This window comes from Amycolatopsis dendrobii (genome assembly GCF_014145675.1).
Taxonomy (GTDB): Bacteria; Actinomycetota; Actinomycetes; order Mycobacteriales; family Pseudonocardiaceae; genus Amycolatopsis; species Amycolatopsis dendrobii.
In genome coordinates this window covers 1-57671 of sequence record NZ_JACGZW010000006.1, presented here as the reverse complement: position 1 = coordinate 57671, position 57671 = coordinate 1, and the positions used below count along the sequence as shown (strand labels likewise).

The following is a 57671-nucleotide window of genomic DNA, read 5'->3' as shown; positions in this document are numbered from 1 at the left end:
GGCCGGGTCGGCCGGGGGAGTGTGCCCGGATTGTGCTTGCTGGTGACGGAAACCCTGGACGGTACTTCCACGCGCGAACGGCTGGCCGCGGTCGAGTCCACAACGGACGGTTTCGAACTGTCCCGATTGGACCTGGAATTGCGCCGGGAAGGCGACATTCTCGGCGCGGCGCAGTCGGGCAAGCGGTCTGGGCTGAAGCTGCTGTCGTTGCTGCGGGACGAGGATGTGATCACTGAGGCGCGGGAGCAGGCTCAGGAGATCGTGACGGGCGATCCGGAGCTGAAGTCGCTGCCGGGCCTGGCGCAGATGGTGGCGGACGTGGTCGACCTGGAGCGGGCGGAGTACCTGGAGAAGAGCTGACCCCTTTCGCGGCGGCGGGGCCGGGAATTCCGGCCCCGCCGCTTCGCTTGTCGTGGTCAGTCGGCTCCGTAGAGGTCGTCGTCCGAGTCGTACTTCCGCTTGCTGGAGCTGCCGCCGTAACCGCCTCCGTAGCTGCTGCTCCCGTAAGTGCCGGTGCCGCCGTGGCTGCTGCTGTGTCCGCCTCCGTAGCTGCTGCCGTAGTGGCTGCTGGTGCTGGGCCCGTAGACGTATTGGGTGCCGTTGCGACCGCTGCCGCTCGGGTAGTAGCTACTGCTGGAATGGCTGCTGCTGCTCGGGTAGTAACTGCTGCTGCCGCCGGGATAGCCGCCGCTCGGGTGGTAGCTGCTGCTGTAGTGGCTGCTGCTCGGCGGCTGAACGGTTCGGATGTAAGGCGCCGAACTCGAGGACGACCCGGCGTGCCCGCCGCTGTAGCTGTGGTGCCCGCTGCCGCCGGAGTACCCGCCGCCGCCGTAGCCGCCGGAGTGGCTGCTGCCGCCGTAGCTGCTGCTGCTCGGCTTCACGGTCTTGACCTCGGGAACCCAGTCCGCGACCGGGTTTCCGCGGTAGCCGGGGGTGCCCTTCTTCCACCACACCTCGTTCGCGCCATTGCTCGGGGTCGTGTCCCGGTAGCGCGGTTCCTTGCCGCCGCTGGCGTTGGAGTTGGCGCGCTTCTCGAGCCAGCCGAACGAGTTGGGGTCGGCGTTGTGCGCCTTGTTCGCCGGGCGGTCGTTCTTGTAGCCCTCTTTGTTGAAATGCGTGCTGGCCGAGGGGTTGTGCCCCATGACGAGATTGCTGTGGCCCTTGACGATCCCAGTCGGGTTTCCCTGGTAGTCGCGGGTGTGGTAGCGCCGGTTCGGGTCCATGTACCACTTGGTGTCCTCGCCGCGCTTCTTGAAGGAAGGCGGCGGGGACACCGCGTTGCGTTCGAAGATCGGCCGCATCGCCTTGCTGCTGTGGGAGAGGTTGGCGTACCCGTAGTGGGTGCGCCGGTCTTTCGGGCCGGATTTCTTGTGCTCCACGTACACAGTCCCGCCGGGGGACTGCTTCCGGGAGCGGCCGGCGGGGTCCGGCGTGAGGCTGGGACCGCGGTCGTACGGGTCGGGACTGGGACTGCGCTTCGAGCAGTTGCTGCCCGCGAGGCCGAGCGGGTCGACCAGGACGTGCGGGTTGCTGACGTAGGCGTGCGGGTCCGGCCCGCCGGCCAGCCCGATCGGGTCGGGGCTGACGTAGCGGGCGAGCGCCGGGTCGTAGTAGCGATGCAGGTTGTAATGCAGACCGGTTTCCGCGTCGAAGTACTGGCCCTGGAAGCGCAGCGGCGTCCCGGTTTCCCCCGCCGCGTCGACCACGAGGCCGAACAGGCTGGTGCGCGCGTGCCAGACGATTTCGCCGTTGTCGTCGAGCAATTCGGTCGGCGTTCCGGACGGTTCGGCCACGATGGCGAAGAACTGCTCGTCGATCCGGTCCTGCGAGTCCGCCGGAACGGGACGGCGGCGTTGCAGCAGCGGCCGGAAGGTATCCGGTTCGTAGTCCCACACGGTCGTTTCGGCCGTGCCGTCGGCGGTACGGGTTTCCTCGACCAGAGTGTCGCCGTCCCAGGCGAAGTCGACGCGTTCGAGCGAGGTCTTCCCGTCGGCGGCGAAGTGCTCCTTGCGGATCCGGCGGCCGAGCGGGTCGTAGGAGTAGCGCCAGGAGGTGCCGTCCGGGACCCGGACCGAGGCGAGGCGTTCCAGCGGACCCCAGGCGTACTCCCAGGTCCGCCCGTCCTCGTGCCGGCGGGTGAGCATCCGTCCGGCGTCGTCGTAGGTGTAGCGGACCGCGCCCGCCTCGGTGATCACCGAAGCCGGGCCCGCGCGCCTGCCGAGCCGGTCCTCCTCTTCCGGCGCGGGCCAGGCGGCGTCGACGAGCCGTCCGGTCGCGTCGTAGGCGTACTGCTCGCTCCAGCCGTCGGCGCGGACCGAGGTGACCCGCCCCCGGACGTCGAGGGTGAACCAGCGCGAACCGGACGTCTGGTCGTCGATCCGGGCGGGAAGGCCGTCGGGCCGGTAGTGGTAGCGCCGGTCCCGGCCCAGTTCGCCGGACGCGGCGCGCACGGCCTGCCCGGAAAGCTGCCCGGCCGGGTCCCAGGCGCGCAGGACCGCCGCGCCCTGGCCGAACGTGCGGCGGACCTCGCGGCCTGCCGGGTCGTACTCGAACCGGGTCGTCCGGCCCGCGGCGTGCAGCGCGGCGAGTTCGCCGGCTTCGCTGTACTCCCAAGCGCTTTCCGCTCCGGACGGCGTCTGCCGCCGGACCAGGTTGCCCGCGCTGTCGTACTCGGAACGGAGAGTGCGCCCGTTGACCGTCTCGGCGATCACGCGACCGGCCGCGTCCCGGGTGTACTCGACGCGCGTGGTCCCGTCGTCGACGGCGGCGAGCTGCCCGAGGACGTCGTGCTCGAACCGGGTGCGCACGGTCCCGGACGGCCCTTCGACGACCTCCTCGACGAGGTTGCCGCGCAGATCGCGCCGCATGGTCACGACGTCGCCGGACTGGCTGCGGATCTCGGTCAGCTCGCCGGCGGCGTTGTAGCGGTAGGTCGAGGACGCCCCGCCGAAATCGGTTTCGCGGACGAGGTTTCCGGCCGGGTCGTACTCGTAGCGCCAGACCTGGCCGTGTTCGTTGGTGACGCCGGTCAGCCGCAGTTCGGTGTCGTAGGAGTATCCGAGCCGGGTGCCGTCCGGCCGGATCTCGGCGGAGACCAGGTCGAAGTGGGTCACTTCCTGCTGGGTGATCGCGGACGACGCGTCGGCGTGCAGGCGGTTGTTGCCCTCGCCGTCGTAATGCCATTCCTCCATGGACCCGTCCGCGCGGCGGTGCCAGGCGAGCGAACCGTCGACGGTGTAGCCGAATTCCTCGACCGCGCCGGTCGGGTCGACCGTCGAGGAGAGCCTGCCGAAACAGTCGTAGCGATAGGCGGTCGTCGCGCCGTGCGGATCGGTCACCGTGATCGGATTGCCCGCGTCGTCGGACACCACGGTCAGCTTCACACCCGCCGGATCGGTCACCGACGCGAGGTGACCCCACTCGTCGTAGGTGTAGACCGTGACGCCGCCGCCGGGTTCGACGAGGCGGGTCACGTTGCCGCGCTGGTCGTACTCCCACCGGGTTTCGATGCCAGGCGCCTCGATCAGGTGCACCGGCTGGCCGAATTCGTTGCGTTCGACGGACCATTCCGTGCCGTCCGGCCGGCGCGCGCCGATCAGGTTGTTCAGCTCGTCGTAGCGGTAGCGCTGCGTGCGGCCGAGCTCGTCGGTCTCGCTGAGCAGCCGGTCGCGGGCGTCCCATTCGTAGCTGCGCGAGGCGCCGAGCGCGTTGACCTCGCGGACGAGCTGGCCCGATTCGTTCAGGTGGAAGGCACTGCGGTGCCCCAGCGAATCGACGACGTGGGTGACCAGGTTGACCAGGTCGTATTCCATGGTGACGGTGAGGCAGCCGCCGGAGCCCTCGGTGCGCACGACCCGACCGGAGGGGTCGTAGTGGAAGCGGTACCACTCGCCGTTGCGGTCGGTCCAGGCCTCGATCCGGCCCGAACGGTCGTAGGCGTACCGGAACGGGAGGCCGGATTCGTTCGTGACCTCGGTGAGGTTGCCGTTGACGTAGCCGTAGCGGACCAAGTGCACCTCGGCGCCGTCGCCGCTGACCGTCGACAGCCCGGTGACGAGCCCGCCCTCGGTCGCGATCTCGATCCGGTAGCCGCCGCTGTGCCGCATCGCGATCGGCGTGCCGCGCGGGTCGCGCTCGAAGTAGATGTGCTCGTCGTTGCGGTCGGCGATCGAGCGGATCGGCCGGATCTGCCTGGTGCCGCGCTCGAAGGTGAGAACCCGTTGCCGTTCCCGGTCCTCGATGACGAACCCGCCGCCGGGTTCCTGGGCGAGGAACCGCGCGGGCCCGTGCTCGGCCGCCACCCATTCGTCGCCGCGTGGCCGCGGGAAGACCTGAACGGTCCCGTCCGAGGCGGCGAACCACACCTGGTCGTCGTGCACCTCGACCCGCTCGTCCAAAGTGGACACCCAAGCCCCGCCCAGCCAGCCGCCCGCGCGGAAGGCCGAGAAGTGCGCGCGCTCGAAGACCATCGGCAGCGCACTGCGGAACGCGGCGTCGGTCTCGGTCAGCACCATCTGCCCGCTCGCGACGTCGATCGGGTCGCCGGTGGTGCAGATCTTTTCCAGCGACCGCGAGTTCTCGCCCTGCTCGTCCAGCGACCGCGCACCGCCCTGCCCGCCGCGTGCCCCGGACGCCGACGTGTGCCCGTCCAGCCCGCCCCGGACCCCGCTCGGCCCGTCGGGTCCCGCCTCGGGCTTGTCCGACTGGTGGTGGCCGCCGCCGTGCTGACCGGTGTTCCCGCTGTGATCGCCGGACGCCGCGGTGCTTTCGTCTTTGGCGCTGGACTTAGGTTTCCCGGACTTGACGTTGATGTCCTTGGGCGCGTGCGTCGGCGCGCCCTTGCCGCTCTTGAGCCCCTTCAACGCTTTGCCGGCGTCGCCGAACAACGTCCCGGCCTTCTTCAGCAGCGGGATCAACGCCTTGAGCGCCTGCACCAGCTTCGTGGTGACCTGGCCGATCTTCGACGCCGTCTTCGCCACCGCGGAAATCACCTGCGGCACGACCCAGGCCATCCCGATCCCGAGCGTGAACACGACCTGCAACGCCCACGAGATCAGGTGCCCGACGAGATCGGCGATCGTGTCCCGCACCAGCGACCGGACCGCCGCGACGATCTCGCCCGCGGTCTTGACGCCGCTCGCCGCGCCCTCGCTGCCCTTCTGCGCGCTGGCGATCAGCGCGGAGGTGTCTTCCGCCTTCTTGCGGTAGGTGTCGGCCGCTTCGCCGTTCCAGTCCTGCAGATCCTTCTTGACCAGCTCGGTCAGCTCAACCGAAACGGTCTCGAGCTCCTTGGCGACATTCGTCCAGGTCTCCGCCTGGGACTTGATCTCGTCGGCCTTCCCCGTGAGCGCGTCCAGCGCCTCCTTGAGCGGCCCGACATGCTCCATCAGCCACCCGACCCCCGCGGCGAAGATCGCGCCGAACGGATCCATCACCGCGGTGAGCACGTCGAGCGCCGTGCCCACCGCCCCGATCGCGACGGCCGCCCAGTTCTTGCTCTCGATCGCGGTCTTGAGGCCGGTCGCGTCCTCCAGCAAAGGAATCCCGGACATCGCGGTCGTGGAATCCTTCACCGGCGCGATCAACGGGTTGGTCATCGAGTGTCCCATTTCCTGGTGCGCACGGGCATGACGAACGAGCGGAGCTGACCCGCCAATCCGACGAGGCTATCGGCCGGGCGGCCAAGGAGCCTTCCGGGCGGGGCGGCGATGCCTGAACTCCCGGAACCCTTGCCCGAACACACTCCCCGGTGGCTTTCGGCGCCTTTGCCCGACTTCGCGGCGCTGACTGTCCTTTGTGGTCGCTTGGCTAAACCGCATGCGGGCACGTGGGCTTTTGTGCTGAACTGCCCGTAGCCGATCGTCGCCTGCCGAGCCTCTGGAGGAATGGTGCCCGACCTCGTGATCCGCCCCGCGACCCCGGAAGACGCGGCAGCCATCGCAGCCGTTCACGTCGGTTCCTGGCAAGCGGCCTACGCGGGTTTGCTGCCGGACGAGTTCCTCTCCGGCCTTTCGGTCGAGACGCGGGAAAAGGGCTGGGCATCGAGCCTGGCGGACACTTCCCGCCCGCACACCGTCCTGGTGGCAGGCACCGGCGAGAAGATCACCGGCTTCGCAGTCTTCGGCCCCAGCCGGGACGACGATGCCGCCTCGAAGACCGGCGAACTGTCGTCGATCTACCTCCTCCCGTCCGAATGGAGCCGGGGAATGGGCCGAGCACTGCACGAGGAGTGCGTGCGCGGCCTGTCGGCCCAGTTCGATGCGGCGACGCTGTGGGTGCTGTCCACGAACACGAGGGCCCGGAAGTTCTACGAACGGGCCGGGTGGGTCACTGACGGAAAGGCCAAGGCAGAGACGATCTCCGACGGTGCGGTGACCTTGGAGGAGGTCCGGTACCGGTTGGCGTTGGGGTAGGCGTCTTTCTTGGGCTTTGCCGACGGCCGTCTTGTGGCGGCTGCTTGATTTCGCCCGCCTCGTGTGTCCGGACTCGTCGGCGCTGGGCGGCGATTTGTCTAGGAGGTTGCTGGCCAGCTTGCTAGGTCTGTTGCCGTTAGGCGGCGACTGTCTGGTCCGCTTGGTCCACAAGTCCGCGTCGCGTGTTGCCGCTTTGACGGCGACCCTCCGCGCGTCTCGCCCGCCAACGTCGCTCCGGATACCGCTCGTCGGCGACGATCGCCCGGTGCCCGGTGCCCGGTGCCCGGTGCCCGGTGCCCGGTGCCCGGTGCCCGGTGCCCGGTGCCCGGCGTCTGGTGCCCGGCGTCTGGTGCCCGGCGTCTGGTGCCCGGCGTCTGGTGCCCGGCGTCTGGTGCCCGGCGTCTGGTGCCCGGCGTCTGGTGCCCGGCGTCTGGTGCCCGGCGTCTGGTGCCCGGCGTCTGGTGCCCGGCGCCCGGTGCCCGGTGCCCGGCGTCTGGCTTCGCCTGGCTGGCCACTGCTTTGCTGCGAGCGTCTGGCCAGCCCATCGTTCAGCCGCAGCCTGCTTTCGCCGTTTGCGGCGAAAGCCAGCCCGCCTCCACCCGTCGCCGTTTCCGGCAACAAGCCCCCACCTCGGACTCAACCCCCGTCGCCATCCCCCGGCGACCGCCTCCTCAACACCCCCGCCCGGGCAGCCGCAGCCCCAGCCTCCGCAGCGACCTCAGCCGTCTCCTCCGACACCGGCTCCCGCGACACGAACAACCGGTAGAACACCGGCCCGCACACCGTCCGCGTCACCTCGTCCGGATCGGTGTCGGCCGGCACCTCCCCGCGCGCCGCCGCCCGCTCCACGATCACCGCGGCTCGGGCATGCCGATCCCGATAGAAATCCCGCAACGCCTCGGCCGCCTGTGCCGAGTGGAAGGCCGCCAGCACCGCGGCGGTCGGCAGCTCGCGTTGCCCCGGCGTGGTCAACGCGTGCACCACGTCCAACGCCATTCGCCGCAAATCGGCGACAAGCGAACCGGTGTCCGCAGGGCTCCACGGTTCGCCGGCGCCGAACCGCAGCGCGGCCGCGACCAGTCCTTCGCGTGACTCCCACCGCCGGTAAACCGTCGTCTTGTGCACGCCCGACCGTTCGGCGACGGCCTCGACCGTCAGCTCGGTGAACCCGACCTCCGCCAGCAGATCGAGCGTCGCGCGCAAAACGGCGACGCGCGTGCGTTCCGTTCGTCCGCCCGGTCTGCTGGTCCCCGGTAACTCAGTTGCCAATCGCTACCCCTGTTGCATTAGTGTCCTCAGTATGACACCGCTGAGCACCCGTTCGCCGCTGGACGGCGACGTCGCCTCGATCACCGGCCTGATCGGCGACGCGCGCATCGTCGCGATCGGCGAGAACAACCACCACATCCGCGAGTTCGGCGAACTTCGCGCCCGGTTGCTTCGCCGTCTCGTCGAGGACCACGGGTTCACGGTGCTCGGTTTCGAATCGGGATTCGCCGAGGGCGACCTGGTGCAGCAGTGGCTGAACGGCGGTCCCGGCACGGTCGCCGAGGTCGGGCGAGAAGGATTCACCTTCTCTCTCGGCGAGTCGGTCGAGGCGCACGAAATGCTGACGTGGATGCGCAGCCACGGCGGCATCCGCTTCTCCGGACTCGACCTGCCCAGTTCGAGCGGTTCACCGCAGCCGGCGTTGCGGATTGTCCGCGGCTTCGTGGCGGAGGTCGATCCGGAGGTGCTTCCGCTGGTCGACGCCGCGATCGCCGCGTCCGAGCCGTATTCGGCGGTCAGCAGCGCGGTCGCGCCTGGCCGTTATGCGGCAATGGCCGTCACGGAACGAGACGCGGCCACGGCTGCGTTGACGACTCTCGTAGCGCACCTTCGTTCTCTGTCGCCAGTTTATCGGCAACGGAGCGAGCCGGCCCGATATGCGATCGCCGAGCACCACGCGGTCGGCGCGCTTCGCGTCGACGCGTACTTGCGCGAGTTGAGCGCGATGATGGCGGGGACGGCGCCGTCGCTCCAGGGGTCGTCTCGCGACACGTACATGGCCGCAACTGTGAAGCTGCTTCGCAAGCTGTACGGCGAAGGCGAGAAGATCGTGGTGATGGTCCACAACGGACACCTGCAGCGAGTGCCGTTCGCCGCTTTGCCGACCATGGCGTTCCCTTCCGCGGGCACACACCTCGCCGAGGAGTTCGGCGACGATTACTTCGCCCTTGGCCTCACCGCGGGCACTGGTGCGACCACCGGTCTCGAACCGGACGAGAGCGAGCGTCTCGGCTTCCGGGTCTTCGAACAGGAGTTGGAGCCGCCCGCCGAGGGCAGTGTCGAAGCGGCAATGGCCGGCGAGGATCCGTGCGTGGTCGATTTGCGGCAAGACCGGGCGCGGGGCCTGACCGGACCGTCGAGCATGCGGCACGCGCACATGTTCACGAAGGTCGACGTCGTGCAAGCCTTCGACGCGCTGGTCTACTTGCCGACGATGTCGGTGAGCGCGCACGTCCCGCCGGCGAAGTAACTGTCAGTCTGCCAACGGTTGGCCAGTGAGCGGCAAAAGCTCTCGACCGGTCAACCATTGGCCACGCAGCGGCGAGACGCGTAGGTCGGACTGCCGTTCGCCCCGTAGCGGCGAAAGATCGATAGATGCCGTTCATCGTCCCCCTGTCCTTCGCTTGTCAGTGCGTCGGGGCGGGCGGACGCTGGACCGGGACCAGCCCATCGTGTGACGTCGAGTTGCCGCTGAAGGGCCACCGGGATACGACCGCAGGCATGCGGAACCGAGCGGCGCGTGGCCTTTTTTCGGCAACTCTGACATTTCTGCTGGTCGCCGGGGTGCAACCGGCCGCGTTAGCGGCGAGCGGGACGCAGGCCAACCCGCCGAGCTGGGCGCTCGACCGGATCGACCAGCGAACCGGCCTCGATCAGAAGTACCACTACGACTCGGACGGCTCCGGCGTCACCGTCTACGTGATCGACAGCGGCGTCGATGCCAAACACCCGGATCTGCAGGGCCGGGTCATGCCTGGCAAGGATTTCCTCACCACCGGCCCGGACACGTCGGACACCAACGGCCATGGCACCCGCGTCGCGGGAATCGTTGCGGGACACAGCTACGGCGTCGCCAAAGGCGCGCAGATCTTCCCGGTCCGAGTGCTCGACAAAGCAGGCGGCGGCGCCACCGACACGATCATCGCCGGGCTGAACTGGGTCGCCCGGAACGCACACCAGCCTGCGGTCGCGGTCCTGGGCATCGGCGGCGTGCCGAACGAGCAGCTCGACAACGCGGTCAAGGGAGTCGCGGCGGTGATGCCGATCGTGGTTCCGGCAGGTGAGGGCAGCGCCGACGCCGGCCAGAGCTCGCCTGCCCGAGTTCCGGAAGCCCTCACCGTGGGTGCGACCGACGTCCAGGACCAGGTCGCGCCGTTCTCGAACTTCGGCACGCCGCTCGATCTGTACGCACCGGGCGTCGACATCCCCGCGCCGATCGCCGGAACAGCCGATGTCGGGACGCTGTCCGGCACCTCGATGGCCGCCGCGGTGACCGCGGGCGCGGTGACCCTCTACCGGTCCGCCCGTCCCGACGCCGCGCCCAATGCGGTCGGGGAAGCAATTGTGCAGGACGCAACGCAGAACGTGGTCAAGAATGCGCCCTCCGGAACCGCGAATCGGCTCCTGTGCACACTGCCTGCGGGAACGCCCTGACGGTTGCGGCGCGGCGGCTCGGCCAGCATCATGCATGCAGGTCGGCGTGCATGATGTCCATCACTTGGACTACGGCTCCCGCACCGCGGGACGAACCGGGTAACGTGCCTTCGATACCGATCCGAAAAGGGAAGGACCGGGCATGTTCCGCAAAGTGCTGGTGGCCAATCGCGGCGAAATCGCGATCCGGGCGTTCCGCGCAGGTTACGAACTGGGCGCGGGCACAGTCGCCGTGTTTCCGCACGAAGACCGCAACTCGCTGCACCGGCTGAAGGCCGACGAGGCCTACGAGATCGGCGAACCGGGCCATCCGGTCCGCGCCTATCTGTCGGTCGAGGAGATCGTCAAGGCCGCCAAGAAGGCGGGCGCGGACGCGGTCTATCCGGGTTATGGCTTCCTGTCGGAGAACCCCGACCTGGCCATGGCCTGCGAAGAAGCGGGGATCACCTTCGTCGGCCCGAGCGCCGAAATCCTCGAACTGACCGGGAACAAGGCGCGCGCGGTCAAGGCGGCGCGCGAGGCCGGGGTCCCGGTGCTCGGTTCGTCGGAGCCGTCCAGCAACGTCGACGAACTGGTCGCGGCGGCCGACGAACTCGGCTTCCCGGTGTTCGTCAAGGCGGTCGCAGGCGGCGGTGGCCGAGGCATGCGCCGCGTCGAGGACCCGGCTTTGCTGCGCGAGTCGATCGAGGCCGCCGCGCGCGAGGCCGAGTCCGCGTTCGGCGATCCGACCGTGTTCCTGGAGAAGGCCGTGGTCGAGCCGCGGCACATCGAGGTCCAGATCCTCGCCGACGGCGAGGGCAACGTGATCCACCTCTTCGAGCGCGACTGTTCCGTGCAGCGCCGCCACCAGAAGGTCGTCGAGCTGGCCCCCGCGCCGAACCTCGACCCCGAACTGCGCGACCGCATCTGCGCCGACGCCGTGAAATTCGCCAGGCAGATCGGCTACCGCAACGCGGGCACCGTCGAATTCCTGCTGGACCGCGAGGGCAAGCACGTGTTCATCGAGATGAACCCGCGCATCCAGGTCGAGCACACGGTCACCGAAGAGGTCACCGACGTCGACCTCGTGCAGTCCCAGCTGCGGATCGCTTCCGGGGAAACCCTCGCCGACCTCGGCCTGTCGCAGGACAAGATCTACCTGCGCGGCGCCGCGCTCCAGTGCCGCATCACGACCGAGGACCCGGCCAACGGTTTCCGGCCGGACATCGGCATGATCAGCGCCTACCGCTCGCCGGGCGGTTCGGGCATCCGGCTCGACGGCGGAACCGCGTTCTCCGGCACCGAGATCAGCGCCCACTTCGATTCGCTGCTGGTGAAACTCACCTGCCGCGGCCGCGATTTCCGCACCGCGGTCGGCCGCGCCCGCCGCGCGGTCGCCGAGTTCCGGATCCGCGGCGTGGCGACGAACATCCCGTTCCTCCAGGCGGTGCTGGACGACCCGGACTTCCGCGCGGGCAACGTCACCACGTCGTTCATCGAGGAACGGCCGCACCTGCTGACCGCCCGGCACTCCGCCGACCGCGGCACGCGTCTGCTGACCTATCTCGCCGATCAGACGGTGAACCGGCCGAACGGCGAGCGTCCGCGCACGCCCGAGGCCGTGACGAAGCTGCCGAAGCTGCCCGCGGATCTCACTCCTGCGGACGGCTCCAAGCAGAAGCTGACCGAACTCGGGCCGGAGGGATTCGCGCGCTGGCTGCGGGAAACCCCGCAGCTCGGCGTCACCGACACCACCTTCCGCGACGCGCACCAGTCGCTGCTCGCGACACGCGTCCGGACCAAGGACCTGCTCGCCGTCGCCCCGGTCGTCGCCGCGACGGTGCCGCAGCTGCTGTCCCTGGAGTGCTGGGGCGGCGCGACCTACGATGTCGCGCTGCGGTTCCTCGCCGAGGACCCGTGGGAGCGGCTGGAGCAACTGCGCAAGGCAGTGCCGAACATCTGTCTGCAGATGCTTCTGCGCGGCCGCAACACCGTGGGATACACGCCTTACCCGACCGAGGTCACCACGGCCTTCGTCGAGGAGGCCACCGCGACCGGCATCGACATCTTCCGCATCTTCGACGCCCTCAACGACGTCGAGCAGATGCGGCCCGCCATCGAAGCCGTCCGTGCCACCGGCACCGCGGTCGCCGAGGTCGCGCTCTGCTACACCTCCGATCTGTCGGACCCGAACGAAAAGCTCTACACACTCGACTACTACCTCAAGCTCGCCGAGCAGATCGTCGGAGCCGGCGCGCACGTCCTGGCCATCAAGGACATGGCAGGCCTGCTCCGCGCGCCCGCCGCGGCCCGGCTGGTGACCGCGCTGCGCAAGGAATTCGACCTTCCGGTGCACATCCACACGCACGACACCGCCGGCGGTCAGCTCGCCACCTACCTGGCCGCCATCCAGGCAGGCGCCGACGCAGTGGACGGCGCCGTGTCGTCGATGGCGGGCACCACGTCGCAGCCGTCGCTCGGCTCGATCGTCGCGGCCACCGACCACTCCGATCGCAGCACCGGCCTCGACCTGCACGCGATCGGCGACCTGGAGCCGTACTGGGAGAGCGTCCGCAAGATCTACGCCCCGTTCGAGGCTGGTCTCGCGTCGCCCACCGGGCGCGTCTACGACCACGAGATCCCCGGCGGTCAGCTCTCCAACCTGCGCACGCAGGCGATCGCGCTGGGCCTCGGCGACCGGTTCGAGGACATCGAGGCCATGTACGCCGCGGCGGACAAGATCCTCGGCCACCTCGTGAAGGTCACGCCTTCGTCCAAAGTGGTCGGCGACCTCGCGCTGCACCTCGTCGGCGCCGGCGTTTCCCCGGCGGACTTCGAGGCGGAGCCGAACAAGTTCGACATCCCGGACTCGGTGATCGGCTTCCTGCGCGGCGAGCTGGGCGACCCGCCCGGCGGCTGGCCGGAACCGTTCCGCACCAAGGCGCTCGAAGGCCGTTCGGCGGCGAAACCGGTCGTCGAACTGTCCGAAGAGGACCACAAGGAACTCGCCGACAACCGCCGCGGCGCGCTGAACCGGCTGCTGTTCCCCGGGCCCACCAAGGAATTCCTCGCACACCGCGACGCCTACGGCGACACCAGCGTGCTTCCGAGCAAGGACTTCTTCTACGGTCTGCGCCCGGGCGAGGAGTACTCGGTGGACCTTGAGCCCGGCGTCCGGCTGCTCATCGAACTGGAAGCCATCGGCGAGGCCGACGAACGCGGCATGCGGACCGTCATGTCCACGCTCAACGGCCAGCTCCGGCCGATCCAGATCCGGGACCGCTCCATCGCCTCGGACATCCCGGCCACCGAAAAGGCCGAGAAGGGCAACCCGAAGCAGATCGCCGCGCCGTTCGCGGGCGTGGTGACGCTGCAGGTGGCCGAGGGCGACCAGGTGGCGGCAGGGGCGACCGTGGCGACGATCGAGGCCATGAAGATGGAAGCGTCGATCACCGCTTCGGCGGCGGGCAAAGTCGGTCGGCTGGCAATCACCTCCGTTCAGCAGGTCGAGGGCGGAGACCTTCTCATCGTGCTCGAATAGCCCGCTCCCGCGCCACTTTTTCTCGTGCGAGGGGTCCCTTCGCTCCAAAACGGAGCGAAGGGACCCCTCGCACCATTTACGGCTCGCTTTTTCCGGGGGGTTCGCGCTAGCGTCGAAGCATGCTGATCAACGCGGTGCCGCAATGGCAGGGCGCGATCAGTCCCCGAGCCAAGGGGCTGGTCGAGGGCTGCCGCGCACTTTCCGAACTGGCCGGGCACGTGCTCGGCAAGCCGGTGCACCACGTACGCCAGGACGCAGCGACGTCCGACGTCGTCGCCGGAATAGCCAACCGGTCCGTGCTCACGGGCACGAACCGGCAGTTGCAGCTCGCTGCGCTCGAAGCGCCGGAAGGCCCGGTGCTCACGATCGGCGGCGACTGCGGCGTCGAGCTGGTCCCGGTCGGTGTCGCGCGTTTCCGTTACGGCGCAACGCTTGGCGTCGCGTGGTTCGACGCGCACGCGGACTTGAACACGGCGGATTCCTCGCCCTCGGGGGCCTATCACGGCATGGTGCTGCGGTCGTTGCTCGGCGAGGGCGACAAGGATTTCGCCGCGAGTCCGGCGATCGAACGCGGCCAAGCAGTGCTGTTCGGCACCCGCTCGCTCGATTCCGCGGAAGAGGAAGCCATTGCCGGCGGCCTCGCCGTGCGCTCCGACGACGTCGCCGGAGCGCTGAACGCCGCGGGAGCGGACCGCGTTTATCTGCATGTGGATTTGGACATTCTTGATCCCGAAGAGTTCCCCGGAGTGAATTATCCGGAGCCCGGCGGGCTCACGATCGCTGAATTGGCCGAAGCAATCGACGGGCTTTCCGGAATGGAGGTCGTCGGTGCGGGCATCACGGAATGCGTCGGCACGGAAGTCGCCGCGCTGGAACCCGTGCTGGCCGCGGTGGGGAGGGTGCTGATGGAGGGCTGAACCTCCGCGCCGAGGCGGTGAGACCGCGCCTCGTCCGGTGAGTGGACCACGGGAACGCACGGGCAAGAAGGAGGTGTGCCCGAGACCGTGCGGAAGACGGTTCACAGAACGGCGAACACCGCGCCGGCCGGACGATCGACCGGATTCACTGCGACGGCGTGTCCAGGCTCGCCAATGCCGCGCGCACGGCGTCGACGGCTTCGTCCGGCGCGACCCCGAGTTCCCGGCTGTGCCGGGCGTATTCGACGGCCGCGTTGCGAAGCAGTGCGCCCGGATCCGGTCGCTCGGCCGGGCCGGTCACGACGGTTCCGCGTGCTCGTGCGGTGGTGACCCAGCCGGCGGACTCGAGCTCGCGGTACACGCGGGCGACGGTGCCGGAGGCGAGCCCGAGGTCCCTCGAAAGCTGACGGATCGGCGGCAGGCGGGCGTCCCGGGCGAGGGAGCCGGTCGTGATCGCGCGGACTATCTGGTCGTGCACCTGACGCCAGGGCGGAACTCCGCTTTCGGCGTCGACCACTACTCGCAGCGGCATTTACCGTGCTGCCGTGGTTGTCGCGCGCTGCTTCGGCGGCGGGCCGACGATCGCGAGGAACGCGGCGACGGTGGCGACGAACGCGAGGAACGAGGTGAGGTCGCCGACCGTCCAGCCGAGCGTGGCAGCCGTTCCGGTGCCGAGCCCGAGGGCGACGCGCGCGCTGCGCACGCGCAGTGCCTGGTCGACTTCCGGGTCGCCGGCGGCCGGACGACGCACCGCGAGGAGCACGATGATCCACGACACCGCGGCCGCGCCGACTGTCACCGCCAGCGGGCCCCATTGCCGCAAAACGGCGAGATGCACGACGGCGGCGAGGGTGGCCAGCCCGGAGACGATGATCGTCCACAGCGGAGCGAAATCGAGCACGCCGCGCGGTGCGAGCACGGCTTCCCTGCGGGGTTCCCGCGAGGGGCGCTGAGCGAGGATTTCGGCGGCGAGCCCGCCGAGCAGCACCACGAACACCAGCGAGTTCGCGTTCCGTTCGCCGACGAGATTCGTCGTGCCCGGGATGAGGGGCAGGCCGAGGAACAGCCACGGATACCAGAATCGACGACGGCGCAGATAGCGCACGGCCACCGGCACCTGGTCGGCGGTCGGGTTCCGCACGCCCCATTTCGCCAGCAGCCGCACGCCTTGTTTCTCGCCTGGCCACAACACGATCAGGATGATCAGCCCGAACAGGCCGGTGATGCCCGCGACGGCGAGCGCCGTGTCGAGTTGCATCATGAACCCCTCCCTCTTGTATCAAGCACATGCTACAAGAGGGAGGAGGACTCTGCCGGGTGACGCTCTGTGGTCGTTTTCGCTGCCCGCCGGGTCGCCGCTGAAGGCAGGCGCCCTGGTGCGTCCGTTTGTACGCACGGCGTAGCGCGCCTGGTGGTGTGTTGTCGCGATGTGCCCCTCTGACCTCGTGAACTTGTCACAAACGTGACAAGAAATCGGTTTCTTCGCGGAGCGGTGACACGTTTGGCGTTGGTTTTTCGATGTGTCGGGTGTCACCCCTCAATGGATGCGGGGGCTCCCGGCAGCGCTGCGGCGCGGTCGGGGAACCGGGGCGGAGCGAAGGAGCTGCGATGTCGGTGGAGCGGGGACTCGATCACGCTGTGCCGTCGGCTGCGCTGCCACGCAAACTCGCCGAGATCCTGCGGCCCGAACTGGCGAGCCTGTCCGCCGAGATCGTCGACGAAATCCGCGCGACGATTCCCGCCTACGCGCGTCCGCTCGACGGTCCGTACGGGAGATCGATCCGCGCGGGCGTCGAGTATGCGATCACGCTGTTCGTCGCGCAGATCGCCGACCCGCGGGCGTCGAAGGAACAATCGCACGAGGTGCACCATCGGCTCGGGCAGAACGAGATGCGGGAAGGGCGGAGCCTCGACACTCTGCAATCGGCGTATCGGGTCGGCGCGCGCGTGTCGTGGCGCCGGATCATGCGGGTCGGACGGCGGGCCGGCCTTTCCTCGGCGGTCATGTCGCAGCTGGCTGATGCGATGTTGGCGTTCATGGACGAATTGGCGTCGGTCGCACTGGATGGCTATTTAGAGGCGAAAGCTCGCACCGCCGGCGCATTGGACACTTGGCGGCGACGGCTGCTCGGCGTCCTGCTGGAGGTCCCGGCCGCCCCGCCGAAGGCGATCGCGGAGTTGGCTCAGCTGACCGGTTGGGCAGTGCCGGAGCAGGCGTCGCCGATTGCTGTCCAATCGCCGCTCAACGGCAGGGCCCGCCGGCACGCGACGTTGGACTCGGATGTCCTGGCGGACCTGGACTCCGCCGAGCCGTGCATCGTCGTGCCCGGCGCGGTCAATGGTGCCCGGCTGGCGACTCTTCAGGCCGCACTGCCGAATTGCCGGCTGTCGGTCGGGCCGTGCGTGCCATTGGCCAGCCTCGCCGACTCTCTGCGCTGGGCACGCCGCACACTGGTTCTCGCCGATCGGGGGCGAATCCCTGGTGAGCGGGTGCTTCGCGCGGAGGAGCATCTCGCTGCCTTGCTGGTGCATTCGGACGGCGTGCTCACCGAACTCCTCCGCACCCGGCTTTTCGCCCCCTTGGCGGACATGACCGACAAGCAGCAGGATCGGCTTCTCGAAACGTTGCGCGCCTGGCTCGACAGTCAGGGGAACGTGGTCGAGATCGCCGAGCGCCTGCAAGTCCACCCGCAGACGGTGCGCTACCGCATGCGCCAATTGCAGGCGACCTTCGGCGAACTGCTGCGCGATCCGGCCGCGCGGTTCGAAATGGAACTGGTCTTGCGCGCGGCCGCGGACGACCGGCCACGTTCGGGACTGTCTTGGCCGCCGCCTCTCGACGCGGCGACCATGGTGCCAGCCAGTCGTCGGCCGACTTCTTACGAGGACTCGCGAAGCCGCCGCTGAGCGGCTTGGTTCAGTGGTCCGCGCAGAGGTTGAACTGATGCGCGGACGAACGTCGGCGGGTGTTCGTGCTGTGGGGTTGCCGACGCCGACCGACACGGGCCATTTTGCTCGTTTCTGGAATCGTGAAAACCGATACGGAAGGACTCGACAAGAAGCCTGAGGAGGCACACAAGGGAAGATTCACGACGTCTCCGCTCGCAGTCCCTCGAAGCCCGTCCATTCCCGCGGCTCGCAATAGTGCGTGATAGTTGCCGGTCGGAGTAAGCGTGCCGCTGAACTCGGTCAGCGCGGCGACGCCTCCTCGTCCGACCGACGCCGGGCCGGTGAAGTGTACTGAGATCTCGGCAGCCCGGGGCGGCGTTCGCTTTCAGCTGGGAGGCGGTGTGTCGGGAATCGGCTTGCACTTGGTGTGATCTGGGAATTTGTTCGAAGCGCATTCAGAGAAGTTGACGTTGACCACCTTGGCCTGGTTGACGTTCGTCGTGGTCGAGGCCATCCCGGTGAGCAGCGGGCCGAGCGGTTCCGCGGTGCCGCAGTGGACGAACGGCGGCAGGGCGAAACCGCGGTAGTCGGGGTCGGGCGAATTCGGGTCGGTGCTGATGATGCCGCCTGTCGTGGCGTTGTATTTGCCGGACAGGTTGAGGGATACCGGTTTGGCGGTGACGCAGTCCGGGCCGAGATCCAGTGGCACGCCGTTGACTTCGGCATTGCTCATCCGCGCCATCACCTGGACATGGGTGGTCAGGCGGACGCCGCCCCAGAGCTGGCCGGTGAGGTCGATCAGTTTGGAATTGCGGTAGTCGACCGGCAGGAACTCGACCGTGGCGCTCACCGGCACGAATCCGAAACCGAGGAAGGTCGCGGTGACCGGGCGGAAGCCGACGACGCCGGAGATCGTGCTCGGGTCGCGCGGGATGTAGTCGGGCGGGTCGAGGATGAGGGTCCAGGATCCGTTGAGGATCGCGGTCCGGCTGCTGGCCACGGTGGCGCCCAGCCGATAGATCGACGAAGTCGCCGTGACCTGGACGTAGTTGAGCGGGGTGACGAGCGGGAAGCCGTCGTCTTGGGGCGAGACCGCGTTGGGCTCGGCCGCGGGCGGCGCTGGTGGCGGTGAGGGATCCGGCTTCGACGGGCCGGGGGTGTTCGCAGGTGGCTGAGTGGCGAGGACCGACGCCAGGGTGGTCGTCTGGTCCGGGAGGAGAGTGCAGGCGACGGGGGTCGCTTCGGCGGCGGCGTCGGCAGCGGGTTTCAAGGCGATGGTCGGGGCACCGATGTCGAAGCTGACTTTGCCGGGGACAGTGATCGCTTGCTCTGGCAGGTCCGCGGTCGCGGTGAGCTTGACGTCGCCGGTTTCCGGCAACGGGGTCGCGGCGACGGTGAATGGCGTGGGGATCGCGGAGTGCTTGTCGCCTTGATGTGCGGTCAAGTCAAGAGTGAGCCCGCCGCGGACGCCGTCCGCCGCGGTCGGCGCCAGCTGGGCGGCGACGGCATGCGGGAGCAGGAAAGACGCGGCAAGAGAACGGAACTTCAGCCCGGACCCGACCTGCACCGTTGCGGGTACTGCGGCGGAGACGGTGAGGGTGATCTGCTGTGAGCCCGCGGGAGCGGCGAACGGGCAGTCGAAGGTGATGTCTTTGCTGACCTGCTGCTCACCGGCTGATGACGGGGGCGGGGCGGCAGGCATGGGCGTCTCGGTCGAGGCGGAGCTGACGCCGGTGAGCGCTCCAGTGCCGATCGACAGGACCCCGAGGACTGCGAGGGCGACGGAGGCAGTCCGGCGGCGGACCGGGCGCCCGCGTGATTCTGGCATGGTGCGCCTCCTCTCCCGGCGGTCCGGAGAATGGCTTTCGAGCGAAGTTACCGGTGAGTTTCGCCGGTTCGCAAGCGTAGCCGGGCGACGGGGGATTTCCCTTGCCCGCCAGGGCTTTTCTTAGGTTCATGAGACAGTTCGGGGGCGGGCTTTCATTCGATTCTGACAAAGAATCGCCACATTCGCCGCAGAGGCCACGAGGCTGGAATCATCCCTGCCAGACGTTCGGCGGAAGGAGCTGCGATGGCGGCCGGATACCGGCGATGGGGCAAGGGCGCGGCAGCAGTCGCCGCGGTCGCCGTGGTTGGTGCGGGGGCGGCGTCGAGCGGTCCCGCTGTCGTGCTGAACGCACCACCGTCGAAGTCGGCGAACACCGTGGTCACGGCGCAGGCGCAGGCAACGGGCAGCGCTGCAGGCGCGGCGAACGTGCCGCAACTGACCGCGGCTGGGGGCATTTACCAGTGGGGGACTCGGGGCATGCAGGGACTGCCCGCGGCCACTACCTCGGGTCTTTCCGCGGTTTCGGCAGGCGGCTTGTTCGGTCTGGCGCTCAAAAGCGGTGCTGTGCTCGCCTGGGGCGACAACAACTTCGGGGAAAGCGAGGTGCCGGCGGACCTGTCGTCCGGCACGGCCCAGATCGCCGCCGGCTGGCTGCACGGTCTCGGTCTCAAGAACGGCAAAGTGTATGCGTGGGGCAACGACTGGTACGGCCAGACGGAGCTTCCGGCATCGGTGGCCAGCGGGGTGACCGCGATTTCCTCCAGTGCCGTGCACAGCCTCGCGTTGCTGCGCAACGGCCAGGTGGTGAGCTGGGGCAGCCGGACGGACGTGCCGGGCTTCGCGGAGTCCGGCGTCGACGCGATCTCGGCGGGAGGTGACCACAACCTCGTGCTGAAGGCCGGAGCGGTGCTTGCCTGGGGCAGCAACACGTTCGGCCAGACGACGGTTCCCGCTGCGGCGCAGTCCGGGGTGACGGCCATTTCTGCCGGGTACGAGCACAGTCTCGCGCTGAAGGACGGCGGAGTGATCGCCTGGGGGCACGACAACTACGGCCAGACCGACGTGCCCGCCGCGGCCAAGACCGGGGTTGTCGCCATCGACGCCGGGTGGAACCACAACCTGGCGATCAAGGCGGACGGATCGCTGGTCGCCTGGGGCAACAACTCCTACAGCCAGGCGACGGTGCCGAAGCCGCCGGTGTGCGGGCCGGTGACCGGTGCGTCGGCGGGGTACGAGTTCGGCCTGGTGATCACGGACCGGTCGGTGCCCTGCCGGCACTGAAGCGGCGACCGGAAGCCTGGCGAGGCTGGCTGCCCGGATCCTGGCCTGAATCCGGTTCCTGGTGCGCTGGGAAGGGCGGTCGCCGGGGTGCACGTCGAGCGGGCTCTCCCTAGCGTCGAGGGGCTTCTGCCGCGTTGAAAAGTGGTCTCCGGTGCCGGTTCGGGTGCGCGTCCCATCGCAGGGGCGGCAGCAGAACCCTTTGCTGGTAAGGACCTTTGTTTCGTGGTGGAGTGGATGGAATGCTTCGTCGCTCGACGTCGGTTCCCAGTTCCTGCTGCGCGGAGCGACGGTCGCGGGTTCTCATGTCGTGAAGTTCGGGTGCTAGCTGGTTCTCCGACGCCGGGTGTGCTGCCGGAAACAACAACGGAGGGGCGGCAATCAGCCGCCCCTCCGTCAGCCAGGGTCAGGAAATGGTGCCCGACGGGCTGAAGCTGGTGCCCGACGGCGCGGTGCACGTCATGGTCCACGGGGTCCAGCTGTCGTCCGAAGGCTTGTGGAATTCGAGCTGGGCGGAGAGCGTCGTGTCGAGGCCGAACGTCACCGTGCCGGGGCTGCTCGGCGCGGTGTAGGTCGGGATCGACGACGTCGACGTCTGGGCGATGTTCACCGTGATCGCGCCGCCCGCCGGGTAGATCTGCTCCGGGATCTGCAGGCCGGAGGCGTCCGACGGGGAGAGCGAACCGTTGTCGACGGTGATCGGGACATCGGCGGTGCCGCGGATTCCGTCGTATCCCGCGGCGGTGAGCAGCGCGTGGACCAGCGCGGTGATGGTCGCGGTGCCGGAAACGTTGGTCGGGGTCGTGGTGCCGTTGACGGGAATCGTGTCCGGGCCGTCGAACTGCGCCGTGACCGCCACGGTCTGCGGCGGGATGGCCGGGAACGTGCAGCTGTAGTTCGCGGGGCCGGCCTGGTAGGTCGCGGTGGCGGCCGAGGCCGTGCCTGCGGTGAGGACCGCGATCGCGCCTGCCGCGACGCCGGTCACCACGCCCGTGGACAGTTTGCTGAGCCGGGGCATACCATTCTCCTTAGATCGGACTGCAGTTTCGCGGCGACCCTGCGCAGTGGGGACGGAGGTTTCCGCGGATTCCGTTCCGGACCAGGTTTTCGGGAACGGGGATCGGCTCGGTGAGCAATACCGGCCGCGAGCCCAAGGTTACCCGTGAGTTCAGTCGGCAACAACCCTGGTCGGTGCCTTGTCCGCGAGTCGGCGACTGGACCGATTCTTTTGTCATCGGCCGCGTAAACCGTATCGCCGTTTCGTGTGAGCGTGACAATTTCGCGAAGATCAGATATGCGAAAACGGAGTGCCGGAACAGTTTCCGGCACTCCGTTTTCGGGTGGTTGATCAGTTCTTGGAGGTCAGGGTCAGCGAGATCGTGTTGTCCGGCCCGGACACCAGTGCGCCGAGTGCGAGGTCGGCGATGAAGCAGTTCTTGAAGTCCGGAATGGTGTAATTGCCGGTGAGCGTGATCGGCTTGGTGATGTCGACGTTCGCCGCGGCAAGGGTCAGGTCGATCGGCTTGACGGTCGTGCAGCTGCCGGGCACGGTCGGCACCGGGAAGACGGGCACGATCGGGCCTGCCCAGATGTCGCTGATCTCCATGTTCGCGGTTTCGTGGGTGGTGAGGGTGCCGTTCGCGAGCGTGCCGGTGGCGGGCGCGGTCGGGGTGACGGTCACCTTCGCCTTGATCCTGAATCCGCCCGCGAGCAGGGAAATGTTCGCCGTAGCCGGCGGCAATTGCAGATTGGCGTTGAGGCCGACGGCTCCGGTTTGATCGTCGACCAGGAGATTTCCGGCGAGACTTCCGGGGCCGAGGTCGAGAGTGCTGCCGGTCTTCTTCACGACCGTGCTGCCGGTGACCGAGTAGGAGATCGGAATGGGGATTTCGGTCGCTGATGCGGGAACTGCGGAGGCGAGGCTGACCGCGGTCGCGGCGGCCGCTGCGAGCACGCCGATTCTGGCGAGCCGGGAAATGGGCATGACGGTACTCCTTCGGCGGTGAGGAAACAGAATTTCATCGTGGCGCGAGATCGGTGACAAACCAGTTCCCGCCAATTCGCTCAGCGGTGACGGCCAGTTGTGCCGCGGCTGACTCCGGAGTGGCGGAATCCCCCCTCGTGGCCGATTGGTCGAGGAAAACGAGCAACTGTGCGTGGTCGTTCGTGAGGTACTGGACGGAGGTGGCGGAGACGCGCGAGGTGAGGGTCAGGCGTTGGCTCGGAGCCATCGTGCGGACTTGGGCGAAGAGCTTTTCGTAGGAATCGCGGGCGTGGCCGCGGAGCAGGGTGGCGGCGGCGTTCTCGGTGACGTCGGTTTTGTCGTAGGTGTAGGAGAAGATCTTGTTGAGGGTGAGGCTGACGGCGGAGGTGACTTCGGCGGTGGCGGGCTGATCGGTCAGCGCGTGGTTCGAGGAAGCGGCGGACGCGCTGGTGGAGTGGGCTTCGACGGTGCACCAGACGCCGGCGGCGGTGAGGAGGACGGTCAAGGACAGCAGGAGTGCGGGGAGGCGGCGGGTGTTGCGGGGCGTGGAGGTCGGCTCGGTGCCGTCGTGGTCGGGGACGGCGGTCTGGACGGCGTTGGTGTCGGGGGCGGGAGGTCTGTTGGGGATGGAGGTCGGAGTGGCGTTGGTGGCGGGGGCGGGAGGTCGGTCGGCGACGGAGGCCGGGCTGGCGTTGGTGTCGGGGACGAGAGGTCGGTCGGGAACAGCGGTCGGGGTGGCGGTGGAGTCGGAGACGGGAGGTCGGGCGGGTTCGGTGTCGGAGGCTGGCAGGTCTGGATCGGAAGTTGTCGTGGCGCGGTGGGGAGTTGAGCCGGTGCGGGAGGAGGTGGTTGCCGCGGTGGAGGGTGGTTGAGCGGTGGTGCTTGCTGGCTGAGCGGTTTCGGTTTCCGCGGTGGTGTGCTGGTCGGTGGCGGAGGTTTGTGCTGGGGCGATGGGTGGCTGAGCGGATTCGGTTGCGATAGCGGCGGGTGCGGCTGCGGTGGCTCCGGGTTCGGAAGGTGTCTGGCCGGTTCCCTTGCCGGAGACTCGTGGTTGGGCGGCTTCGGCTGTGGCGGGTGCCCGGCTACCGCTGGCTGCGCGCGGCTGGTCGGCTCCGGCTGCCGCAGTGCCCGGATGCGCAGGGTCGGCGGACGCGCTGCCCGGATGCGGAGGGTCGACGATCGCAGCGGAATCGACGGGCTCGGTGCGTGGCTTCGACCGGTGCAGAGAGAGCTTCATGACCCCGCCACCCCCAGTTGCTCCAGTGAGCTGAGTTTCCAGCCGGAGGCGGTGCGGGTCATCGTCGCTGCCAGGCGGGTGCGGCGGATCGGCTGTGCGGTGCCGTCCTTGGTGACCGTGATTTCCACGGAGGCCAGGAGTTTCGCGGTGCCTGCTTCGGTGTCCAGGTCGGAGAGTCCGGCGTCGAGGACGTGGCCTGCGGTGGCGGAGCCGTCGGACGGGACGTCGCTGGGCAAGGCCGACTGGAGGGAGCCGGTCGTCGCGGATCTCCAGTGGGCTAGGGCTTGGTCTCGGTGTTGGGGGTCGAAGGTGGTGACTGTCGTGATCAGGGTGCGGCCGGCGGCGACGGCTTCGTCTCTGGTCGTGCCTCCGGTTGAGGTGGGGGCGGTCGCGGCGGCATGCCATGACCAGGCTGACCAGGCGGCGAAAGCGGTGGCTGCGGTGAGGGCGATTCCGGCGGCCCGCGTCAGGGTGCGGCGGGGAGATTTGGCTGTGGGGGAGGCAGTTGTGTCGGTCGCGGAGTCGTCGTCGGCACGTGAGGACGCCGGGTCAGGCTGCAGCGTGTCGTCACCGGAGGGAGCCTCATCCGGCAAGTCCCTCAGTTTCCCCGGCGTAGCCACAGCATCTCCTCCAGATCGGTCGACGTCGGAAGCCCCGCGACTGCCTCGGGGAAGCCGCCTGGCCGGGCTGGCTCCGGGACTCCGGGGTGGGGTGCGTTTTGCGCGCCGCGGACCGAGGACGGGTCTCCGGCGGGCAGGGTGCAGGCTGCGGCGGTGTTGAACGGGAGAACCGGCAGTTCGGCGCTGCTGCGGATCTTCGTGCTCTCGTACCCCTTCCGGCACGGCGGCGGGTCGAAGAACGTCAAGGCCAGTGACAGCCGTCCGCTGTCGGGGGTGATGGCCGAGGACGTCGCGGCTACGGTTCTCGGCAAGGTGACCAGCAGTTGTTCCAGGCCGTCGGTTCGGGCGCTGAAGACGTCCGCTGTCGTCAAGAGGTTTGCCATCAGGATGGGCAGGCCGGGGCTGGTGTCACGCAGCAAGCCCGTTACCTGGGAAGCGGCTGGTGGGGCGGTGGCGATCAGCTGGCGCAGGTCACCGTCCGACGAAGCCAGTTGCGAGGCGAACAGACGGGCGTTTCGGCTGAAGTCACGCCACGCGGTCGAGGATGCGGCTTGTGTTTTCAGGACTGTCGAGCCGTCGTCGATGAGTTTTGTTGTTTGCGGGAGGTGGGTGGAGGCGGAATCGGTGAAGGACCTCGCGGTGTCCATCAGCAGTTGCAGGTCTGGGCCGCTGCCCTGCAAAGCGTTGTCCAGTTCGTCGACCACGGTGCGCAGGTCTTCGGTCGGTACCGATGAGGTCAGCGAGTCCACATCGGACAGGAAGGTTTGCATGGGGAGGGGCAGGGCGGTGGCACTGCGGGGGATTACGCTGCCGTCCTCCAAATAAGGGCCTTGGTCGGTGGTCGGTTGCAGGTCGACGTACTGCTCGCCGACGGCGGAGCGGTTCGCGACGATCGCGCGGGCGTTCGAAGGGATCTGCGGGGCGGCGGTGTCCAGCAACAGGTCCGCTTCCATCCCGCGCTCGGTCAGGCGCAGCGGGCCGATCCGGCCGACGGCCACGCCTCGGTAGGTGACTTCGCCGTTGGTGAAGATGCCGCCGCCTTCGGAAAGCTCCAGGTGCACGGTGTAGCTCCCGGCACCGAAAAGGCGCTTGATCCCGGCGTATTTCGCGCCGACGAACGAGGTCGCGGCCAGTGCGACTACCACGAAGGCGATGACCTGGATCCGGATCCGTCTGGTGAGCATCAGTTGCCTCCGGAAGGGGGAGGCAGCGTCGGGAGGCCTGGCGGGACACCTTGGCCCGGCGGCGGCAGCGGGACACCGGCACCGGGGGTGACCGTGGCGTAGACGTTCAGGTAGTCGCCCTTGATCGCGTCCAGTACGGGGTCGGTGAAGGGGAACGAGGGCAGGATTTCCAGCGCCTTGGGCAGGTTCTGACCCGCATCGGCCAGGCGGCGCAGGATGGGGGCGAGTGCGCGCAGGTCGGCGGCCAGGTCGTCGCGGCTCTTGTTCGTGACGTCAGTGGCCACTGTGGACAGCTGGTCCAGCGATTGCAGCATCGTCACCAGTTGCGGTCGCTGGTCGGTGAGGGTTTTCAGGCCCGGGGTCAGGTCGGTGAGGGCGTCGGCGATCTGCTGGTTTCGGTCGGCCAGCGACGCCGACAGGTGATTGAGGCCGTCCAGTGCGGCGGTGATGTCGTGGCGGTGGGCGTCGAGATTCGTCATGAGCTGGTTGACGCCGGAGAGGAAGCTGCGGATCTCCTCCTCGTTGCCGTCCATGGCTTTCGTCAGTTCGCGGTTGATCGTCTGCAGCTGACCGATGCCGCCGCCGTTGAGCAGCAGCGACAGCGCGCCGAAGATCTCCTCGAACTCCGGGTTGCGGTTGGTTCGCGACACCGGGATGACCGCCTTGTCTGCTAGCTGCCCGGAGGGCGACGCGACCGGCGCGGCCAGCTCCACGAACTTCTCGCCCAGCAGCGACGATTGCCGCAGCCGGGCGACGGCATTGGCGGGCAGGTGGACGTCGCCGTTTACCGCCAGGACGGTTTCGGCGGTCCAGCCGTCGGCGCCAAGGCGGATCGACTGGACGCGGCCGACCGGGACGTCGTCGACCTTCACCGCGGCCTGCGGGACCAGGTCCAGGACGTCGGCGAACTGGACGGTGACCTCGTACGGATGCGGGCCGAGGTCCGCACCGCCGGGCAATGGGAGGTCGTAGACGCCTCGGAAGCCGCCGGGTGCGGCGCAGCCGGCCAGCGTGCTGACCGCCAGCGCGAGGATAAGCCGTCGTGCCTTCATCGGCCGCCTCCGGTCACGGTCGCGTCCGTTGCCGGGAGCGGCAGGTAATCCAGCAGGTCGGCACGGCCCTGCAGACGTCCGGTTTCCGGATCGATAGCGTTCAGCACGTTTTGTGCGGCCAGCGGGGCGACGTCCAAAGTTTCGGCCAGCGACGCGCGTTGGTCGACCAGCGTCTGCGTCGTCTTGGCGAGTTTGTCTACATTGGACTTGATCGCGGCCCGGTTGTCCCGGATGAAGCCCTGGACAGACGCCAGCGCGCTGCCGAGCGAGCGCAAGGCGCCGGACAGTTCGCCGCGGTTCTCGGCGAGGGTGGCCGACACCTTGGCCAATTGCTGGTTCACGTCCGCGACCTGGCGGTCGTTCGTGGCGAGCATGGTGGTGAACTTCTGCAACTCGTCGACCGTCCCGAACAGGTCCTCCGAGTTGCCCGCCAGCGTGCGGGCGAGGCGGGCGAAGTCGCGGACGGAGGTGTTGAACGCCTTGCCGTTGCCGTCCAGGTTCGCCGCGCCGGTGCGGAGGAGATCGGACAGCGCGCCGTGGGAGTTCGCGCCGTTCGGGCCGAGTGCTTTGCTCAGCGTGTCCAGGCTCGAATACAGCTGGTCCAGCTCCACCGGCGTGCCCGTGCGGGCGGTGCCGATGACCGCGCCGTCGGCTAAGCGCGGGCCGCCGCGGGCGAGTTTGCCCAGCTGGACATAGCGGTCGGCGACCACGCTCGGGGCGATGACCAGCGCGGTCGTGTCCGCGGCGACGGGGATGTGCGGATCTACCGATAAGTCGACACGAACCTGGCTGCCCTGCGGGAGAACCGCGGTGACCTCGCCGACCTTCACCCCGAGCACCCGGACGTCGGATCCGCTGTAGACACCGACGGCCCGGGAAAAGTACGCCGTGACGCGGTAGCGGCCGGATCCGGAGAACACCCACCACAGGACGCCGCAGATCACGAGGGTCATCACCAGCAAGAAGACGACGAAACGGTATGCGCGCGTGGTCATTTCGCGCCTCCCTTCGGCGGGGTGCACGGATCGCGGTTCTCCGGGAGAAGGCCGCACAGGTAGCTGTCGATCCAGCGGCCGTTGCCGGCGGTGTTGGTCAGCACGCGGAAGTACGGCCCGGCGAGCTTCAGGCTTTGCGCGAGGTTCGCGTCTTGGCGTTGCAGCAGGTCAGTCACCTGGTTGAGCTGCTGCAACGCCGGAGCGAGCTGCGCGGTGTTGTCCGAAACGAGCCCGGACAGCTGCTTCGCGAGCTGCTGGGTGCCGACGAGCAGCTGGTGGATCGCGTCACGGCGGTGGTCCAGTTCGGTGAGCAGCAGGTCGCCGTCCTTGACGAGTTTCTCGAAGTCGTCGTTCGAGTTGGCGATCGTGGTGGTCAGTTTGCGCGCGTTGGCCAGCAGCTCGGCGATCTCGTTGTCCCGCGAGGAGACCGTTTTCGACAGCGCGCTGAGCCCGTCCAGCGCGGTGCGGACGTGCTGTGGCGAGTTGCGGAAAGTGTCGCTGATCGTGGAGAAGCTGGTCGCGAGCTGCTTGGTGTCGATCGCGCCCGCGGTGTCGGCGAGGCCGTTGAACGCGTCGGTCACGTCGTACGGGGTCACCGTGCGGTCGCGGGGGATCGGCTGGTCCGGGTTCTGTTCCGCCCGTCCGGCCGGGTCCAGGGCAAGGAACTTCCGGCCCAGCAACGTTTTGATCTTGATCTGCGCCGACGTCCGGTTGCCGATCCAGGCGTTCTTGACGCGGAAGCTGACCAGCACGTGGTCGTCGTCCAGGTCCACTCGGGACACTTCGCCGACCTTGATCCCGGCGATCCGCACCTCGTCGTCCGCCTGCAGTCCGGCCGCCTCGGTGAATTCGGCCTGGTAGGTGGTGCCGCCGAGGAACGGCAGACGGTTGTAGTTCAGCGTGCCGGTGAGCACCGCGGCCAGCGCGAGGCTGCCGACGACCCCCAGCACGAGCGGATTGCGCTCCCGGAACGACTTCACGCGCCACACCTCGCCGCGGTCGGCGCCACCCCGCGCGGCGGCGAGGTTTCCAGGACGGCTTTGCACAGGTAGAAGTTCATCCACGAGCCGTACGACCCGAGCGTGCCGATGCGGTCCATCTTCTTGGGCAGCGTGGTCAGTGCCTTGTCCACGTCGGCCTCCCCCTTGTTCAGGTTCCGGGTCAGCGCGTCGAGACCGGAGATGCTGTCCTTGAGCCCGGGCCGGATCTCGGTGAGCAGCCCGCTGGTGGACTGCGTCAGCTCGGCAAGGCCGGAGACGGCGTCACCGATCGCGGTGCGGTCCTCGGCGAGCCCGGACACGAGCTGGCGCAGCGTCGACACGAGCGTCGCGAGCGAATCACCCTTGCCGTTCACGGTTTTCAGCACCGAGTTCAGGTTGCCGATCACCTTGCCGATGACCTGGTCGCGGCCGGCGAGCGTGCTCGTGAGCGATCCGGTGTGCTGCAGCAGTTCGGTCACCGTGCCGCCTTCTCCTTGCAGCACTTGGACGATCTCGCCGGACAGGTCGTTGACGTCCTTGGGCGAGAGCGCCTGGAAGAGCGGTTTGAAGCCGTTGAACAGGTCGGTCAGGTCGAGTGCCGGAGTCGTGCGGTCCAGCGGGATTTCGCCGCCGGACGGCAGCACCCCGGCCGGGTCGCGGGGGCGCTCCAGCGCGAGATAGCGCTGGCCGACCATGTTGCGGTACTTGATCACAGCGGTGACGTTGGCGGGCACTGTGCGGCCGTTCTCCAGCGAGAAGCTGACGTGCGCGCGGTTCTGGCCGACGACGTCGAGGCCCTCGATCTGCCCGACCTTCACCCCGGAGATCCGCACGTCGTCGCCGACATTCAACGCGGTGGCGTCGACGAAAGTGGCGCCGTAGCGCTGGCTCTCGCCGACCGAACCGCCGGTGATCGACAACGCGAGAATGACCGTCGCGAGCACGGTGACCAGGATGAAGATCAGGCTTTTGACCAGGGGAGCGGCAAGGTTTCTCACTTCGCCGTCACCTCCGTTCCGCGATAAAGCGGGCCGACGAGCACACTGCTCCACATCGGCACGTCAGCGGTCGAAACGCCCAGCGAAGGCGCGATCAGCGGGGCCAGGAACTGCTGCTCCTGCGGGGAATTCGCGATACCGAGGTCTCCGGTCGACGGCACGGTCGCCGGAGTGCCGGCGGTCGGCGTCACGCCGCTCGGGTAGCAGCGCGGGCCGGTCTTCTCGGTGTAAGCCGGATCGTCCTTGCCCGGCACGTATTTGCCGCGCGACTTGGACACGGTGACCTCGACGTGCAGCCCGGGTTCCTTCGTTCCCGCGCCGAGGACCCGGTCCATCGACGGTTTCAAGTCGGTGAGCGCCTGTAGAGTGCAAGGGAAGCTGGGGGAGTACTTGGCACCGATTTCGAGCGGACGGCGGCTGTCCGCGGACAACGCGATGATGTTGTTCCGGTTCTGCCGCAGGAACGTCGTGAGGTCCCGCGACGACGTGGTGACCTGCTGATACAGCGAGCCGAGGTCGGTTCGTTTCGCGCTGATCGTGCCGAGGGTGACCGACGAATCGGTGAGCGCGTCGAGCAGATCTGGTGCGATGTCGCCGTACATCCGGGTGACGGTGGCGAGGTCGCGCACGTTTCGGTCCAGCTGCGGCAGGTTCGGGTTGAACCGCCGGAGGTAGTCCGACGCGGTAGCCAGCGTCTGGCCCAGCTGTGCGCCGCGGCCTTGCAGTGCGGTGGAAACCGCGGTCAGCGTGGTCGCCAGTTTCTGCGGCTGCACGGCCTTCAGCACCGGGAGCAGGTTGTCGAAGACGCGCTCCAGTTCGATCGCGTTCGCCGACCGGTCCTGCGAGATCACGTCTCCGGCCTGCAAGGGGCGCTTCCGTCCAGTGTCCGGAATGGACAGTTGGACGTACCGTTCGCCGAAGAGGGTCTTCGGCACCAGCAACGCGGAGACGTTGACCGGCAGCCATTTCACCTGCTCCGGGTCCAGCGCCAGCGAGATCTCCGCGCCGCCGCGGATCGCGTGCACGCCCCGGATGTCGCCGACCACGACGCCGCGCGCCTTCACCTGCCCGCCCGCGCGCAGCTGGTTGCCGACGCGGTCGGCCCGCAGCGTCACCGGGACCGTGGTGGTGAAGTCCTTGTTGTAGATCTTCACTGTGAGCAGCACGAACGCCGACAGCACCGCCAGGAACAGCACCCCGGCGGTGCGGACTCCGGTCTTGTGCCAGCGCCGGTTCATCCGGCCACCTGCACGGTCGTGGTCGCGCCCCAAATCGCGAGGCTGAGGAAGAAGTCCAGCACGCTGATCGCGACGATCGCCGTCCGCACTGCCCGACCCACCGCGACACCGACACCAGCTGGCCCGCCGCTCGCGCGGAAGCCGTAGTAGCAATGCGCGAGCACCACGACGACGCTGAAGATCAGCACTTTCCCGAACGACCACAGCACGTCGCCAGGCGGCAGGAACAACAGGAAGTAATGGTCGTAGGTGCCCGCGGATTGCCCGAACCCCCACACCGTGACCTGCCGCGACGCGAGATACGACGACAACAGCCCCACCGCGTACAGCGGAATCACCGCGATGAAGCCGGCGATCACCCGCGTGGTCACCAGATACGGCACGCTCGGGATGCCCATCACTTCGAGCGCGTCGATCTCCTCCGAGATCCGCATCGCGCCCAGTTGCGCGGTGAACCCGCAGCCGACCGTCGCGGACAACGCCAGCCCGGCCACCAGCGGCGCGATCTCGCGCGTGTTGAAGTACGCCGAAATGAACCCGGCGAACGCCGACGTGCCCACCTGGTTCAGCGCCGAATATCCTTGCAGCCCCACGACAGTCCCGGTCGCGACGGTCATCCCGACCATCACGCCGATGGTCCCGCCGATCACCGCCAGCGCGCCGCTGCCGAAGCTCACCTCGGCCAGCAGCCGGACGATCTCGCGCAGGTACCGGCGCACCGCGCGCGGCACCCAGCCGAGCGCGCGCAGGAAAAACAGGATCTGGTCGCCGAGAGTGTCGAGGAAGCTCAGCCTGCGGTCGATGGCTTCGAGCACGCGCGTCGGAGTCGGGGTGGCCATCAGCTTCCCTTCGGCGGCACGAGCTGGAGGTACACCGTGGTGAGGATCAGGTTCAGCACGAACAGCAGCAGGAACGTGATCACGACGGACTGGTTCACCGCGTCGCCGACGCCCTTCGGCCCGCCGCGCGGGTTCAGGCCTCGATACGACGCGACGACCGCGGCGACAAACCCGAACAGCAGTGCCTTGATCTCGCTGATCCACAGGTCCGGCAGTTGCGCGAGCGCGGAGAAACTCGCCAGGTACGCACCAGGAGTGCCGCCCTGCATGATCACGTTGAAGAAGTAGCCGCCGAGGACCCCGACCACGCTGACCATGCCGTTGAGGAACACCGCGACACCCATCGCGGCCAGCACCCGCGGCACGATCAGCCGCTGGATCGGCGAAACCCCCAGCACCTCCATCGCGTCGATTTCCTCGCGGATGGTGCGCGAACCGAGGTCGGCGCACATCGCGCTGCCGCCCGCGCCCGCGATCAGCAGCGCGGTCACGATCGGGCTGGCCTGCTGGATGATCGCGAGCACGCTCGCCGCGCCGGTGAACGACTGCGCGCCGATCTGCGTGGTCAGCGACCCGATGTGCAGCGCGATCACCGCGCCGAACGGGATCGACACCAGCGCGGTCGGCAGGATCGACACGCTCGCGATGAACCAGAACTGCTGGACGAGTTCACGGAACTGGAACGGGCGGCGGAACGTCAGCCGGACGACGTCGAGCCCCAGTGCGTAAAGCCGGCCGGTCTGGTGCAGTGCCGCGGCGCCGGGAAACGCCATCGCCCGACCTCCCAGCAATTTCCGGGCACGGCGGAATGCCCGCCGAACGTCCGTTCCGGTGCTGATCCGTTTGGCGGACCGAGCCGGAACCCTGACGTGCGCGGGATTACCGTGCGGTTTCGTTACTGGTCAGTACGCTAACGAGGGCCCTGCCCGCAGACAAGAACTTGCCCCGTCCCGCGGGGTCACGGCGGCGTAACCGCCGAATTCTTGTGCGGTTGTGACAACTGTGCGGAATGCGGTTGTCAATGCGGGAAAATAAATACCGGTGCGGCGGTTTCCGGATATTTCAGCGAGCGAGCCAGCGGTGCAGCGAAGCGGTCAGCGCCTCGGGTGCGTCGAGCTGGATCAGGTGTCCGGCCGAACGGACCAATTCCAGTCCGGCGCCCGGGATCGTCCCGGCGAGCCGGTGGGCGCGGTCGACCGGGATCCAGGCGTCCTCGGTGCCCCACACCACGAGCGTGGGCACGCTGACGTCGCGGTAGCGCGGCTCGATTTCGTCGGTGTACCGCTGATCGGCCTGCGCGATCTGCCGGTAAAAGGCGGCCTGCCCAGTCGCACCGAGCCAAGGCGCGACGAGCATGTCGTGCGCTTCGGCGGACAACGGACGATGCGCGGCACCCGCGATGTACTCCCGCACCAGCGCTTCGTGCAGATTCGGCGGCAGTTGCGCGAACACGGCCGCGTTCTCCGCCACCAGACGGAAGAACTCCGAACCCCACGGGGCCAACGCGACGACGTCCACCAGCGCGAGCGACCGGTAAGCCGCGCCGTGCAACAGAAACGCGCGCAAGCTGACCGCGCCGCCGTAGTCGTGCGCCACCACGTCCGGCTCTTCGAGGCCCCAATGGTCCAGCAGCGCGGCGAACGTCTCGCCCTGCGCGGCCAGTGAAACGTCCTGGCCTTCGGCCATCGTGGAACTGCCGTAGCCCGGCATGTCCCACAGGTACACGGTGAAGTCCGGCGTGAACGTCGACGCGATCGGCTCCCACAGCTTCGACGACCACGGCGTGCCGTGGCAGAACACGAGCGGCGGCCCCGAACCCTGCCGGGACCACCGCACCTGCTGCCCGTGCCAGTCGAAGACCTCCATCAGCGCTTCAGGTCCGCGACGATCTCGTACGAGCGCACGCGGTCCTCGTGGCCGTGCACCATTGTGGTGATCATCAGCTCGTTGGCATCGGTGTCGGCCAGCAGCTGGTCCAGTCCCTTCCGGACACTCTCCGGCCCGCCGACGATGCTCGACCCGAACCGCTCGGCGAGGAACGCGCGGTCCATTTCGGTGTACGGGTACTCGGCGGCATCCTCCGGCGTCGGCAGCGCGATCGGGCGGCCGCGGCGCAGGCTCAGGAAGGTCAGCCCGCTCGGCCCGGCCAGGTACTCCGCGCGCTCGTCGGTCTCGGCGGCGATCACCTGCACGCCCAGCATCACGTAGGGCTCGGAAAGCACTTCGGACGGACGGAAGTTCTCGCGGTACAGCCGCACCGCGGGCAGCGTGTTCTCGGCGGCGAAGTGGTGCGCGAAGGAGAACGGCAGCCCCAGCCGTCCGGCCAGTTGCGCGCTGAAGCCGGACGAGCCCAGCAGCCACACGGGCGGCTTGTTGCCCTCGGCGGTGACCGCGTTGACGCCGCGCGCCGCGTCCGGCTCGAAGTAACTGATGAGCTCCATCAGGTGCTCGGGGAAGTTCTCCGCGGACAGCCCGCCCGGCCCGCGCAGCGCGAGCGCGGTGCGCTGGTCGGTGCCCGGCGCGCGGCCGATGCCCAGGTCGATCCGGCCCGGGTGGAACGCCTCCAGCGTGCCGAACTGCTCGGCCACCACGAGCGGCGCGTGGTTCGGCAGCATGATCCCGCCGGAGCCGACGCGGATGCTCTCGGTGGCGTCCGCGACGTGCCCGATCAGCACCGCCGTGGCCGAGCTGGCGATGCCCGGCATGTTGTGGTGCTCGGCGAGCCAGTACCGGTGATAGCCCAGCCGTTCGGCATTGCGGGCGAGATCGAGCGTATTGCGCAGCGCCTCGCCGACCCCCTTCCCTTCGGAAACGGGGGAGAGGTCGAGCACGGACAGCGGTACGTCAGGCAGGGAGGTCACGTAAGGGCGTAACGCACGGGGCGGCGGTTCCCTTCCCGGTCACTGTCTCGTGAGTGGCGATCACGGTTCTAACCGCGATCGCCACTCACGAGGCAGGCAGCCAGTCCGGGTCCGAGGCGAGCACGATCAGCTGCTGGGTCGCCCGGGTGAGCGCGACGTACAGCACGCGCCGCCCGGTCGAGGACTCGGTGACCAGGTCCATCGGCTCGACCAGCACCACCGCGTCGTATTCGAGGCCCTTCGAATCGAGGGACCCGACGACCTTCAGCCGCTCGTCGGCCTGCCCGGAGAGCCAGCCCTCGACCTCTTCGACGCGGTCCATGGCGGTGATCACCCCGACCGTGCCCTCGACCGCGCCGAGCAGTTCCTTCGCCGCGCTCTGCGTCGCCGTCGCCAGCGCCGCCTGGTCGACCGGCCGCACCTCCGGCTCGATTCCGGTAGTGCGCACGGCCTTGGGCAGTTCGTCGGCCTGCGCGTGGCCCGCCACGACCTTCGCCGCCAGGTCGAAGATCTCCGCCGAGTTCCGGTAGTTCGTCCGGAGCGTGAAGCGCCGCCGCGTGGTCTTCACGCCGAACGCCTGGTCGCGCGCCTGCGCCGCCTCGTCGGGATCCGGCCACGAACTCTGCACCGGGTCGCCCACGACCGTCCAGCTCGCGTACTTGCCGCGACGGCCGATCATCCGCCACTGCATCGGCGAAAGGTCCTGCGATTCGTCGACGACCACGTGCGAGTACTCGTCGTAGTGCTCCGGACGATGCGGCGCGCCGCCGGAACTGCCGCGCTCCGGAGCCACCTCGACCACGGTCTGCCGGCGGCGGCGCTTCGGCTCCGGACCGACCAGCACGCGCAACTCGTCCAGCAACGCGACGTCGGCGACCGACCAGCCGCGCGAACGGTCCGCGAAATCGGCCGACAGCAGGCTGATCTCGTTCCGGTTCAGGATGCCCTTGGACGCGGCGGCCATCCGCTTCTCGGTGCCCAGCCACTTGAGCACCTGTGCCGGATACAGCACCGGCCACCACACCACGAGGAAGCGGTGGAAGTCGATGCGCTCGCCGAGATCGTTGATCAGCTCCGCGCGGTCGATCTCCTTGCCGTCCGCCTTCGCGTACTCCTCGGCCTTGTCCGCGAGCGCGGCCAGAAGCAGCTCTGCCACGCGTACGCGCGACCGGTTCGGCGGCGCGCCCTGCGTGTGCGCCTTGCGCCGTACCTTGTCCAACTCGCGCGCGGTCAGCTTCAGGACTTCGCCGCGATAAACGATCTTCAGCTCCGTCGGCGCTTCGGGCGGGGTGTCGCGCAACGCGCGCAGAAGCACCTTTCGCATCCGCAGCGAACCCTTGATCGCAGCCAGTGCGGCTGTGTCCTGTCGCGTCGCTTCGAGACCGTCGAGCACTTCGCCGAGCGCGCGCAGCTCTACGTTCGTTTCGCCCATCGACGGCAGCACGCGCGAGATGTACGTGGTGAAGACGCCCGAAGGACCGATCACGAGAACGCCCGCGCCGCCGAGCTGACGGCGGTGCCGGTACAGCAGGTACGCGGCACGGTGCAGCGCGACGGCCGTCTTGCCGGTGCCCGGACCGCCGGTGATTTCGGTGACGCCGCGCCACGGCGCGCGGATGACCTCGTCCTGTTCCTTCTGGATCGTGGCCACGATGTCGCGCATCTTCTCGCCGCGCGAACGGCCGAGCGCGGCCATCAGCGCGCCCTCGCCGACGATCTGCATGTCCTCGGGCACGGCGTCGGCGATCAGCACGTCGTCGTCCACGTCCAGCACCGTCTGCCCGGAGCAGCGGATCACCCGGCGGCGCACGACGTCCATCGGCTCTTCGGCGGTGGCCTGGTAGAAGGCGGCGGCCGCGGGCGCGCGCCAGTCGGTGACCAGGTTGTCGAACTCGGTGTCGCGGATGCCGAGACGGCCGACGTAGATGTGCTCGCGGTCGAGGTGGTCGAGCCTGCCGAAGACCAGGCCCTCGTACTCGGCGTCGAGCGTCTGCAGGGTCTGGTTCGCGTGGTAGACCATCATGTCGCGCTCGAACAGCATCGACGCCTGCTCGAAGATCGCTTCGCGCTGTGCGCCTTGGCCCAGCTCGTAGCCCTTGGCCCGCATCGCCTCGGCCTGGGTCCGCAGCTCGGCGAGCCGCGTGTAGACCCGGTCGACGTGTGCCTGCTCGACGGCGATCTCAGCCCGTCTCACCCGGGGTTCCGACACGCAACGCTCCCTTGAACTCCATCAACGCGCCTCTGGAGGGCGAAGGACGACTCTACGCGCCCGCGCGCGCGGGTTCGGCAAGTCCTGCCCAACGCCACATCGCGACCTTGGGCGAAGATGGCCGGGTGACGAGGATCGTGGCGGGGAAGGCGGGCGGACGGCGGCTGAAGGTGCCGCCCAAAGGCACCCGCCCGACGTCGGAGCGGGTGCGGGAAGCACTGTTCAACGCCCTCGAAGTGGCCGGTGAGCTGGACGGTGCCCGCGTGCTCGACCTCTACGCCGGCTCGGGTGCGCTCGGTCTCGAAGCGCTTTCGCGCGGTGCCGCGGACGCGTGGTTCGTGGAGGCCGACCGCCGGGCGGCAGACGTGCTTCGCGGCAACGTCGCCGATTTACGGCTAGGCGGCACGGTGCGAGCCGGGCAAGTGGAGACAGTGGTCGCTGCGCCTGCGACGGCGCAGTTCGACGTGGTGCTCGCAGATCCGCCGTACGCAGTCGACGCTGCTTCCCTGGGCACTGTGCTTGCTTCGCTACACAGTGGTGGCTGGCTCGCCGAAGGCGCGTTGGCCGTGATCGAACGTGCCGCGCGCGACGGTGCTCCGGACTGGCCGTCGACTTTCAAGCCGCTTCGCGACAAGCGTTACGGCGACACGGCGCTGTACTGGGCTGAGTACGACAGCTCATCTGAGGTGTGACGCAGTCGTCACGAGAGCGCGCGCGACGGCGCGGCTTGATAGCGTCCGCGCCATGCGGCGTGCGGTCTGTCCCGGTTCTTACGATCCGGCCACCAACGGACATCTCGACATCATCGAGCGGGCTTCGGTGCTCTTCGACGAGGTTGTCGTCGCGGTGGGGGTGAACAAGAGCAAGAAGGGCCTCTTCAGCGTCGAGGAACGCATGGAGATCCTGCGCGAGATCACCGCGAAACTGCCGAACGTGCGCGTCGATTCGTGGCAGGGCCTGCTCGTGGACTACTGCCGCGATAACGACATCGCCGCGGTCGCGAAGGGCCTGCGTTCGGTCAGCGACTTCGACTACGAACTGCAGATGGCCCAGATGAACCGCGAGCTCACCGGGCTCGAAACGCTGCTGATGGCCAACAACCCGGCCTACGGCTTCGTGTCGAGCTCGCTGGTCAAGGAGATCGCGGCGCTCGGCGGCGACATCGAGAACCTGGTGCCGCCGGTGGTGTACGAACGCCTCGTCGCGGTCTACGCCAAACAGGACTGAGCACCGCGTCCGGCCGGAAGGCCAGTCCAGCGGCCGATTTAGCCTGAACGGATTACTGCCTTCGTCGGGACTTCGGCCGCGGCCCGAAGCTGTTCACCTCGCGTCATTCTGCAGACCACCCGTCCGGGTTACCGTCCGAAAATGACCAACAACCGCAGCCGCATAGTCGGTGTCCTTTTCGCACTGCTGGTCGGTTTCCTGGGGTTCGGCACGGCCGCGGAGGCCGTCCCGCTGTCCCCGGCGGCTCCGGCGTCCGTGCAGCCGAAGCAGAACTCCTGTGGGGATCTGTCCGGTTTCACGCACGTCAAGCTGTCGGCGCTGCCCGCGCAGGCGACTGACACCTACAAGCTCATCCAGACGAACGGGCCGTTCCCGTACCCGAAGAACGACGGCGTCGTCTTCACCAACCGCGAGGGGATCCTGCCCTCCTGCTCGTCGAGCTACTACCACGAGTACACCGTGCCCACGCCCGGTTCGAGCAACCGCGGCACCCGCCGGATCGTGACCGGCCAGGGCGGCGAGTACTTCTACACCGGCGACCACTACGAGTCCTTCCAGGTCATCGACATCGACGGCGGCAGCACGCCGACGAAGTGCGGCGACCTGTCGAAGCTGAGCCCGGTCGGCTACTCGACGCTGTCCGACGACGCCAAGCAGGTCGTCGACGGCGTGCGCGCCGGCACCCTCAACGACGGCACGACGTACGAGAACCGCGAGGGCGTCCTGCCCGCGTGCGACGCCGGCTACTACACGCTCTACGACGTCGGCTCGGAAGACCGCGTGATCTCCGGCAAGGGCGGCGAGCTCGTCTACACGCCGGACCACTACGCCACCTTCCAGAAGATCGATCTGAACGGCTGAGCACGGTTCGCCGGGGCGGTCCCACCGGCGGGTGAGACCGCCCCTTCCGGCACACATCAGGACACGCCCGGTCGGGTGCTCGTTCACCGGTTCAGGCTGCGAAGCGGGCAGACTGGAAGCCAGTGATCGGGGAAACTGCTTGAGGGAGTGGCCGTGTACCGGGTTTTCGAGGCACTCGACGAGCTCGTCACGATCGTCGAAGAGGCCCGTGGGGTTCCCATGACGTCCAGCTGCGTGGTGCCCCGCGGCGACGTCCTCGAGCTGCTCGACGACGTCCGCGACGCGCTTCCCGGCGAAGTGGACGACGCGCAGGACGTGCTCGACAAGCGCGACGACCTGCTGCTCGCCGCGCGCAAAGAGGCGGGGGAGACCGTCGCGAGCGCGAACGAGGAAGCCGAGCGGACGGTGTCGGACGCCACGTCCGAGGCCGAGCGCATCCTCGCCGACGCGCGCGCCCGCGCGGAGCAGATGCTGGGCGACGCGCACAACGAGGCCGAGCGCATGGTCGCGGGCGGGCAGGCCGAGTACCAGAACCTCACCGAACGGTCCCGCGCCGAATCCGAGCGGATGATCCAGGCCGGCCGCGACGCCTACGACCGCGCGATCGAGGACGCCCGCGCCGAACAGGCCCGGCTCGTCTCGCAGACCGAGGTCGTGCAGGCCGCGCACGCCGAATCCGCGCGGATCGTCGACGAGGCGCACGCCGAAGCCGACCGCCAGCGCGCCGACTGCGACGCGTACGTGGACGGAAAACTGGCCGAGTTCTCCGAGCTGCTGGCCACCACGCTGCGCACTGTCGACTCGGGCCGCAACCACCTGCGCTCGCCCTCGACCGGGCACGGCGGCGGCCGCTCGACGCTGTACGACTACCAGGTCTGAGTTCCCGCCTCGCAGCCGGGCGCGAGGCCGCACACCACAGCTACTGAGAAAACCCCAATGTGGCATTGGGTGCGTCAGATGCACCCAATGCCACATTGGGGCGCATGACCCGCCGCGCACGCGCCGCGCATCCGGTACCGCCCGGCACTGTGGCCCCGCGGGTGCCGGTCACGGTTCCGGCCGCGTCGGCACTCGCCAGGTCCGGCCACCTCCAACGCGGTTGCGAGGGCTGCGTACGCTGGTAGGCGATGTCCGAAAACCCTGCCCAGAACCCCCGCCCCGCGCAACTCGACGACCGCAGCCCGTGGGTGGTCGACACCCGTGAGCTCGGCCGCCGCGCGGGACTCAGCCGGGAGCTGCGCCGCAGCGCGCCCGTGCCGACCTCGCTCGGCGTGCCCGGCGTGCTCGAAATCCGCGAAGGCGAGCCGGTCGAGCTCGACCTGATGCTCGAGTCCGTCGTCGAGGGCGTCCTCGTCACCGGCACCGCCGCGGCGGTCGCCACCGGCGAGTGCTCGCGCTGCCTCGACCCGGTCACCGAGAACGTCGAGGTCGACCTCACCGAGCTGTTCGCCTACCCGGGCTCGGCCACCGAGGAGACCACCGACGAGGACGAGATCCCTCGCCTGGTCGACGACCGGATCGACCTCGAGCCGACCGTCCGCGACGCCGTGGTGCTGGCGCTTCCGCTCGCCCCGCTGTGCCGCGAGGACTGCCCGGGACTGTGCATCGAATGCGGCGTCAAGTGGGCCGATCTCGAGCCCGGACACGGGCATGAGAAGATAGACCCTCGGTGGGCCGCGCTGGTCGAGCGATTCGACGAGAACGCGGGCGAAAAGCCTGCGCACGGCTCCGGAGAGCAAGCCTGACGAGCGTCCAGCTCGATCCGGGAGAAGTAAGTTCGCTCGCATCCGCGAGCAGACCGTTTGAAGGAGATCTACTCGTGGCCGTCCCGAAGCGGAAGATGTCGCGATCCAACACGCGCTCCCGCCGCAGCCAGTGGAAGGCGGCTCCGGTTCAGCTGGTGCCCTGCTCCAACCGCGCCTGCCGCCAGCCGAAAATCCAGCACGTCGCTTGCCCGGCTTGCGGCCAGCACAACGGCCGCCAGGTCGTCGAGCCCGCCTGAGCGGGCAGCCGACCATGGGGGGTAAGCCCGTCGGAGGACCCGCGGCCGATCCCGCATCGTTGCTCGAGGCGCTCGGGGTCGTTCTCGACCCCGAGCTGCTCCGTCTTTCGCTCACCCACCGCTCGTACGCGTACGAGCACGGCGGCCTGCCGCCGAACGAGCGACTGGAGTTCCTCGGAGACGCGGTGCTCGGCCTCGTCGTCACCGACCACCTCTACACCACCCACCCCGACCTGCCCGAGGGGCAGCTCGCGAAGCTGCGCGCCAGCGTCGTCAACATGCACGCGCTGGCCGGCGTCGCGCGCGGGCTCGGCGAGGGCGGGCTCGGGGCGCATCTGCTGCTGGGCAAGGGCGAAGAGCTCACCGGCGGCCGGGACAAGGCGAGCATCCTCGCCGACGGTCTCGAAGCCGTCATCGGCGCCACGTACCTCGCGCACGGCATCGAGGTCGCGCGCAAGCTCGTGCACCACCTCTTCGACGGGTTGCTGGCCGAGGCTCCGCTGCGCGGGGCAGGCCTCGACTGGAAGACCAGTCTGCAGGAGCTGACCGCCTCCGGGGGACTCGGCGTGCCCGAGTACCGCGTCGAGGACAGCGGTCCCGACCACCGCAAGGAATTCACCGCCACCGTGCTGGTGGCGGGCCGCGCACTGGGCGAAGGCAACGGCACCACGAAGAAGGAAGCCGAGCAGAAGGCCGCGGAGACCGCTTGGCGGGCCCTGTCGGAGGAACTCGGCACGGGCGACGACGCGAGCTGACGCGTTTTCACTCTTCCCGGGGCCGGTCGACTCAGGTCGACCGGCCCCGTTTTCGTCGGTGGCGCGACCGGCTCCGGCTGTGTCCCGCTGGTTCTCGCGGCCCCGGTTTCCGGGCCGGAGAACCGGCCTTCGCGGTTCCGCGGCGGCACCGGTCCGGAATTGTCGGTGACGGCAGGCAGAATGAGCGCATGCCCGAACTACCCGAGGTCGAGACCGTCCGCGCCGGTCTCGAAGCGCACGTCGCCGGTCGTACCGTCCGGGCCGTCGAGGTGTTGCACGACCGCGCCATCCGGCGGCATGCCCAAGGAGCCGCCGACTTCACCGGACGGCTCGCCGGAGTCACGATCGAAGCGGCCCGGCGGCGCGGCAAATACCTGTGGCTGGAACTGTCCGACGGCGAGGCGGTGCTGGCGCATCTCGGCATGAGCGGCCAGATGCTGGTGCAGCCCGAGGACACGCCGGACGAGAAACATCTGCGCGTCCGGGTCCGGTTCGCCGACGACGGACCGGAACTGCGGTTCGTCGACCAGCGGACGTTCGGCGGGCTGGCGCTGGACGAACTGGTCGAGGTCGACGGCGACAGCTTGCCCGGCACGATCGCGCACATCGCGCGGGACCCGATGGACCCGAAGTTCGACCCGGAAGCGGCGGTGCGCGCGCTGCGGTCGCGGCGGACCGAGGTGAAGCGTGCGCTGCTGGACCAGACGCTGGTGTCCGGAGTGGGCAACATCTATGCCGACGAGGCGTTGTGGCGGTCCAAGCTGCATTGGTCTCGGCCGACCGAGAAACTCACTGCCGCGCAGGGGCGAACGCTGCTGTCCGCGGCCAGTGACGTGATGTCCGCGGCACTGCTGGTGGGCGGGACGTCGTTTGACGCGCTTTATGTGAATGTGAACGGACAGTCGGGGTATTTCGAGCGCTCGCTCGATGCGTACGGCCAGGAAGGGATGCCGTGCCGTCGGTGCGGGTCGCCGATCCGGCGGGAGCCGTTCATGAACCGGTCGTCGTTTTCGTGTCCGAGGTGTCAGCGGCGGGCGCGGGCCGCGTAGCCGCCCGCGATCGAGTGAAGACCAAGCCGGCAACGGTAATCGCCAGCGAAAGCCAAGCGAACCAGTCGCCGAAGCGCGTGTGGAACGTCGCGCCGGGGCCAGCCGGGACATCCGCGGTGACTGCTGTGAACGGGGACGGGCCGCCGGTGCGGGCTTCGCCGAGGACGCGGCCGTAGCCGTCGGACAGCATCAGGCTGCCGTTCGCGTCGGAGAGGGCTATCGACTGTCCGCTTTCGACACCACGCAGCAGCGCGTTGCGGGTGTGCTGCCAGCCGCCCTCGTCGTTGCTGCCCGGCGGGACCGCCAGTTCCGCCGGGATGGCGAGGATCCGCGAACCGGCGGCGGCGTAGTCGCGGCTGGGGGAGGCGAACGTCGTGTCGCCGCAGATCACCAAGCCGGTCGAGACGGCCGCGCCGGGAATGAACACGAGGTCCCGGCCGGGCGGGCTCACCAGGTCGTGGTGCTTCAGATAGCGAGCGGGCGCTGAGCCGTCGGCGGGGAAGGCCAGTGCGTAGTCGTAGTTGTGCGTGGCGGGGCGGTCGTAGTACTCGAAGCCGGCCACGATCGCGGCGCCACGGGTCTTGGCCGCCTGTCGCATCGGCTCGACCAGAGCGGCGGGCCATTCTTCTTCGGCACTGAAAGCGGCTTCAGGCAATACGATGAGCCGCACGCCGTCGGGCATGGCGGAGATCTGGTCGATGTAGTCCCGCACCAGGGCGCGGCCGCGAGCGGTGCCGAGTTCAGGACCCCAGTGATAGCCGGCGTTTTGCGTGATCGCGGCCATCCGTACCGCCGGGCCGCTCGTGCCGGAAAGCCTGAGTGCGCCGCCGCCAAGGGACAGCGCCACGATGAGTGCGGCGACGACACCGGTGCGCAGCCGAGAAGCTCCGGGCGCGCACATCGCGGCGATCGCGCAGGCGGGCAGCAGCACCAAAAACTCGACGCCCCACATTCCCGCCCACGAAGCGGTTTGCAGCACGAGCGGTGCGTCGCCTTGATCGTTGGCGAGGGAACCCATCATTCCCATCGGGTTCGAGACGGCGGCAAGGTACAGGAGGGCGGTCCACGCCGCCGGGGCGGCGAGGCTGGCCAGCAGTGTCCGGCGGCGGCGCGTCAAAGCCCAGAAAAGCCACACCGCGAACGTGAACACCAGCGACATCCCGACGTCGATGGCGGCCCCGAACGGCCACAACGGTTCGTCGCCGGAATGTGCTTGGTAGGCCCACATATTCGCGGTGCCGAGCAGGAACGCGCCGAACGCGGTGCCCGCGGCCGTCCAGCCGCCGGCGCGGGTTGCCAGCAGCAGCACCGGAAACGGCGCGAGCCAGGTCAACGCGGCGATCGGGGCGAGTCCGGTGCCGAAGTAGAAGAGCGCTGCCGAAGACAGCAACGCGGCCGGGATCTGCCAGCGGGCATTACGCTTTGAGTCCACAGAAAACCCTCCGGGAAGTACGCCGGCACAGCTCGCGGAACTCGGGTTCCGTCGTCCCCATCCGGCCGGCGAGGTAGTGCAGCACCATGCCTTGCATCTGGCTGCTGACGGTCAACGCGGCTTCCAGCGGGTCGTCGGCGCGCAGCACGCCCTCGCGCATGCCGTCTTCGATCAGCCGGACCAATGCGGTGAACGGCGGCGAGCCGGGTTCGCGGAAACCGTCCGGGTACAGCCGGGCGCGCGCCCAGCTGTCGGTCATCAGGAAGCGGTACAGGTGCGGCTGACCGAGCGCGAAATCCAGGAACCCGTCCAGCAGCGCGTCGTACCGGTCGGTCCACTCGCCCTCGGACATCGGGTCCTTCCACGCCGCGCCCAGTTCCCGCCCGGTGGCGTCGGCGACCGCGCGCAGCAGGACCTCGCGGTTCGCGTAATGCCGGTAGATCGCCATCGCGGTGACTCCGGCGGCTTCGGCGACCCGGCGCATGGTCACCGCGGCGGCCCCCTCGGCGGCGACGATCTCGCGCGCCGCCGCCACCAGCCGTTCAGCAGTCGGAATCTCAGGCATGTCTACACCGTATACCTCGATGTCTACGTTGTATACCTCACCGTTGGTCTCTCTCTGCACCGGAAGAACGGGCAGCGGTACCGCCCTTCGGCCGCTCGCCGTGCACACTACTGCGCTATGCGTGGTACCGTCTCTCGCGCAAGACCGGGGAAGGAACGCCGTGGAGATCAGTCAGCTGCTCAAGGGAGTGCTGGACCTGGCGGTCCTCGCGGTGCTGCGGGACGACGACGGCTACGGCTACGACGTGCTGCGAAGACTTCGCGTCGCCGGCCTGGACGAGGTCGGGGACGCATCGGTGTACGGCACGCTGCGGCGGCTGTACAAGGCGGGGTTGCTGACGTCCTACGTGGTTCCGAGCGAAGAAGGCCCGCACCGCAAGTACTACAGCTTGAACGAGCGGGGCCGGGCACGGCTCGCCGAATCGGTGCGCACGTGGCACAGTTTCGCGTCCACTATGGACAGTTTGGTGAAAGAGCGGGCCTGACCGCGCGGACAGGCGGAACGCGGCACGAATCGGGGAGAGGCAGCATGAGCACGGACAAGCCGACGGCCGCGCGGGCGTACCTGGCGAGGGTGCGCACCGCGCTCGCGGATCTGCCCGCGAACGAGATCGAGGAACTGCTCGAGGACGTCCGGCCGCAGCTGGCCGAGATGGAGACGGAACTCGGGGCGGCGGCGCGGGTCGAGGACCTCGTCGCGCGGCTCGGCACCCCGGAGAGCTATGCGGCCGAACTGCGGGCGTCCGGCGGATACCCGCCCGCTCCGGCGGTTCCGGAAGCGGCGACCGAGGCGCTCCCGACGGCGAAGCAGGGCCGGGCCGGGCCGCGGTTTGCCTTGTGGGGCTTGCTGTTCTGTGCGTTGGGGACGGCGCTGGTCGCGTTCTCCGCCGCGGTGCGCTTCGACGTCGAGGTACTGGTCGGGATGCTCGTGCTCGCCCCGGTGTTCGCGGTGAGCGTGGCGTTCCTGCTGCTGCGCGGGACCGGCGCGTTGCGGGAGTTGCCGGAGGTCGTCCGCGCACGGGCGATGGTGCAGTCGATGCGGGAGGACCGGTCGGCCGAACGCGCGTTCGCCTACCTGAACTCGCTGAAGCCGGCGTGGTGGCTGGTGTGCGCGTTCGCGCTGCTGGCGTTCGGGCTGCTGATGATGATCCGCGACCTGCACGCGGTCCTGCTGCTGCCGGTGCTGCTGGTCGCCGCGGGCCTGGTGATGTGGGCGGGCCCGCGGATCAAGGCCGACGGGCGGATGCTGTGGATCGCGGTGCCGGTGTCGGCGTTCGTGGTGGGCAGCGCGTTCGGCGGCCTCGGCGCGGCGGTCAAACTTGTCCGCGACCGTTCGTACTCGTCGAATTCCACGCCGTCGTACGCCTCGTCGATGTACCAGGACTCCCACGGCAACGAGTCGCTGCGCTACGGCCAGCACGAACTGACCAATCTGTACGTTTTCGACGCGAACGGCAAACCGCTGGAGAACGTCTACCTCTACGACGACCGCGGCCGTCCGCTCACGATCACGCGCTACGGCTGCGAGAAGGACACCGGAACGAGCCAGATGACGGGACAGGACAACCAGTTCCCGCGCCCGAAGGTCGTCGAAGGAGTGCAGGACGACCACGGGAACGTCAACGGCTACAACGGTTATCGCGGTTACTGCCGGGAAGACGCCGGGGTGCCGTTCGCGGCGGTGATCCCGAAGGCTCCGGCGACGTCCGGTACCCCAGCTCCGCCGACGAAGCCCGCTCAGCCGACGAGGTAGGCGTGCGGGGTCATGAGTGGCTGTGCCGCTGAGAACCGGCACAGCCACTCATGAGACCCAGTCACCGCGAACCGGTGCCGGAGCCGGGTTTCGCTCAGCCCGGTCTCGCCGAGCCTGCGCCGCGCTTGGTGGTGAGGTCCCGGCGGTGTCTCCCGGCGAAGCCGCCGAACACGAAACCGGGCGCCCAGGCCGCGAACGGCCCGGGCGCCCGGGAGGCGAGTCGCCGGAACTCAGTGGTTGAACGCCGACCGCGCGGCCAGATCCGCCAGCAACTGGCGGCCCTTCTCGGCGTTGCGCGGCTGCGACAGCACGTCGTAGCGCTGCGCGACCAGCTGGCTCTGCGAGATGAACCCGCGCTTGTTGCGGTTCGCCGCGTAGCCCAGTGCGCCGAAGGCGACGTTGAACACGACACCCGCGGCGAGGCCCAGCACGATCGACAGCAGCCCGGCGGCCGGGTTGAGCATGCTCAGCACCAGGCCCAGGAACAGGCCGAACACCGCGCCGGACATGGCCGCGCTGCTGAGCATCCGGCTCCAGCTCATCTTGCCCGCGATGCGCTCCACCAGCATCGGCTGGACCCCGACGATCGTGACGTCGGTGACCGGGAAATCAGCGTGCGCGAGGTGGTCGACGGCCTGCTGGGCCTGTTCGTAGGACTCGTACGACCCGATCGGCCACCCGGTGGGCAGCGTCGGGAGCTGCGGCCGCGCCTGCTGCTGGCTTAACGTGGTCTGCGTGAATGCTTCAGTCATCCCTCTCACCTCTCTTGCCCGGTCCAACGCGCGAGGCGGCGGATTTGGTCCCGGACGCACCCGATTCACAGTATCTTCTCAGCCGGGCAACCCGGACATAGCAGGCGCCGTGCGGGTGAGGCCGGCGAAGCGCGCGTTTAAAGGTCTAACAAAATACCTTTCAGCGGATTGACCGGGACCCGGCGGCCCGGTAGGAAGAAGCCGCAAAGGACCTGATCCGAACCTTTGGGGCGATGCGATGGCGGCCAGGCGAGGAATGCTCACGCTCGAAGAACTCCGCGAACGGGTGACGGCGGGCACGATCGACACGGTGCTCGTCGCGCTCACCGACATGCAGGGGCGGCTCCAGGGCAAGCGCTGTTCGGCGGAGTACTTCCTCGAAGAGGTCGTCGGCCACGCGACCGAGGCGTGCAACTACCTGCTCGCGGTGGACGTCGACATGAACACCGTCGACGGCTACGACATCTCGTCCTGGCAGAGCGGCTACGGCGATTTCGTGCTCCGGCCGGACTTCGCGACGCTGCGGGAGATCCCGTGGCAGGAGGGCACCGCGCTGGTGCTCGCGGACGTCGAGCGCGTGCAGGGCGGCCCGGTTTCCGTTTCGCCGCGCCAGGTGCTGCGCCGTCAGCTCGACCGGCTCGCCGAGCACGACCTCAAGGCGTACGTGGGCACCGAACTCGAGTTCATCGTGTTCGACGACTCCTACGAGTCCGCGTGGGACAAGCGCTACCACGACCTCAAGCCGTCCAACCAGTACAACGTCGACTACTCCATGCTCGGCACCGCGCGCATCGAGCCGCTGCTGCGCCGGATCCGCAACGGGATGGCGGGCGCGGGCCTGTACCCGGAGTCGGCGAAGGGCGAGTGCAACCCGGGTCAGCACGAGATCGCCTTCCGTTACGCCGAAGCGCTCGCGACCTGCGACAACCACGGCATCTACAAGAATGGTGCGAAGGAGATCGCCGCGCAAGAGGGCAAGAGCCTCACGTTCATGGCGAAGTACAACGAACGCGAAGGCAACTCCTGCCACATCCATCTGAGCCTTCGCAGCAAGTCCGGCGAAGCGGTGCTTCCCGGCGACGGCGATCACGGCTTCTCGAAGCTGATGCAGCACTTCCTCGCCGGACAGCTGGATGCGTTGCGCGAGCTGACGTACTTCTTCGCCCCGAACATCAACTCCTACAAGCGTTACGTCCCTGGCAGCTTCGCGCCGACAGCGATCGCGTGGGGCACGGACAACCGTACGTGCGCGTTGCGCGTTGTCGGGCACGGTGATGGCCTGCGCGTCGAGAACCGCGTACCCGGTGGAGACGTCAACCCGTACCTTGCTGTCGCCGCCATGGTCGCTGCGGGGCTGCACGGCATCGAGAACGAACTGCCGTTGGAGCCTGAGTTCGTCGGCAACGCGTACGCGTCCGACAAGCCCACTGTGCCGGTCACGCTTGCTGAAGCCGCTGAAGTCCTCGAAGGCAGCCGTATCGCGCGAGATGCCTTCGGTGCCGATGTAGTCGACCATTACCTCAACGCCGCGAGGATCGAGCGAGAAGCGTACGAGCGAGCTGTGACCGATTGGGAGCGCATCCGTGGTTTCGAACGACTCTGACCCGCCCGTCATCGGGCTCAGCACCTATTCGGAACAGGCGAAGTTCCTGGCCTGGGACACCGAAGCGACGCTGCTGCACCGGGTGTACGCGGACTGTGTGGTCAAGGCGGGCGGGATTCCGGTGCTGCTGCCGCCAGTAAGCACGAAGTACGACGCGCTCGTGGGACGCATCGACGGTCTCGTCCTCACCGGTGGTGCGGACGTCGACCCCAGCCGGTACGACCAAGAGCCGCATCCGGCGACGTACATCCGCCCGGAGCGGGACGCGTTCGAGTTCGGCCTGTTCGCGGCGGCGCGCGCCGCCGGGAAGCCGGTGCTCGGCGTGTGCCGCGGGTTGCAGGTCATTAGCGTCGCGCTCGGCGGCACGCTTTCGCAGCATCTGCCGGAAACCCTGGGCGACGCAACGCATCAGCCTGCTCCGGCGACGTTCGGCACCAGCACGGTCACCCTGGTCGACGGCACGCGGGCGGCCGCGATTCTGGGCCGGGAAACGAAAGTCCAGTGCTACCACCATCAGGCGATCGACCGGCTCGGCTCCGGACTGGTCCCGTCCGGCCACGCGGCGGACGGCACGGTCGAGGCCGCCGAGATGCCGGGGGAGTTCGTGCTCGGCGTGCAGTGGCATCCGGAGCAGGACGGCGACGACGTCCGGCTGTTCGCCGCGCTGGTGAACGCCGCGCAGGAGGGGAAATGACGACGTTCGAGGTGCGCAACCCGGCGACCGCGGAAGTGGTGCGCGAGGTCGAGCTGACCACCGAGGCGGAGACCGACGCCGCGATCGCCCGCGCGCACGCCGCGTTCCCGGCCTGGCGGGCGGTCGCCCCCGGCGATCGGGCGAGGCTGCTGCGCCGGTTCGCGGACGCGGTCGACGCCGACGTCGAGCACCTCGCCCGGCTGGAGGTCGAGAACTCCGGGCACACCATCGGCAACGCCCGCTGGGAAGCGGGCAACGTGCGCGACCTGCTGGAGTACTCTTCCGGAGCGCCGGAACGGTTGCTGGGCAAGCAGATCCCGGTCGACGGCGGCGTCAACGTGACCTTCCACGAGCCGCTGGGCGTGGTCGGCGTGATCGTGCCGTGGAATTTCCCGATGCCGATCGCGGGCTGGGGCTTCGCGCCGGCGCTCGCGGCGGGCAACACCGTCGTGCTCAAACCGGCCGAGCTGACCCCGCTCACCGCGCTGCGGCTGGCCGAACTCGCCCGCGAGGCGGGAATCCCCGAGGACGTCTTCCAGGTTCTGCCAGGCAAGGGATCGGTTGTCGGACAACGGTTCGTCACGCATCCCGCGGTGCGCAAGGTCGTGTTCACCGGCTCCACCGAGGTCGGCAAGCAGGTCATGGCGGGCTGTGCGGCGCAGGTGAAACGGGTGACGCTGGAGCTGGGCGGCAAGAACGCCAACATCGTGTTCGCCGACGCGGACCTGGAGAAGGCCGCCGCGACCGCGCCGTACGGGGTGTTCGACAACGCCGGGCAGGACTGCTGCGCGCGGTCGCTGATCCTGGTGCAGGACACCGTTTACGACCGGTTCCTCGAACTGCTGGAACCCGCGGTCCAGGGGGTGGTCGTCGGCGATCCGGGCGACGAGGCGACCGAGATGGGCCCGCTGATTTCCGCGGACCACCACGCCAAAGTCTCCTCCTACGTCACCGAGCGGACGCCGGTCGCCTTCCGCGGCAGCGCTCCGTCCGGCCCGGGCTACTGGTTCGCGCCGACCGTCGTGCTCCCGCCGGGATTGGCCGATCCGCTGGCCCGCGACGAGATCTTCGGCCCGGTCGTCGCGGTGGTCCGGTTCCGCGACGAGGCCGAGGCGGTGCGGATGGCGAACGACACCGAATACGGCCTGTCCGGTTCGATCTGGACTCGCGACGTCGGCCGCGCTTTCCGGGTCGCGCGCGGCGTCGAATCCGGGAACCTGTCGGTGAATTCGCACTCCTCGGTCCGGTACTGGACGCCCTTCGGCGGCTTCAAGCAGTCCGGTCTCGGCCGCGAACTGGGCCCGGACGCCGCGGCCGCCTTCGCCGAGACGAAGAACGTTTTCCTGAGCACGGAGGAATAAATGGTGCAGCGTTTTGACGGCCGCGTCGCGGTGATCACCGGCGGCGCGAGCGGCATCGGCCTCGCCACCGCCAAGCGGCTGGCGAGCGAGGGCGCGAAGGTCGTGATCGGCGACGTCACGCCGGAGCAGGGCAAGGCGGCCGCCGACGCGGTGGGCGGGGCCTTCGTCCAGGTCGACGTGACTGACGCGGACCAGGTCGAGGCCCTCTTCCAGACGACGGTCGACGAGTTCGGCGCGGTCGACGTCGCGTTCAACAACGCGGGCATCTCGCCGCCCGAGGACGATTCGATCCTCACCACCGGCATCGAAGCGTGGGAGAAGGTGCAGCGGGTCAACCTGACCTCGGTGTACCTGTGCTGCAAGGCCGTCCTGCCGCACATGCAGCGCCAGGGCCGCGGTTCGATCGTGAACACCGCGTCGTTCGTGGCCGTGATGGGAGCCGCGACGTCGCAGATTTCTTACACCGCCTCGAAAGGCGGCGTGCTCGCCATGACGCGCGAGCTGGGCGTGCAGTTCGCGCGCGAGAACATTCGGGTCAACGCGCTGTGCCCGGGGCCGGTCAACACGCCGCTGCTGAAGGAACTGTTCGCCAAAGACCCGGAGCGCGCGGCCCGGCGGCTGGTGCATGTTCCGGTCGGCCGCTTCGCCGAGCCGGAGGAAATCGCCGCTGCCGTGGCCTTCCTGGCGAGCGACGACGCCAGCTTCATCACCGCCGCGCAGTTCCTCGTCGACGGCGGCATCTCCGGCGCCTACGTAACGCCGCTGTGACTGTCTGTGAAGGGCTCCTTGAGGGGATCTGATTCCCTCAAGGAGCCCTTCACGGACCGTTGGCAGTGGGTGTGGCGTAGGCCGGGAGCGGTAGACTGGCGACTGAACCACCAGGTAGGGTGCGTTCCACCGGCAGCACCCACAACTGAACATAGGGCCGTTCGAGCCGGAGCGGGAGAGTCCCATGCGATCAGTGGGACACCGAAGGAGCAAACTCCCCGGAATCTCTCAGGTAACCGCTACCGCTTTTGGCGAGGCCACTCTGGAAAGCAGGCGCACCCGCGCCTCACCCAAGGTGAAAGCCGTGCCGAGCGCGCGGTGAAACTCTCAGGTGCCCATGACAGAGGGGGAGTTCCCAGTGCACCGCCGCGCCCGGTGCCCGTCCCGAGGAGCTCCCATCACCTCCACCCCCTTCGACACCCGCCATATCGGTCCCGGCGAGGCCGAGCGGGCGAAGATGCTCGCCGAATGCGGTTACGGAAGCCTGGACGCCCTCGTGGAAGCGGCGGTGCCGTCCGCCATCCGCACGGCCGGTGACCTGGCGCTTCCCGCGCCCGCCTCCGAGGAAGAGGCCACCGCCGAGCTGCGTGCGCTCGCCGCGCGCAACCGGCCGATGACGCAGATGATCGGCCTCGGCTACTCCGACACCGTCACGCCGGGCGTGATCCGCCGCAACGTGCTGGAGAACCCGGCCTGGTACACCGCGTACACGCCGTATCAGCCGGAGATCTCGCAGGGCCGGCTCGAAGCGCTGCTGAACTTCCAGACCGCGGTGTCCGACCTGACCGGGCTGGCGATCGCCAACGCCTCGATGCTCGACGAGTCCACCGCGGCCGCCGAGGCGATGACGCTGATGCGCCGGGCGTCGAAGTCGAAGTCCAATGTGGTCGTTCTCGACTCCGAAGTCCTTCCACAGACCATCGAGGTCGTGCGGACGCGCGCCGCCGGCCTGGGCATCGACGTGCAAGTGCGCGACCTGCTCACTGGGCTGCCCGAGGAGTTCTTCGGCGTCATCGTGCAGTACCCCGGCGCGTCCGGCGTGCTTCGTGGCCGCGGTTTCTACCACGCGGTTTCCGAAGCGGCGAAGGCCGCGGGCGCGCTGTACACGGTCGCTGCCGACCTGCTCGCGCTCACCTTGATCGCCGCGCCCGGCGAGTTCGGCGCGGATGTCGCCGTCGGTTCCACGCAGCGCTTCGGCGTGCCGCTGGGCTACGGCGGTCCGCACGCCGGGTACATGGCGGTGCGCGCAGGCCTGGAGCGGTCGCTGCCTGGCCGTCTGGTGGGCGTGTCCGTGGACGCGGACGGGAACACCGCGTACCGCCTCGCGCTGCAGACGCGCGAGCAGCACATCCGTCGCGAGAAGGCGACCTCCAACATCTGCACCGCGCAGGTGCTGCCTGCGGTGCTCGCCGCGATGTACGCGGTCTACCACGGTCCCGAGGGGCTGAAGGCGATCGCGACGCGGGTTCACGAGCTCGCCGCCGGTCTCGCGAACGCGCTGCGCGACGGTGGCGTCGAAGTCGCGCACGAGGCCTTCTTTGACACTGTGGTCGCGAAGGTGCCTGGCCGTGCTGCGGAGGTGCACGCGGCTGCGCGCGAGGCGGGGATCAACCTCGGTCACGTCGACGCCGACCACGTCCGTATCGCCTGCGACGAGGTCACGCGTCCCGACACGCTCGCGAAGGTGCTTCGCGCCTTCGGTATCGACAGTGCGTGGGAAGCCGCACAGGCGCTCCCGAACGGTCTCGCCCGCGAGAGCGGTTACCTGACGCACGAGGTGTTCAGCACGCACCGGTCCGAGACGTCGATGCTGCGCTACCTGCGTCGCCTCGCCGACCAGGACTTCGCGCTCGACCGCGGGATGATCCCGCTCGGCTCGTGCACGATGAAGCTCAACGCCACCACCGAAATGGAGCCGATCAGCTGGCGCGAGTTCGCGGGCATCCACCCGTTCGCGCCCGCCGAGGACGCCGAGGGCTACCACGAGCTGGTCCGCCAGCTTTCCGGCTGGCTCGCCGAGGTCACCGGCTACGACCAGGTCTCGCTGCAGCCGAACGCGGGCAGCCAGGGCGAACTCGCCGGGCTGCTGGCGATCCGCGCCTACCACCAGGCGAACGGCCAGCCCGAGCGCGACGTCTGCCTGATCCCGTCGTCCGCGCACGGCACCAACGCCGCGTCCGCGGTGCTCGCCGGGATGCGCGTGGTCGTGGTCAAGTGCACCGACGAGGGCAACGTCGACCTCGAAGACCTGCAGTCCAAAGTGGACCAGCACAGCTCCGATCTCGCCGCGATCATGGTCACCTACCCGTCCACGCACGGCGTCTACGAGCACGGCATCGAGCGGCTCGCCAAGATCGTGCACGACGGCGGCGGACAGGTGTACGTCGACGGCGCGAACCTCAACGCCCTGCTGGGCCTTGCGAAGCCGGGCGAGTTCGGCGGCGACGTCTCGCACCTGAACCTGCACAAGACGTTCTGCATCCCGCACGGCGGCGGCGGTCCCGGCGTCGGCCCGGTCGCGGCGCGCGAGCACCTCGCGCCGTACCTGCCGAACCACCCGCTGCTCGCGCAGGCCGGACCGGAAACCGGTGTCGGCCCGATCAGCGGCGCGCCCTACGGTTCGGCGTCGATCCTGCCGATTTCCTGGGCGTACGTGCGGATGATGGGCGCGCCCGGGCTCACCGAGGCCACCAAGGTCGCGGTGCTCGCGGCCAACTACATCGCCGCCCGCCTCGCGCCGCACTACCCGGTGCTCTACACCGGGCAGGACGGCCTGGTCGCGCACGAGTGCATCCTCGACCTGCGCGGCATCACCAAGGAAACCGGCGTGACCGTGGACGACGTCGCGAAGCGGCTCATCGACTACGGCTTCCACGCGCCGACCATGTCGTTCCCGGTCGCGGGCACGCTCATGGTCGAGCCGACCGAGAGCGAGGACCTGGCCGAGATCGACCGGTTCTGCGAGGCGATGATCGCCATCCGGCACGAGATCGACGAGGTCGCGGCCGGTCGCTGGACCGCCGAGACGAGCCCGCTGCGCGGAGCGCCGCACACCGCGTCGTCGATCGTCGGCGAGTGGACCGCGGACTACGACCGCGAGCTGGCGGTGTACCCGGTCGGCGTGGCGCGCAAGACGAAGTACTGGCCGCCGGTGCGGCGGATCGACGGCGCGCGCGGCGACCGCAACCTCGTCTGCTCCTGCCCGCCCCTCGACGCGTACGACGCGTGAGCGTGTCCTCCGCTCGCGACAACGAAAGGCTTCCTGTGACGGAAACCCCCCTGCACCAGGTCCACCAGGATCTCGGTGCGCTGTTCACCGATTTCGCCGGCTGGTCGATGCCGGTGCGCTATGCCAGCGAACTGGCCGAGCACAAGGCCGTGCGCGAGGCGGCCGGGCTGTTCGACCTGTCGCACATGGCCGAGATCCACGTCCGCGGCGCGCAGGCGGCCGACGTGCTCGACTACGCGCTGGTCGGCAACCTGACCGGAGTGAAGCCGGGCCGCGCCCGCTACACGATGATCTGCGACGCCGACGGCGGCGTACTGGACGACCTGGTCGTCTACCGGCTCGCCGACGAGGAGTACCTCGTCGTGGCCAACGCGGGCAACGCGACCGTGGTCGCGGACGCGCTGGCCGAGCGGGTCGCCGGATTCGACGCGGTGGTGGAAAACCGGTCCGCGGACACCGCGCTGATCGCGGTGCAGGGCCCGAAGGCGGTCGACGTGCTCGCCGCGGTGACCGACGCCGACCTCGCCTCGCTGAAGTACTACGCGAGCGTGCCCGCCGTCGTGAAGGGCATCGACGTGCTGCTGGCCCGCACGGGTTACACCGGCGAGGACGGCTTCGAGCTGTTCGTGCCCGCAGCGCAGGCGCCGGCGTTGTGGCAGCTGCTGACCGAGGCCGGTCAGGAGCACGGTCTGGTCCCGTGCGGGCTCGCCTGCCGCGACACGTTGCGGCTGGAAGCCGGAATGCCGTTGTACGGCAATGAACTCAGCCGCGAGCTGAACCCGTTCGCCGCCGGACTCGGCCGGGTCGTGAAGTTCGAGAAGCCGGGCGACTTCGTGGGCCGCGCGGCCTTGGAGGAGCTGAAGAAGGCCGACGTCCCGCGCGTGCGGGTCGGCCTGCGCGGCACCGGCCGCCGCGCCCCGCGGCACGGGTACGCCGTGCTGTCCGGGGATGCCACTATCGGGGAGATCACCAGCGGCGCGCTGTCGCCGACGCTGGGCTACCCGATCGCCATGGCGTATGTAGACCGGGAGCACGCCGAGCCCGGCACCGCGCTGTCCGTCGACATCCGGGGCCGCGTCGAGCCGGTCGAGGTCGTCGCCCTGCCCTTCTACTCCCGAGCCTGAAAGGCCCTCCGAGCAATGAGCATCCCCCAGAACCTGTCCTACACGAAGGAACACGAGTGGCTGTCGGTCTCCGACGGCGTCGCGACGGTGGGCATCACCGCGTTCGCGGCGAGCTCGCTCGGCGACATCGTGTTCGTGCAGTTGCCCGGCGTCGGCGACACCGTCACGGCGGGCGAGGTGTTCGGCGAGGTCGAGTCGACGAAGTCGGTCAGCGAGCTGTACTCGCCGGTGAGCGGCGAGGTGGTGGCGGTGAACGAGGCCACATCGGACACCCCCGAGGTCATCAACTCCGACCCCTACACCGAAGGATGGCTGCTGCAGGTGCGGCTCTCGGGCGACGTCCCGGAGCTGCTCGACGCGTCCGCGTACGCCGAGCTGACCCAGGAGAACTGATGACCGTCCCGTTCGACGCCCGCCTGTCCGAGGCCGACCCCGAGGTCGCCGCCGCGGTGGCCGCGGAGCTGGACCGCCAGCAGTCGACGCTCGAGATGATCGCCTCGGAGAACTTCGCGCCGGTCGGCGTGCTCGAGGCGCAGGGCTCGGTGCTGACCAACAAGTACGCCGAGGGCTACCCGGGCCGCCGCTACTACGGCGGCTGCGAGCACGTCGACGTCGTCGAGCAGCTCGCGATCGACCGGGCCAAGGCGCTGTTCGGCGCGGAGCACGCGAACGTCCAGCCGCACTCGGGCGCGCAGGCCAACGCGGCGGCGATGTTCGCGGTGCTGAAGCCGGGCGACACGATCCTCGGCCTCGACCTCGCGCACGGCGGCCACCTCACGCACGGGATGAAAATCAACTTCTCGGGCAAGCTGTACAACGTGGTCGCCTACCACGTCGACAAGGAGACCGGGATCGTCGACGTCGCCGAGATCGAGCGGCTGGCGGTCGAGCACAAGCCGAAGCTGATCGTCGCCGGCTGGTCGGCCTACCCGCGCCAGCTCGACTTCGCCGAGTTCCGCCGGATCGCCGACCTGGTCGACGCCAAGCTGATGGTCGACATGGCGCACTTCGCCGGCCTCGTGGCCGCCGGGCTGCACCCGTCGCCGGTGCCGCACGCGGACATCGTCACGACCACCACGCACAAGACCCTCGGCGGCCCGCGCGGCGGCCTGATCCTCTCCCGCCAGGAGCTGGCGAAGAAGATCAACTCGGCGGTGTTCCCCGGCCAGCAGGGCGGGCCGCTGGAGCACGTGATCGCGGCCAAGGCCGTGGCGCTCAAGATCGCCGCGACGGACGGGTTCCGCGAGCGCCAGGAGCGCACCCTGGAAGGCGCGAAGATCCTCGCCGACCGGCTGTCGCGCACCGACTGCGCGGAGGCGGGCGTCCGCGTCCTCACCGGCGGCACCGACGTGCACCTGGTGCTTGTCGACCTGGTGAACTCCCAGCTCAACGGCCAGGAGGCGGAGGACCGGCTGCACTCGGTCGGGATCACCGTCAACCGCAACGCGGTGCCGTTCGACCCGCGTCCGCCGATGGTCACCTCTGGTCTGCGGATCGGCACCCCGGCGCTGGCCACCCGCGGTTTCGGCGCCGACGACTTCACCGAGGTCGCCGACATCATCGCCGAGACGCTGAAGCCGGACTTCGACGAGGCCGCCCAGCAGGCGCTGCGGGGTCGCGTGGAGCTGCTGGCCAAGAAGCACCCGCTGTACGCGGACCTGAGCCGATGAGCGCGCAGCCCGAAGGCCGGAAGTTGTTGCGGCTTGAGGTGCGCAACAGTGAGACGCCGATTGAGAAGAAGCCGTCGTGGATC

The 57671-nt window shown here is 68.9% G+C and carries 49 protein-coding genes and 1 riboswitch (1 of these 50 running past the window's edge); of the genes, 26 read left to right on the top strand and 23 right to left on the bottom strand.

The window, feature by feature from the left end; all coding sequences use genetic code 11:
* On the top strand, nt 1–360 hold the final stretch of the coding sequence (gene recG / locus H4281_RS18400) for an ATP-dependent DNA helicase RecG (RefSeq protein WP_182892176.1). It extends 1794 nt beyond the left edge of the window; only the last 360 of its 2154 coding nucleotides appear in the window; its start codon lies beyond the left edge, outside the window; it ends in the stop codon at nt 358–360.
* 56 nt (nt 361–416) lie between these two features.
* On the opposite strand, the gene H4281_RS18395 is transcribed toward recG, so the two are convergent.
* Nucleotides 417–5597, bottom strand: coding sequence for an RHS repeat-associated core domain-containing protein (locus H4281_RS18395; RefSeq protein ID WP_182892175.1), 5181 nt, complete (start codon nt 5595–5597; stop codon nt 417–419).
* Nucleotides 5598–5888: 291 nt separating this feature from the next.
* Between H4281_RS18395 and H4281_RS18390 the strand changes: the two genes are divergently transcribed.
* On the top strand, nt 5889–6413 hold the full coding sequence (locus H4281_RS18390; protein WP_376771895.1) for a GNAT family N-acetyltransferase: 525 nt from the start codon (nt 5889–5891) through the stop codon (nt 6411–6413).
* Nucleotides 6414–7049: 636 nt separating this feature from the next.
* Here the strand turns inward: H4281_RS18390 and H4281_RS18385 are convergent.
* A complete protein-coding gene (locus H4281_RS18385; protein ID WP_182892173.1) occupies nt 7050–7682 on the bottom strand; it encodes a TetR/AcrR family transcriptional regulator in 633 nt (210 codons plus the stop codon).
* A 31-nt stretch (nt 7683–7713) separates the two neighbouring features.
* Here H4281_RS18385 and H4281_RS18380 point away from each other — a divergent pair, with 31 nt between their 5' ends.
* The 4 genes from H4281_RS18380 to H4281_RS18365 all read left to right on the top strand — a co-directional run bounded on the left by H4281_RS18380 (nt 7714) and on the right by H4281_RS18365 (nt 14552).
* Entirely contained in the window at nt 7714–8931 is a 1218-nt protein-coding gene (locus H4281_RS18380) for an erythromycin esterase family protein (protein ID WP_182892172.1), read from the top strand.
* A gap of 251 nt (nt 8932–9182) precedes the next feature.
* The gene (locus tag H4281_RS18375; protein WP_182892171.1) at nt 9183–10115 is read left to right on the top strand and encodes a S8 family peptidase; all 933 of its coding nucleotides are present in this window, start codon (nt 9183–9185) and stop codon (nt 10113–10115) included.
* A gap of 142 nt (nt 10116–10257) precedes the next feature.
* Nucleotides 10258–13635, top strand: coding sequence for a pyruvate carboxylase (locus H4281_RS18370; RefSeq protein ID WP_182892170.1), 3378 nt, complete (start codon nt 10258–10260; stop codon nt 13633–13635).
* Between the two features lie 119 nt (nt 13636–13754).
* On the top strand, nt 13755–14552 hold the full coding sequence (locus tag H4281_RS18365) for an arginase family protein (protein ID WP_182892169.1): 798 nt from the start codon (nt 13755–13757) through the stop codon (nt 14550–14552).
* A gap of 145 nt (nt 14553–14697) precedes the next feature.
* On the opposite strand, the gene H4281_RS18360 is transcribed toward H4281_RS18365, so the two are convergent.
* On the bottom strand, nt 14698–15084 hold the full coding sequence (locus H4281_RS18360) for a GntR family transcriptional regulator (RefSeq protein ID WP_182892168.1): 387 nt from the start codon (nt 15082–15084) through the stop codon (nt 14698–14700).
* Nucleotides 15085–15813 (bottom strand): hypothetical protein, encoded by a 729-nt coding sequence (locus H4281_RS18355; protein WP_312872140.1) that lies wholly within the window; start codon nt 15811–15813, stop codon nt 15085–15087.
* 347 nt (nt 15814–16160) lie between these two features.
* Here H4281_RS18355 and H4281_RS18350 point away from each other — a divergent pair, with 347 nt between their 5' ends.
* Nucleotides 16161–17459, top strand: coding sequence for a PucR family transcriptional regulator (locus tag H4281_RS18350; protein WP_182892167.1), 1299 nt, complete (start codon nt 16161–16163; stop codon nt 17457–17459).
* A gap of 367 nt (nt 17460–17826) precedes the next feature.
* Here the strand turns inward: H4281_RS18350 and H4281_RS18345 are convergent, their stop codons facing one another.
* A complete protein-coding gene (locus tag H4281_RS18345) occupies nt 17827–19269 on the bottom strand; it encodes a DUF6801 domain-containing protein (RefSeq protein WP_182892166.1) in 1443 nt (480 codons plus the stop codon).
* Nucleotides 19270–19512: 243 nt separating this feature from the next.
* Between H4281_RS18345 and H4281_RS18340 the strand changes: the two genes are divergently transcribed.
* Nucleotides 19513–20550, top strand: coding sequence for an RCC1 domain-containing protein (locus tag H4281_RS18340; protein ID WP_246412053.1), 1038 nt, complete (start codon nt 19513–19515; stop codon nt 20548–20550).
* Between the two features lie 403 nt (nt 20551–20953).
* On the opposite strand, the gene H4281_RS18335 is transcribed toward H4281_RS18340, so the two are convergent.
* The 15 genes from H4281_RS18335 to H4281_RS18265 form a co-directional block, all read right to left on the bottom strand.
* Nucleotides 20954–21565, bottom strand: coding sequence for a DUF6801 domain-containing protein (locus tag H4281_RS18335; protein ID WP_182892165.1), 612 nt, complete (start codon nt 21563–21565; stop codon nt 20954–20956).
* Between the two features lie 330 nt (nt 21566–21895).
* A complete protein-coding gene (locus H4281_RS18330) occupies nt 21896–22531 on the bottom strand; it encodes a hypothetical protein (protein WP_182892164.1) in 636 nt (211 codons plus the stop codon).
* Between the two features lie 34 nt (nt 22532–22565).
* Nucleotides 22566–23036 (bottom strand): hypothetical protein, encoded by a 471-nt coding sequence (locus H4281_RS18325; protein WP_246412051.1) that lies wholly within the window; start codon nt 23034–23036, stop codon nt 22566–22568.
* Nucleotides 23037–23764: 728 nt separating this feature from the next.
* Nucleotides 23765–24004 carry a hypothetical protein gene (locus H4281_RS45210; RefSeq protein ID WP_220507450.1) on the bottom strand — a complete coding sequence of 80 codons (240 nt, stop codon included), beginning with the start codon at nt 24002–24004 and terminating at the stop codon, nt 23765–23767.
* 362 nt (nt 24005–24366) lie between these two features.
* Nucleotides 24367–25572 (bottom strand): MlaD family protein, encoded by a 1206-nt coding sequence (locus tag H4281_RS18315; RefSeq protein ID WP_182892163.1) that lies wholly within the window; start codon nt 25570–25572, stop codon nt 24367–24369.
* Nucleotides 25572–26624, bottom strand: a complete 1053-nt coding sequence (locus H4281_RS18310) for an MCE family protein (RefSeq protein WP_182892162.1) — start codon at nt 26622–26624, stop codon at nt 25572–25574. The genes H4281_RS18315 and H4281_RS18310 overlap by 1 nt, the downstream gene beginning before the upstream one ends.
* Nucleotides 26621–27619 (bottom strand): MCE family protein, encoded by a 999-nt coding sequence (locus H4281_RS18305; protein ID WP_182892161.1) that lies wholly within the window; start codon nt 27617–27619, stop codon nt 26621–26623. Before H4281_RS18305 ends, H4281_RS18310 begins: the two co-directional genes overlap by 4 nt.
* A complete protein-coding gene (locus H4281_RS18300) occupies nt 27616–28599 on the bottom strand; it encodes an MCE family protein (protein WP_182892160.1) in 984 nt (327 codons plus the stop codon). The genes H4281_RS18305 and H4281_RS18300 overlap by 4 nt, the downstream gene beginning before the upstream one ends.
* Entirely contained in the window at nt 28596–29597 is a 1002-nt protein-coding gene (locus tag H4281_RS18295; RefSeq protein WP_182892159.1) for an MCE family protein, read from the bottom strand. Before H4281_RS18295 ends, H4281_RS18300 begins: the two co-directional genes overlap by 4 nt.
* Nucleotides 29594–30835, bottom strand: coding sequence for an MCE family protein (locus H4281_RS18290; RefSeq protein WP_182892158.1), 1242 nt, complete (start codon nt 30833–30835; stop codon nt 29594–29596). The genes H4281_RS18295 and H4281_RS18290 overlap by 4 nt, the downstream gene beginning before the upstream one ends.
* A complete protein-coding gene (locus tag H4281_RS18285) occupies nt 30832–31674 on the bottom strand; it encodes an MlaE family ABC transporter permease (protein ID WP_182892157.1) in 843 nt (280 codons plus the stop codon). The genes H4281_RS18290 and H4281_RS18285 overlap by 4 nt, the downstream gene beginning before the upstream one ends.
* Nucleotides 31674–32447: an MlaE family ABC transporter permease gene (locus H4281_RS18280; RefSeq protein WP_009074192.1), complete on the bottom strand. Its 774-nt coding sequence runs from the start codon at nt 32445–32447 to the stop codon at nt 31674–31676. Before H4281_RS18280 ends, H4281_RS18285 begins: the two co-directional genes overlap by 1 nt.
* Nucleotides 32448–32736: 289 nt before the next feature.
* Nucleotides 32737–33540 (bottom strand): alpha/beta fold hydrolase, encoded by an 804-nt coding sequence (locus tag H4281_RS18275; protein ID WP_182892156.1) that lies wholly within the window; start codon nt 33538–33540, stop codon nt 32737–32739.
* Nucleotides 33540–34535 carry an LLM class flavin-dependent oxidoreductase gene (locus H4281_RS18270; RefSeq protein ID WP_182892155.1) on the bottom strand — a complete coding sequence of 332 codons (996 nt, stop codon included), beginning with the start codon at nt 34533–34535 and terminating at the stop codon, nt 33540–33542. Before H4281_RS18270 ends, H4281_RS18275 begins: the two co-directional genes overlap by 1 nt.
* An 85-nt stretch (nt 34536–34620) precedes the next feature.
* Nucleotides 34621–36744: a HelD family protein gene (locus H4281_RS18265; RefSeq protein WP_182892154.1), complete on the bottom strand. Its 2124-nt coding sequence runs from the start codon at nt 36742–36744 to the stop codon at nt 34621–34623.
* Nucleotides 36745–36869: 125 nt separating this feature from the next.
* On the opposite strand from H4281_RS18265, the gene rsmD reads away from it, so the two are divergent.
* From rsmD to mutM, 8 genes are all read left to right on the top strand, one after another.
* Nucleotides 36870–37436 (top strand): 16S rRNA (guanine(966)-N(2))-methyltransferase RsmD, encoded by a 567-nt coding sequence (gene rsmD / locus H4281_RS18260; RefSeq protein WP_182892153.1) that lies wholly within the window; start codon nt 36870–36872, stop codon nt 37434–37436.
* 52 nt (nt 37437–37488) lie between these two features.
* Nucleotides 37489–37971, top strand: coding sequence for a pantetheine-phosphate adenylyltransferase (gene coaD, locus H4281_RS18255; protein ID WP_182892152.1), 483 nt, complete (start codon nt 37489–37491; stop codon nt 37969–37971).
* A gap of 141 nt (nt 37972–38112) precedes the next feature.
* Nucleotides 38113–38832 carry a ribonuclease domain-containing protein gene (locus H4281_RS18250; RefSeq protein WP_182892151.1) on the top strand — a complete coding sequence of 240 codons (720 nt, stop codon included), beginning with the start codon at nt 38113–38115 and terminating at the stop codon, nt 38830–38832.
* A gap of 153 nt (nt 38833–38985) precedes the next feature.
* Nucleotides 38986–39711, top strand: a complete 726-nt coding sequence (locus H4281_RS18245) for a DivIVA domain-containing protein (protein ID WP_182892150.1) — start codon at nt 38986–38988, stop codon at nt 39709–39711.
* A 248-nt stretch (nt 39712–39959) separates the two neighbouring features.
* Entirely contained in the window at nt 39960–40577 is a 618-nt protein-coding gene (locus H4281_RS18240; protein ID WP_182892149.1) for a YceD family protein, read from the top strand.
* 74 nt (nt 40578–40651) lie between these two features.
* A complete protein-coding gene (gene rpmF, locus H4281_RS18235; RefSeq protein WP_009074209.1) occupies nt 40652–40834 on the top strand; it encodes a 50S ribosomal protein L32 in 183 nt (60 codons plus the stop codon).
* Between the two features lie 14 nt (nt 40835–40848).
* Nucleotides 40849–41589: a ribonuclease III gene (gene rnc / locus H4281_RS18230; protein ID WP_182892148.1), complete on the top strand. Its 741-nt coding sequence runs from the start codon at nt 40849–40851 to the stop codon at nt 41587–41589.
* A gap of 188 nt (nt 41590–41777) precedes the next feature.
* Entirely contained in the window at nt 41778–42638 is an 861-nt protein-coding gene (gene mutM / locus H4281_RS18225) for a bifunctional DNA-formamidopyrimidine glycosylase/DNA-(apurinic or apyrimidinic site) lyase (protein WP_182892147.1), read from the top strand.
* On the opposite strand, the gene H4281_RS18220 is transcribed toward mutM, so the two are convergent.
* Complete coding sequence (locus H4281_RS18220; protein WP_182892146.1) at nt 42580–44070, bottom strand: nitrilase-related carbon-nitrogen hydrolase; 1491 nt, start codon at nt 44068–44070, stop codon at nt 42580–42582. The two genes, mutM and H4281_RS18220, sit on opposite strands and share 59 nt — an antisense overlap.
* Nucleotides 44054–44635, bottom strand: a complete 582-nt coding sequence (locus H4281_RS18215) for a TetR/AcrR family transcriptional regulator (protein ID WP_182892145.1) — start codon at nt 44633–44635, stop codon at nt 44054–44056. Before H4281_RS18215 ends, H4281_RS18220 begins: the two co-directional genes overlap by 17 nt.
* Nucleotides 44636–44795: 160 nt before the next feature.
* Between H4281_RS18215 and H4281_RS18210 the strand changes: the two genes are divergently transcribed.
* Nucleotides 44796–45119, top strand: a complete 324-nt coding sequence (locus tag H4281_RS18210; protein WP_182892144.1) for a PadR family transcriptional regulator — start codon at nt 44796–44798, stop codon at nt 45117–45119.
* Nucleotides 45120–45163: 44 nt separating this feature from the next.
* Nucleotides 45164–46387: a DUF1700 domain-containing protein gene (locus tag H4281_RS18205; protein ID WP_182892143.1), complete on the top strand. Its 1224-nt coding sequence runs from the start codon at nt 45164–45166 to the stop codon at nt 46385–46387.
* A gap of 230 nt (nt 46388–46617) precedes the next feature.
* Here the strand turns inward: H4281_RS18205 and H4281_RS18200 are convergent, their stop codons facing one another.
* Nucleotides 46618–47139: a YflT domain-containing protein gene (locus H4281_RS18200; RefSeq protein ID WP_182892142.1), complete on the bottom strand. Its 522-nt coding sequence runs from the start codon at nt 47137–47139 to the stop codon at nt 46618–46620.
* 238 nt (nt 47140–47377) lie between these two features.
* Here H4281_RS18200 and H4281_RS18195 point away from each other — a divergent pair, with 238 nt between their 5' ends.
* The 8 genes from H4281_RS18195 (at nt 47378) to glyA (ending at nt 57588) form a co-directional block, all read left to right on the top strand.
* The gene (locus H4281_RS18195) at nt 47378–48742 is read left to right on the top strand and encodes a glutamine synthetase family protein (RefSeq protein WP_220507447.1); all 1365 of its coding nucleotides are present in this window, start codon (nt 47378–47380) and stop codon (nt 48740–48742) included.
* The gene (locus tag H4281_RS18190) at nt 48723–49436 is read left to right on the top strand and encodes a gamma-glutamyl-gamma-aminobutyrate hydrolase family protein (RefSeq protein WP_182892141.1); all 714 of its coding nucleotides are present in this window, start codon (nt 48723–48725) and stop codon (nt 49434–49436) included. Before H4281_RS18195 ends, H4281_RS18190 begins: the two co-directional genes overlap by 20 nt.
* Entirely contained in the window at nt 49433–50797 is a 1365-nt protein-coding gene (locus tag H4281_RS18185) for an aldehyde dehydrogenase family protein (protein WP_182892140.1), read from the top strand. Before H4281_RS18190 ends, H4281_RS18185 begins: the two co-directional genes overlap by 4 nt.
* Nucleotides 50798–51565: a 3-oxoacyl-ACP reductase gene (locus tag H4281_RS18180; protein WP_182892139.1), complete on the top strand. Its 768-nt coding sequence runs from the start codon at nt 50798–50800 to the stop codon at nt 51563–51565.
* 252 nt (nt 51566–51817) lie between these two features.
* Nucleotides 51818–51919, top strand: a riboswitch (glycine riboswitch).
* 43 nt (nt 51920–51962) lie between these two features.
* On the top strand, nt 51963–54794 hold the full coding sequence (gcvP, locus tag H4281_RS18175; protein ID WP_182892576.1) for an aminomethyl-transferring glycine dehydrogenase: 2832 nt from the start codon (nt 51963–51965) through the stop codon (nt 54792–54794).
* Nucleotides 54795–54829: 35 nt separating this feature from the next.
* A complete protein-coding gene (gene gcvT, locus H4281_RS18170) occupies nt 54830–55918 on the top strand; it encodes a glycine cleavage system aminomethyltransferase GcvT (protein ID WP_312872138.1) in 1089 nt (362 codons plus the stop codon).
* A 15-nt stretch (nt 55919–55933) separates the two neighbouring features.
* Nucleotides 55934–56311 carry a glycine cleavage system protein GcvH gene (gene gcvH, locus H4281_RS18165; RefSeq protein ID WP_037356097.1) on the top strand — a complete coding sequence of 126 codons (378 nt, stop codon included), beginning with the start codon at nt 55934–55936 and terminating at the stop codon, nt 56309–56311.
* Nucleotides 56311–57588 (top strand): serine hydroxymethyltransferase, encoded by a 1278-nt coding sequence (glyA, locus tag H4281_RS18160; protein ID WP_182892137.1) that lies wholly within the window; start codon nt 56311–56313, stop codon nt 57586–57588. The genes gcvH and glyA overlap by 1 nt, the downstream gene beginning before the upstream one ends.
* The last annotated feature ends 83 nt before the right edge of the window (nt 57589–57671 follow it).

Coding starts and splice junctions, on each gene's coding strand:
- H4281_RS18395 (WP_182892175.1), bottom strand. CDS start 5,597: ATGACCAACCCGTTGATCGCGCCGGTGAAGGATTCCACGACCGCGATG.
- H4281_RS18380 (WP_182892172.1), top strand. CDS start 7,714: ATGACACCGCTGAGCACCCGTTCGCCGCTGGACGGCGACGTCGCCTCG.
- H4281_RS18375 (WP_182892171.1), top strand. CDS start 9,183: ATGCGGAACCGAGCGGCGCGTGGCCTTTTTTCGGCAACTCTGACATTT.
- H4281_RS18370 (WP_182892170.1), top strand. CDS start 10,258: ATGTTCCGCAAAGTGCTGGTGGCCAATCGCGGCGAAATCGCGATCCGG.
- H4281_RS18365 (WP_182892169.1), top strand. CDS start 13,755: ATGCTGATCAACGCGGTGCCGCAATGGCAGGGCGCGATCAGTCCCCGA.
- H4281_RS18360 (WP_182892168.1), bottom strand. CDS start 15,084: ATGCCGCTGCGAGTAGTGGTCGACGCCGAAAGCGGAGTTCCGCCCTGG.
- H4281_RS18355 (WP_312872140.1), bottom strand. CDS start 15,813: ATGATGCAACTCGACACGGCGCTCGCCGTCGCGGGCATCACCGGCCTG.
- H4281_RS18350 (WP_182892167.1), top strand. CDS start 16,161: ATGTCGGTGGAGCGGGGACTCGATCACGCTGTGCCGTCGGCTGCGCTG.
- H4281_RS18345 (WP_182892166.1), bottom strand. CDS start 19,269: ATGCCAGAATCACGCGGGCGCCCGGTCCGCCGCCGGACTGCCTCCGTC.
- H4281_RS18340 (WP_246412053.1), top strand. CDS start 19,513: ATGGCGGCCGGATACCGGCGATGGGGCAAGGGCGCGGCAGCAGTCGCC.
- H4281_RS18335 (WP_182892165.1), bottom strand. CDS start 21,565: ATGCCCCGGCTCAGCAAACTGTCCACGGGCGTGGTGACCGGCGTCGCG.
- H4281_RS18330 (WP_182892164.1), bottom strand. CDS start 22,531: ATGCCCATTTCCCGGCTCGCCAGAATCGGCGTGCTCGCAGCGGCCGCC.
- H4281_RS18315 (WP_182892163.1), bottom strand. CDS start 25,572: ATGCTCACCAGACGGATCCGGATCCAGGTCATCGCCTTCGTGGTAGTC.
- H4281_RS18310 (WP_182892162.1), bottom strand. CDS start 26,624: ATGAAGGCACGACGGCTTATCCTCGCGCTGGCGGTCAGCACGCTGGCC.
- H4281_RS18305 (WP_182892161.1), bottom strand. CDS start 27,619: ATGACCACGCGCGCATACCGTTTCGTCGTCTTCTTGCTGGTGATGACC.
- H4281_RS18290 (WP_182892158.1), bottom strand. CDS start 30,835: ATGAACCGGCGCTGGCACAAGACCGGAGTCCGCACCGCCGGGGTGCTG.
- H4281_RS18285 (WP_182892157.1), bottom strand. CDS start 31,674: ATGGCCACCCCGACTCCGACGCGCGTGCTCGAAGCCATCGACCGCAGG.
- H4281_RS18280 (WP_009074192.1), bottom strand. CDS start 32,447: ATGGCGTTTCCCGGCGCCGCGGCACTGCACCAGACCGGCCGGCTTTAC.
- H4281_RS18275 (WP_182892156.1), bottom strand. CDS start 33,540: ATGGAGGTCTTCGACTGGCACGGGCAGCAGGTGCGGTGGTCCCGGCAG.
- coaD (WP_182892152.1), top strand. CDS start 37,489: ATGCGGCGTGCGGTCTGTCCCGGTTCTTACGATCCGGCCACCAACGGA.
- H4281_RS18250 (WP_182892151.1), top strand. CDS start 38,113: ATGACCAACAACCGCAGCCGCATAGTCGGTGTCCTTTTCGCACTGCTG.
- H4281_RS18240 (WP_182892149.1), top strand. CDS start 39,960: ATGTCCGAAAACCCTGCCCAGAACCCCCGCCCCGCGCAACTCGACGAC.
- rnc (WP_182892148.1), top strand. CDS start 40,849: ATGGGGGGTAAGCCCGTCGGAGGACCCGCGGCCGATCCCGCATCGTTG.
- mutM (WP_182892147.1), top strand. CDS start 41,778: ATGCCCGAACTACCCGAGGTCGAGACCGTCCGCGCCGGTCTCGAAGCG.
- H4281_RS18215 (WP_182892145.1), bottom strand. CDS start 44,635: ATGCCTGAGATTCCGACTGCTGAACGGCTGGTGGCGGCGGCGCGCGAG.
- H4281_RS18205 (WP_182892143.1), top strand. CDS start 45,164: ATGAGCACGGACAAGCCGACGGCCGCGCGGGCGTACCTGGCGAGGGTG.
- H4281_RS18200 (WP_182892142.1), bottom strand. CDS start 47,139: ATGACTGAAGCATTCACGCAGACCACGTTAAGCCAGCAGCAGGCGCGG.
- H4281_RS18195 (WP_220507447.1), top strand. CDS start 47,378: ATGGCGGCCAGGCGAGGAATGCTCACGCTCGAAGAACTCCGCGAACGG.
- H4281_RS18185 (WP_182892140.1), top strand. CDS start 49,433: ATGACGACGTTCGAGGTGCGCAACCCGGCGACCGCGGAAGTGGTGCGC.
- H4281_RS18180 (WP_182892139.1), top strand. CDS start 50,798: ATGGTGCAGCGTTTTGACGGCCGCGTCGCGGTGATCACCGGCGGCGCG.
- gcvH (WP_037356097.1), top strand. CDS start 55,934: ATGAGCATCCCCCAGAACCTGTCCTACACGAAGGAACACGAGTGGCTG.
- glyA (WP_182892137.1), top strand. CDS start 56,311: ATGACCGTCCCGTTCGACGCCCGCCTGTCCGAGGCCGACCCCGAGGTC.